General features: G+C 66.2%; 55 protein-coding genes (1 of these 55 cut by a window edge). 33 read left to right on the forward strand and 22 right to left on the reverse strand.

Annotation, left to right across the window (positions count from 1 at the left end; all coding sequences use genetic code 11):
- The 5 genes from gcvP to WNM05_RS07270 all read left to right on the forward strand — a co-directional run.
- Nucleotides 1-312, forward strand: partial view of an aminomethyl-transferring glycine dehydrogenase gene (gene gcvP, locus WNM05_RS07250; protein ID WP_434633752.1) — the end only. Its footprint begins 2541 nt before the window's first position; only the last 312 of its 2853 coding nucleotides appear in the window; the start codon falls outside the window, past its left edge; it ends in the stop codon at nt 310-312.
- A 358-nt stretch (nt 313-670) separates the two neighbouring features.
- Nucleotides 671-1315 (forward strand): class I SAM-dependent methyltransferase, encoded by a 645-nt coding sequence (locus WNM05_RS07255; protein ID WP_434633753.1) that lies wholly within the window; start codon nt 671-673, stop codon nt 1313-1315.
- A gap of 241 nt (nt 1316-1556) precedes the next feature.
- Nucleotides 1557-3551 carry a putative bifunctional diguanylate cyclase/phosphodiesterase gene (locus WNM05_RS07260; RefSeq protein ID WP_434633754.1) on the forward strand — a complete coding sequence of 665 codons (1995 nt, stop codon included), beginning with the start codon at nt 1557-1559 and terminating at the stop codon, nt 3549-3551.
- 143 nt (nt 3552-3694) lie between these two features.
- Nucleotides 3695-5275 (forward strand): ABC transporter substrate-binding protein, encoded by a 1581-nt coding sequence (locus WNM05_RS07265; protein WP_434633756.1) that lies wholly within the window; start codon nt 3695-3697, stop codon nt 5273-5275.
- A gap of 327 nt (nt 5276-5602) precedes the next feature.
- Nucleotides 5603-6253: a TetR/AcrR family transcriptional regulator gene (locus WNM05_RS07270; RefSeq protein WP_434633758.1), complete on the forward strand. Its 651-nt coding sequence runs from the start codon at nt 5603-5605 to the stop codon at nt 6251-6253.
- A gap of 48 nt (nt 6254-6301) precedes the next feature.
- Here the strand turns inward: WNM05_RS07270 and WNM05_RS07275 are convergent, their stop codons facing one another.
- Together WNM05_RS07275 and WNM05_RS07280 are read right to left on the reverse strand one after the other, a co-directional pair.
- Nucleotides 6302-6865 carry a hypothetical protein gene (locus tag WNM05_RS07275; protein ID WP_434633759.1) on the reverse strand — a complete coding sequence of 188 codons (564 nt, stop codon included), beginning with the start codon at nt 6863-6865 and terminating at the stop codon, nt 6302-6304.
- An 84-nt stretch (nt 6866-6949) separates the two neighbouring features.
- The gene (locus WNM05_RS07280; protein WP_434633761.1) at nt 6950-8053 is read right to left on the reverse strand and encodes a porin; all 1104 of its coding nucleotides are present in this window, start codon (nt 8051-8053) and stop codon (nt 6950-6952) included.
- Nucleotides 8054-8676: 623 nt separating this feature from the next.
- On the opposite strand from WNM05_RS07280, the gene WNM05_RS07285 reads away from it, so the two are divergent.
- Nucleotides 8677-9531 carry a Rossmann-like and DUF2520 domain-containing protein gene (locus tag WNM05_RS07285; RefSeq protein WP_434633763.1) on the forward strand — a complete coding sequence of 285 codons (855 nt, stop codon included), beginning with the start codon at nt 8677-8679 and terminating at the stop codon, nt 9529-9531.
- On the opposite strand, the gene pncB is transcribed toward WNM05_RS07285, so the two are convergent.
- The 3 genes from pncB to WNM05_RS07300 are packed head-to-tail and all read right to left on the reverse strand — an operon-like array spanning nt 9525 to nt 12018.
- Nucleotides 9525-10730 carry a nicotinate phosphoribosyltransferase gene (pncB, locus tag WNM05_RS07290; RefSeq protein ID WP_434633764.1) on the reverse strand — a complete coding sequence of 402 codons (1206 nt, stop codon included), beginning with the start codon at nt 10728-10730 and terminating at the stop codon, nt 9525-9527. The two genes, WNM05_RS07285 and pncB, sit on opposite strands and share 7 nt — an antisense overlap.
- Nucleotides 10731-10735: 5 nt before the next feature.
- Complete coding sequence (locus WNM05_RS07295) at nt 10736-11440, reverse strand: SAM-dependent methyltransferase (RefSeq protein ID WP_434633765.1); 705 nt, start codon at nt 11438-11440, stop codon at nt 10736-10738.
- Nucleotides 11437-12018 carry a Maf family protein gene (locus WNM05_RS07300; protein ID WP_434633767.1) on the reverse strand — a complete coding sequence of 194 codons (582 nt, stop codon included), beginning with the start codon at nt 12016-12018 and terminating at the stop codon, nt 11437-11439. The genes WNM05_RS07295 and WNM05_RS07300 overlap by 4 nt, the downstream gene beginning before the upstream one ends.
- Before the next feature lie 106 nt (nt 12019-12124).
- Between WNM05_RS07300 and WNM05_RS07305 the strand changes: the two genes are divergently transcribed.
- The 11 genes from WNM05_RS07305 (at nt 12125) to WNM05_RS07355 (ending at nt 22129) form a co-directional block, all read left to right on the forward strand.
- Nucleotides 12125-12628 (forward strand): YceD family protein, encoded by a 504-nt coding sequence (locus WNM05_RS07305; protein WP_434633768.1) that lies wholly within the window; start codon nt 12125-12127, stop codon nt 12626-12628.
- A 45-nt stretch (nt 12629-12673) separates the two neighbouring features.
- A complete protein-coding gene (gene rpmF, locus WNM05_RS07310; RefSeq protein WP_011136965.1) occupies nt 12674-12853 on the forward strand; it encodes a 50S ribosomal protein L32 in 180 nt (59 codons plus the stop codon).
- A gap of 58 nt (nt 12854-12911) precedes the next feature.
- A complete protein-coding gene (gene plsX / locus WNM05_RS07315; RefSeq protein WP_434633771.1) occupies nt 12912-13949 on the forward strand; it encodes a phosphate acyltransferase PlsX in 1038 nt (345 codons plus the stop codon).
- Nucleotides 13950-13954: 5 nt separating this feature from the next.
- On the forward strand, nt 13955-14914 hold the full coding sequence (locus WNM05_RS07320) for a beta-ketoacyl-ACP synthase III (RefSeq protein ID WP_434633774.1): 960 nt from the start codon (nt 13955-13957) through the stop codon (nt 14912-14914).
- 126 nt (nt 14915-15040) lie between these two features.
- A complete protein-coding gene (gene fabD / locus WNM05_RS07325; protein WP_434633775.1) occupies nt 15041-15970 on the forward strand; it encodes an ACP S-malonyltransferase in 930 nt (309 codons plus the stop codon).
- 88 nt (nt 15971-16058) lie between these two features.
- Nucleotides 16059-16796, forward strand: coding sequence for a 3-oxoacyl-ACP reductase FabG (gene fabG / locus WNM05_RS07330; RefSeq protein ID WP_434633777.1), 738 nt, complete (start codon nt 16059-16061; stop codon nt 16794-16796).
- Nucleotides 16797-16901: 105 nt separating this feature from the next.
- Complete coding sequence (gene acpP, locus WNM05_RS07335; RefSeq protein ID WP_434633779.1) at nt 16902-17141, forward strand: acyl carrier protein; 240 nt, start codon at nt 16902-16904, stop codon at nt 17139-17141.
- Between the two features lie 165 nt (nt 17142-17306).
- On the forward strand, nt 17307-18548 hold the full coding sequence (gene fabF / locus WNM05_RS07340) for a beta-ketoacyl-ACP synthase II (RefSeq protein WP_434633781.1): 1242 nt from the start codon (nt 17307-17309) through the stop codon (nt 18546-18548).
- A gap of 131 nt (nt 18549-18679) precedes the next feature.
- Nucleotides 18680-19972, forward strand: a complete 1293-nt coding sequence (locus tag WNM05_RS07345; protein ID WP_434633783.1) for an aminodeoxychorismate synthase component I — start codon at nt 18680-18682, stop codon at nt 19970-19972.
- A complete protein-coding gene (gene pabC / locus WNM05_RS07350; protein ID WP_434633784.1) occupies nt 19972-20784 on the forward strand; it encodes an aminodeoxychorismate lyase in 813 nt (270 codons plus the stop codon). The genes WNM05_RS07345 and pabC overlap by 1 nt, the downstream gene beginning before the upstream one ends.
- A 157-nt stretch (nt 20785-20941) precedes the next feature.
- Nucleotides 20942-22129, forward strand: a complete 1188-nt coding sequence (locus WNM05_RS07355) for a dicarboxylate/amino acid:cation symporter (RefSeq protein ID WP_434633786.1) — start codon at nt 20942-20944, stop codon at nt 22127-22129.
- Nucleotides 22130-22355: 226 nt separating this feature from the next.
- On the opposite strand, the gene WNM05_RS07360 is transcribed toward WNM05_RS07355, so the two are convergent.
- Nucleotides 22356-22616: a DUF4936 family protein gene (locus WNM05_RS07360; protein WP_434633787.1), complete on the reverse strand. Its 261-nt coding sequence runs from the start codon at nt 22614-22616 to the stop codon at nt 22356-22358.
- A gap of 94 nt (nt 22617-22710) precedes the next feature.
- Here WNM05_RS07360 and WNM05_RS07365 point away from each other — a divergent pair, with 94 nt between their 5' ends.
- Nucleotides 22711-23595: a prephenate dehydrogenase gene (locus tag WNM05_RS07365; RefSeq protein ID WP_434633789.1), complete on the forward strand. Its 885-nt coding sequence runs from the start codon at nt 22711-22713 to the stop codon at nt 23593-23595.
- Here WNM05_RS07365 and WNM05_RS07370 read toward each other — a convergent pair.
- A complete protein-coding gene (locus WNM05_RS07370) occupies nt 23592-24476 on the reverse strand; it encodes a LysR family transcriptional regulator (protein ID WP_434633791.1) in 885 nt (294 codons plus the stop codon). The two genes, WNM05_RS07365 and WNM05_RS07370, sit on opposite strands and share 4 nt — an antisense overlap.
- A gap of 102 nt (nt 24477-24578) precedes the next feature.
- Here WNM05_RS07370 and WNM05_RS07375 point away from each other — a divergent pair, with 102 nt between their 5' ends.
- Nucleotides 24579-25829, forward strand: coding sequence for an MFS transporter (locus WNM05_RS07375; RefSeq protein ID WP_434633793.1), 1251 nt, complete (start codon nt 24579-24581; stop codon nt 25827-25829).
- Here the strand turns inward: WNM05_RS07375 and WNM05_RS07380 are convergent.
- The 9 genes from WNM05_RS07380 to WNM05_RS07420 all read right to left on the reverse strand — a co-directional run bounded on the left by WNM05_RS07380 (nt 25826) and on the right by WNM05_RS07420 (nt 34368).
- Nucleotides 25826-26872: a glyceraldehyde 3-phosphate dehydrogenase NAD-binding domain-containing protein gene (locus tag WNM05_RS07380; protein ID WP_434633794.1), complete on the reverse strand. Its 1047-nt coding sequence runs from the start codon at nt 26870-26872 to the stop codon at nt 25826-25828. The two genes, WNM05_RS07375 and WNM05_RS07380, sit on opposite strands and share 4 nt — an antisense overlap.
- A gap of 25 nt (nt 26873-26897) precedes the next feature.
- Nucleotides 26898-27938, reverse strand: a complete 1041-nt coding sequence (locus tag WNM05_RS07385; protein ID WP_434633796.1) for an ABC transporter substrate-binding protein — start codon at nt 27936-27938, stop codon at nt 26898-26900.
- A complete protein-coding gene (locus WNM05_RS07390; RefSeq protein ID WP_434633797.1) occupies nt 27935-29356 on the reverse strand; it encodes an SLC13 family permease in 1422 nt (473 codons plus the stop codon). Before WNM05_RS07390 ends, WNM05_RS07385 begins: the two co-directional genes overlap by 4 nt.
- A 39-nt stretch (nt 29357-29395) precedes the next feature.
- Nucleotides 29396-30475 carry a TAXI family TRAP transporter solute-binding subunit gene (locus WNM05_RS07395; RefSeq protein ID WP_434633799.1) on the reverse strand — a complete coding sequence of 360 codons (1080 nt, stop codon included), beginning with the start codon at nt 30473-30475 and terminating at the stop codon, nt 29396-29398.
- 14 nt (nt 30476-30489) lie between these two features.
- Nucleotides 30490-31326, reverse strand: coding sequence for a substrate-binding domain-containing protein (locus WNM05_RS07400; RefSeq protein ID WP_434633800.1), 837 nt, complete (start codon nt 31324-31326; stop codon nt 30490-30492).
- Nucleotides 31323-32093 carry a substrate-binding domain-containing protein gene (locus tag WNM05_RS07405; protein ID WP_434633803.1) on the reverse strand — a complete coding sequence of 257 codons (771 nt, stop codon included), beginning with the start codon at nt 32091-32093 and terminating at the stop codon, nt 31323-31325. Before WNM05_RS07405 ends, WNM05_RS07400 begins: the two co-directional genes overlap by 4 nt.
- Nucleotides 32094-32212: 119 nt before the next feature.
- Nucleotides 32213-33289 carry a tRNA 2-thiouridine(34) synthase MnmA gene (gene mnmA / locus WNM05_RS07410; RefSeq protein WP_434633805.1) on the reverse strand — a complete coding sequence of 359 codons (1077 nt, stop codon included), beginning with the start codon at nt 33287-33289 and terminating at the stop codon, nt 32213-32215.
- Complete coding sequence (locus WNM05_RS07415; protein WP_434633808.1) at nt 33286-33885, reverse strand: hypothetical protein; 600 nt, start codon at nt 33883-33885, stop codon at nt 33286-33288. Before WNM05_RS07415 ends, mnmA begins: the two co-directional genes overlap by 4 nt.
- A gap of 15 nt (nt 33886-33900) precedes the next feature.
- On the reverse strand, nt 33901-34368 hold the full coding sequence (locus WNM05_RS07420) for an NUDIX hydrolase (protein WP_434633810.1): 468 nt from the start codon (nt 34366-34368) through the stop codon (nt 33901-33903).
- A gap of 59 nt (nt 34369-34427) precedes the next feature.
- On the opposite strand from WNM05_RS07420, the gene WNM05_RS07425 reads away from it, so the two are divergent.
- Nucleotides 34428-34628 (forward strand): (2Fe-2S)-binding protein, encoded by a 201-nt coding sequence (locus WNM05_RS07425; RefSeq protein WP_101707293.1) that lies wholly within the window; start codon nt 34428-34430, stop codon nt 34626-34628.
- A 108-nt stretch (nt 34629-34736) separates the two neighbouring features.
- Nucleotides 34737-35213: a bacterioferritin gene (gene bfr / locus WNM05_RS07430; RefSeq protein ID WP_434633812.1), complete on the forward strand. Its 477-nt coding sequence runs from the start codon at nt 34737-34739 to the stop codon at nt 35211-35213.
- 70 nt (nt 35214-35283) lie between these two features.
- On the opposite strand, the gene WNM05_RS07435 is transcribed toward bfr, so the two are convergent.
- On the reverse strand, nt 35284-36873 hold the full coding sequence (locus WNM05_RS07435; RefSeq protein WP_434633814.1) for a YdgA family protein: 1590 nt from the start codon (nt 36871-36873) through the stop codon (nt 35284-35286).
- Nucleotides 36874-37141: 268 nt separating this feature from the next.
- Here WNM05_RS07435 and WNM05_RS07440 point away from each other — a divergent pair, with 268 nt between their 5' ends.
- The 7 genes from WNM05_RS07440 to WNM05_RS07470 all read left to right on the forward strand — a co-directional run bounded on the left by WNM05_RS07440 (nt 37142) and on the right by WNM05_RS07470 (nt 44053).
- The gene (locus WNM05_RS07440; RefSeq protein ID WP_434633816.1) at nt 37142-38329 is read left to right on the forward strand and encodes a DesA family fatty acid desaturase; all 1188 of its coding nucleotides are present in this window, start codon (nt 37142-37144) and stop codon (nt 38327-38329) included.
- A 166-nt stretch (nt 38330-38495) separates the two neighbouring features.
- Entirely contained in the window at nt 38496-39332 is an 837-nt protein-coding gene (locus WNM05_RS07445) for a class I SAM-dependent methyltransferase (RefSeq protein ID WP_434633819.1), read from the forward strand.
- A 107-nt stretch (nt 39333-39439) separates the two neighbouring features.
- Nucleotides 39440-40810 carry a pyridoxal-phosphate dependent enzyme gene (locus WNM05_RS07450; protein WP_434633822.1) on the forward strand — a complete coding sequence of 457 codons (1371 nt, stop codon included), beginning with the start codon at nt 39440-39442 and terminating at the stop codon, nt 40808-40810.
- 61 nt (nt 40811-40871) lie between these two features.
- Entirely contained in the window at nt 40872-42014 is a 1143-nt protein-coding gene (locus tag WNM05_RS07455; RefSeq protein ID WP_434633824.1) for a trans-sulfuration enzyme family protein, read from the forward strand.
- 52 nt (nt 42015-42066) lie between these two features.
- Nucleotides 42067-42414 carry a RidA family protein gene (locus WNM05_RS07460; protein ID WP_434633825.1) on the forward strand — a complete coding sequence of 116 codons (348 nt, stop codon included), beginning with the start codon at nt 42067-42069 and terminating at the stop codon, nt 42412-42414.
- Nucleotides 42415-42757: 343 nt separating this feature from the next.
- Nucleotides 42758-43453 carry a hypothetical protein gene (locus tag WNM05_RS07465; RefSeq protein ID WP_434633827.1) on the forward strand — a complete coding sequence of 232 codons (696 nt, stop codon included), beginning with the start codon at nt 42758-42760 and terminating at the stop codon, nt 43451-43453.
- Between the two features lie 12 nt (nt 43454-43465).
- A complete protein-coding gene (locus WNM05_RS07470) occupies nt 43466-44053 on the forward strand; it encodes a C39 family peptidase (RefSeq protein ID WP_434633829.1) in 588 nt (195 codons plus the stop codon).
- Between the two features lie 48 nt (nt 44054-44101).
- Here WNM05_RS07470 and miaA read toward each other — a convergent pair whose 3' ends face one another.
- The gene (gene miaA / locus WNM05_RS07475; protein ID WP_434633832.1) at nt 44102-45079 is read right to left on the reverse strand and encodes a tRNA (adenosine(37)-N6)-dimethylallyltransferase MiaA; all 978 of its coding nucleotides are present in this window, start codon (nt 45077-45079) and stop codon (nt 44102-44104) included.
- 180 nt (nt 45080-45259) lie between these two features.
- Between miaA and WNM05_RS07480 the strand changes: the two genes are divergently transcribed.
- The 5 genes from WNM05_RS07480 (at nt 45260) to greB (ending at nt 49113) form a co-directional block, all read left to right on the forward strand.
- Nucleotides 45260-45778 carry a GNAT family N-acetyltransferase gene (locus WNM05_RS07480; protein ID WP_434633835.1) on the forward strand — a complete coding sequence of 173 codons (519 nt, stop codon included), beginning with the start codon at nt 45260-45262 and terminating at the stop codon, nt 45776-45778.
- 77 nt (nt 45779-45855) lie between these two features.
- A complete protein-coding gene (scpB, locus tag WNM05_RS07485) occupies nt 45856-46488 on the forward strand; it encodes an SMC-Scp complex subunit ScpB (protein WP_434633838.1) in 633 nt (210 codons plus the stop codon).
- 37 nt (nt 46489-46525) lie between these two features.
- Nucleotides 46526-47962 carry a pseudouridine synthase gene (locus WNM05_RS07490; RefSeq protein WP_434633841.1) on the forward strand — a complete coding sequence of 479 codons (1437 nt, stop codon included), beginning with the start codon at nt 46526-46528 and terminating at the stop codon, nt 47960-47962.
- Between the two features lie 77 nt (nt 47963-48039).
- On the forward strand, nt 48040-48504 hold the full coding sequence (locus WNM05_RS07495; protein ID WP_434633843.1) for an NUDIX domain-containing protein: 465 nt from the start codon (nt 48040-48042) through the stop codon (nt 48502-48504).
- 54 nt (nt 48505-48558) lie between these two features.
- Nucleotides 48559-49113, forward strand: a complete 555-nt coding sequence (gene greB, locus WNM05_RS07500) for a transcription elongation factor GreB (protein WP_434633846.1) — start codon at nt 48559-48561, stop codon at nt 49111-49113.
- A gap of 55 nt (nt 49114-49168) precedes the next feature.
- Here greB and WNM05_RS07505 read toward each other — a convergent pair whose 3' ends face one another.
- The 4 genes from WNM05_RS07505 to WNM05_RS07520 form a co-directional block, all read right to left on the reverse strand.
- A complete protein-coding gene (locus WNM05_RS07505) occupies nt 49169-49630 on the reverse strand; it encodes a MarR family winged helix-turn-helix transcriptional regulator (protein ID WP_434633849.1) in 462 nt (153 codons plus the stop codon).
- Between the two features lie 209 nt (nt 49631-49839).
- Nucleotides 49840-51855: a M3 family metallopeptidase gene (locus tag WNM05_RS07510; RefSeq protein ID WP_434633851.1), complete on the reverse strand. Its 2016-nt coding sequence runs from the start codon at nt 51853-51855 to the stop codon at nt 49840-49842.
- 30 nt (nt 51856-51885) lie between these two features.
- Nucleotides 51886-52443, reverse strand: a complete 558-nt coding sequence (locus WNM05_RS07515; protein ID WP_434633853.1) for a hypothetical protein — start codon at nt 52441-52443, stop codon at nt 51886-51888.
- A gap of 101 nt (nt 52444-52544) precedes the next feature.
- Entirely contained in the window at nt 52545-54569 is a 2025-nt protein-coding gene (locus tag WNM05_RS07520; RefSeq protein ID WP_434633854.1) for a M3 family metallopeptidase, read from the reverse strand.
- Nucleotides 54570-54692: the final 123 nt, after the last annotated feature.

A 54692-nucleotide genomic window follows, 5' to 3' on the forward strand; every position in this document is an offset into this window, starting at 1 on the left:
ATAGAACCGACCGAGTCCGAGCCCAAGGCCGAGCTCGACCGCTTCATCGCCGCGATGGCGTCCATCCGCGCCGAGATCGCCCAGGTGCAGGACGGCGCGTGGCCGGCGGACAACAACCCGCTCTGCAACGCGCCGCACAGCAAGGCCGACATCGCCGGCGACTGGAACCGTCCGTACAGTCGCGAGCAGGGCTTGTTCCCGCTGCCCTACGTGTTGGAGAACAAGTTCTGGCCTAGCGTGAACCGCATCGACGACGTCTACGGCGACCGCAACGTGGTGTGCAGCTGCCCTAGCGTGGCCGAATACGAATAAGAGCAGCCGCGCCGTCCCGCGCCCCGCAAGGCATGCCGCCTGCGGGGCGCTTTCTTTCTGCGCGCGGGACCGCTCTCCGGAAGAAGGGTCGGCCGCCGGCAGCGAGGCTTTATTCCCAAAATGGATAGGTATTAATACTTAGTTTTTCGGATTGGTAAGTACTAATACTTAGTCGTTTTCTGGCATTTCCCACCCCGTCATGCGGCGTCCGTGCAAATTTGGTCTTCATAAAAATATCAACATTGTCACAATGTCCTATGCTGACTACTACTTATGTAAGTGGTGGTACTTAGTCGACCTGACATCATCTGTCGGCGGGTACTGGTTTTGGCAGGCAGGCAAAGCAGGGGCAAGCGAGATGGGTGCTGCGGATTTTGACGGATACTACCGCAATAACGGTTCTTTCTATGGAGACAAGCCGTCTCCGTTCCTGGTGCATTATCTGGAGAAGTATGGCGTGAAGGGCGCCGGACCCGGTCTGGATCTCGGCTGTGGACAGGGGCGCAACGCGCTGTACCTGGCATCGTGCGGTTTTTCGATGTGCGGCGTCGACGAGTCGTCGGAGGCGGTGGAGCGGCTGAGCGCCCAGGCCGGCGAGCGCCGGCTCGACGTCAGCGCCAAGGTGGTCGATCTGGCCAATCTGGAAATCGAGCCGCGGCGCTATCAGGTCATCGTCGCCAACACCTCGCTCGACCATCTGGACGAGGCTTCCGGTCAGCGGCTGGCGCAGGCGATGATGGACGGGCTGGTGCCGGGCGGCTATCTGTTCGTCTCGGTGTTCATGGTCAACGATCCCGGTTGCGTCGTCGACGGGGGGCAGGCCAGCGAGACCGCCGCCTACGTCCGCCATTACTACCGGCCCGACGAATTGCGCCAGCAGTTCTCGTCGCTGGCGCTGCTGGCCTACCAGGAAGAGTACGCGCTGGATGTCGGACACGGCCTGCCGCACTATCACGGCATCGCCAGGCTGTTCGGCCGCAACGACCAGCTGCGGGCCGCCTGAGACCGGCCGGCACAGGACAAGGCGGGGCGCGGGGCGCTCCGCTTTTTTATTGCCGAAAGCGATAGCCGGCGCTTTAAACGGTCTAAACGGTTCGTAAACGAACCATCTGGATGGGCTACCACCGTGACGCGCACGCGTCGAAATCCACAGCCGCAAGCGATTTGCTTGCTACAATGGCCGCTGCCGCCGCAAGGCGGCGATTGGCATTTTTTGATGGATAAATAAAAGGTTAGCGGCAAGCATGCCGAACAATGAAGCGATCTCCTGGCAGGGGGACAAACTGGATATGCTGGAGGCCCTCAGCTTGCCGGTATGGGTGTTCGATATCGATCACAAGCGTGTGTTCTGGGCCAATGGCGCCGCGCTGCAGTTGTGGGGGGCCGACAGTCTGGCCGAGTTGCGCACCCGCGACATGGCCGCCGACATGTCGGTGTCGGTGGCGCAGCGGCTCGGACAGTATCAGCAGGATTTCGAACGCGACAACGCCGTGTTCACCGAAAGCTGGACGCTGTATCCGAACGGTCTGCCGCAACTGCTGAAAGTGGCGTTCCGCGGCATACGCGCCGAAGGCCGGATGATGATGTTCTGCGAGGCGCAGAACACGCTGAGCGCCGATCCTGCCACGCTGCGCAGCGCCGAGGCGCTGATGCACACCTCGACGCTGATCACGCTGTACGACGGAGCCGGACGGGCGCTGTACCGCAATCCGTCGGCGCGGGCCAAGGTGGCGCACGCCGCCGAGGACTGGCGCGGCCGTTTTCTTCACGACGCGGACTGGCAGGCGTTGAAGCAGGGCGTGGCCGCCGCCGGAGAGGCGCGCCGGCTGGCCCAGGTGCAGACCCGGCTGGGCACGCGCTGGCACGAGATCGCCGCGCGCGCCTGCCGCGACGCGGTATCGGGCCAGGACGCGCTGCTGGTCAGCGAGGTCGACATCACCGACCTCAAGCATGCCGAGGCGCGCGCCAGCTTCCTGGCCAACCACGACGTGCTGACCGGGCTGCCCAACCGCAACGGCATCCGCAGCGAATGCCTGCCTTATCTGCAGCAGGCCCGGCGCAACGGCCGCGAAGTGGCGCTGATGTTCATCGACCTGGATCGTTTCAAGAACGTCAACGATTCGCTGGGCCACGCCAGTGGCGACGAATTGCTGATCAGGATGAGCGGCCGGCTGACGCAGCTGCTCGGTCACGACGACAAGGTGGCGCGCCTGGGCGGCGATGAATTCCTGGTGATGCTGGCGGCGCCGCAGGCCGAGGCCCGGGCCCAGGAGCTGGGGCGTCGCATCCTGCAGAGCCTGGGCATGCCGGTGCGGCTGGGCGGCATGGATGTCAGCGTGTCGGCGTCGATAGGCGTCAGCCTGTGCGGCGACGGCGCGCTCGATATCGAGCAAATGATGCGGCACGCCGATCTGGCGATGTATGCCGCGAAGGACGCCGGACGCAACAATCTGGTGTTCTTCACGCCGGCGCTGGAGGCGCGCAGCCAGGCGCAGCTGGCGCTGGAGCACGACATCCGCCGCGGCCTGGAGCGGGGGGAGTTCGTCGCCCATTTCCAGCCGCGGGTCAATGTCGTCAGCGGCCAGGTCGTCGGGGCGGAGGCATTGGCGCGCTGGCAGCATCCGCAGCGCGGCCTCTTGATGCCGGATACCTTCGTATCCCTGTGCGAGGACTGCGGCATGATTCTGGAGCTGGGCCGGCAGATTCTGCTGCAGGCCGCGCGGCAGCAGCGATCATGGCGCGAACGCGGCCTGGATCTGACGGTGTCGGTCAACCTGTCGGCCTGCCAGTTCGTCGATCCGTCGCTGCCGGCGCTGGTGGCTCAGGTCATCGCCGACAGCGGCTGCCAGCCGGAAAGGCTGGAATTGGAAATCACCGAATCGGTGCTGCTGGGCCACGACGAGCAGACCATGCGCACGCTGCAGGCGCTGCGCGACCAGGGCGTGCGCATCGCCGTCGACGATTTCGGCACCGGTTATTCCAATCTGGCCTATCTGCAGCGCTACCCGCTGACCTCGCTGAAGATAGATCGATCCTTCATCGCCGATCTCGACGAAAAACCGGCGATCACCGAGCTGATCACCACGCTGTGCCGGATGATGGGCCTGAACATGGTGGCGGAGGGCGTGGAGACGCCGCGGCAACTGCAATGGCTGGCCGCGCGCGGCTGCCAGGAGTACCAGGGTTTCCTGTGCAGCCCGGCGCTGCCGGCGGCGGCGTTTACGCAATTATTGCTGTGAGGGCGAGGCCGGGCGGCGGCCGCTGCCTGAACAGGCTCTTATATCAATATGTGGATTAAATCGTGGTCTTTATCCCGCTGTTGGCTTAACCTAGGGCGGTTAATGCGCACGGCATCACCGCCGCGCGCCGCAAGGAGAAAACCATGAAGATTCCGCGCCTCGCCTTGCTGGCGGCCTTGCTGCCGCTAGCCGCCGTCGCCAGGCCGCTGACCGTCTGCACCGACGCCAATCCGGAAGGCTTCGACGTGGTGCAGTACAACTCGCTGGTCACCACCAATGCCTCGGCCGACGTGCTGATGAACCGGCTGGTCGAGTACGACGCCGCCAGCGGCAAGCTGCGGCCCAGCCTGGCGCGCAGCTGGGACGTCGGCGCCGACGGCTTGAGCTATACCTTCCATCTGCGCGCCGACGCCGCTTTCCACACGACCGATTATTTCAAGCCGACGCGCAAGTTGAACGCCGACGACGTGGTGTTCAGCTTCGAGCGCATGCTCAATCCGGAACATCCCTGGTACAAGACGGCGCCCTCCGGCTATCCGCATGCGCAGGCGATGCAGTTTCCGAAGCTGATCAAGGCGGTGCGCAAGCTGGACGCGCAGACGGTGCGCTTCGAGCTCAATTATCCGGAAGCGACCTTCCTGTCCAGCCTGACGATGGGCTTCGCCTCGATCTATTCCGCCGAATACGCGGCGCAGCTGCTGGCGGCGGGCAGGACGGCCGAACTGAACAGCAAGCCGATAGGCACCGGCCCCTTCGTGTTCAAGAGTTTCGCCAAGGACGCGCTGGTGCGCTACCTGCCCAATCCCTCTTATTTCGGCGGCAAGCCCAAGGTGTCCGGACTGATCTACGCGATCACGCCGGATTCCAGCGTCAGGTTGCAGAAGCTGCGCGCCGGCGAATGCCAGATCGCGCTGTCGCCGAAGCCGCAGGACGTCGAGGCCGCCAAGTCCGACGCCCGGCTGCAGTTGTTGAGCACGCCGGCCTTTATGACCGCCTTTGTCGCCTTCAACAGCCAGAAGAAGCCGTTGGACAATCCGCTGGTGCGGCAGGCGATCAATCTCGCCTTCGACAAGAGCCATTATCTGAAAGTGGTGTTCGACAACACCGCGACGCCGGCCAATCTGATCTACCCGCTGAATACCTGGAGCTACGACAAATCCGTCAAGCCTTACCCTCATGATCCCGCTCAGGCCAGGAAGCTGCTGGCGCAGGCCGGCTATCCGAACGGCTTCGACGTCTCGGTATGGGTGCGGCCGGGCGGGAGCACGCTGAATCCGAATCCGAAGGCCGGGGCCGAGCTGCTGCAGGCCGATCTGGCCAAGGTCGGCATCCGCCTGCAGATCAAGGTGCTGGAATGGGGCGAGCTGATCAGGCGCGGCAAGGCCGGCGAGCATGAGATGCTGTTCATGGGCTGGGCCGGCGACAATGGCGATCCCGACAACTTCCTGACGCCGCAGTTTTCCTGCCCCGCTGTCCAGTCCGGCACCAATTTCGCCCGCTATTGCGAACCCCGGCTGGACAAGCTGATCGCCGACGGCAAGAAGACCAGCGATTTCAAGGCCAGGACCAAGCTGTACCAAGCGGCGCAGCGCATCGTCCATGATCAGGCCTTGTGGCTGCCGCTGGCCCATCCGACCGCCTTCGCGCTGGCGCGGCGGGAAGTGGCGGGCTTCGCGGCCAATCCTTACGGGCGCGTCAGCTTTGCCGCCGCCAGTCTGAAGTGACAGTTGGCAAAATAAAAACCGATCAATCCCTCTCTTTTTTGCGGTATGCTTGTCCTGGCGCAAGCGGCGGAGCCGGATGCCGGCCGATAATCGGCGACGGTTTCCGGCGCGGCCCGCGCCGCCGCCGATGCCGCCGAGAAGCAAGTTGCATATTGCCTGTCCGCTTTTGGTAGTATTGCTGTAGTGGCCGCTTGCGTTGCGGCCACCAGGAGAGAGAGGAGCGCCTGGCGTTTGGCGTGTCTTGCTTGTTCTTAGAATGTGCCCGCCCGCGTTGCGCGGCCGCTTGCGCGCAGCATGCCGGCGGGACGATAAATGATAAAACAATAGATGCAAACCAGACGAACACAGCAAAGCCGCAGGGAGTCCACCATAGGCAAGTTGGTGGAGGCGGCGATAGAGTGCCTGATGGAGAGCGGTTACCACGGCACCAGCGTACAGCTGATCTGCGGCCGCGCCGGCGTGTCCCAGGGGGCGTTGTTCCGCCATTTCGCGACGAAGAACGAGCTGATGCAGCCGGTCGGACGCAAGGTGGTCGACGACATCTTCGACGCCGCGCTGGGCCTGGCCAGCCAGCTGCCGGCCAGCATGCCGGAGGAGGAGCGCATCGTGGCTCTGATGAAGGCGCTGGTGATGTCGCCGCGCCACATCGTGCTGCTGGAGCTGTTGATGGCCGCGCGCACGACGCCGGATCTGCGGGACATCTTCCTCGGCAGCTCCAGCACCTATTTCCGCGACCGTTTCGTCGCGATGATGGCCTCGCTGTTTCCCCGCTACGCCATCTCCACCGGCTTTTTCGCCACGCTGCTGACGATGATGACGACGATGCACGGCATGGCGCTGTACCGCACGCTGTCCGAGCATCCGGACGGCGACCGCATGCGCGAGCAGTGGCTGCAGGCGGCCTTGAAGGCCGAGCTGGAGCGGATACGGCAGGAGGGGGCGGACACCCGCAACCCGGTCTATCAGCTGCCGTTCTGAGCGGACCTGGAATCCAGACCGCTCCTCCCTACGGGGAGGGGCGGTTTTTCATTTGCCGCTCGAGCAGGCCGGGGCCAGATCCGGCAGCGTCTGCAGCGCGGCGTCCGGATGGTCGGAGGGAATGCTGCCTATCACCAGGCGGCAGGTCTTGTCGTCGAGACTGACATCCAGCATCGCCTCGTAGTCCGTTCCCGCCTGAGGCGTGAATTTGACCGCCTGCGTGTTGCAATACCAGCCGCCGGCATCGCCGAAGGCGGCGGTCACCGTCGCGATCTTGCCGGCGGGAAGCCGGTATTCCTGATAGTAAGCCGCGGAAAACAGCGTGCTTCTGGCCGACAGGCCGCGGCTATTCGGCGTTTCCGGCATGCCTATGCTTTTGTTGCTGGACAGGTGCAGGAAGGATTTGAACGCGTGCGATTCGACGATGCCGCCATGGTTGCCGAAGCGCGAAGCGCGGTAGCAATCGCGGCCTGGAAACAGGCCCAGCGTCACGCCATTCTGTTGGAAGACGCGGATTCTGGCGGAGTCGTCCGGCGGAGCGGCACCATCGGCGCGGCTGACGGCGGGCAGTAGCAGCGCGGCCAGGACGAGGGTGGTCAGTGGTATTTTCATATCAGGTCTCGCGAATGCAAAAAGACCCGCCGAAGCGGGTCTTTTCGTTTCTACGTTCGCGGGTTCTTGCGTCGAACCGTTGAATTAGAAGCTGTGAATCATGTTCACGCCGAAGGCCTTGATCTTGTCTTCGCCGTTGTTCACCAGGACAGCTGCGTTGTCTTCCAGCTTGATCTGGCCGTATTGCGCGCCGATGGTGGTGCGCTTGGACAGAGCGTAGTCAACGCCCAGCACGAATTGCTTGTAGCCGGTGTCGTTCAGCTTGTAGCTGCCGGCTTTGATGTCCTGGCCTTGAGCGTAGGTGAACTTCGGAGTGAAGGCGCCCAGCGTGTAAGCGGCGGTCAGGGCGTATTCGGTCGACTTCAGCGAAGCGTTGTTGCCGATCAGCGGAGCTGCGGCGTCAACTTCTTGCTGAATGGCAGCAACCTGTGCCTTGGTGGCCAGAGCGCTCAGGTGGGTCGACGAAACGTCGCCCTTCGATTGCTTGTAGCCCAGACCGACGAACAGGTTGTTGGCGTTGTAGCCGACTTCCAGCTGATGCTTGTCGTTGGCAACGCTAACCTTGGATTCGTGGGTGTAGCTGTACTTGCCGAAGAAGCCGCTGTTCTCGTAACCCAGGCCCAGGACGCTGGTTTCGCGATCGCTGGTGTTGGCGGTCTTGTCTTCCTTGGCGCCGTATTGCAGCGAGGCGGTCAGGCCCGGAACCACGGCCGGCAGGTCGTAGCGCACGGAGTTCTTCAGGCGGGTGTTGTCGCGGGTGAAGATGCCCAGGCCCAGCGCGTTGCTGTTGTACTGCCATACGTCAACAGTGCCCATGTCGCTGTCGCCGTAGTTGGAGATGTTGCCCAGACGCAGGGTACCCAGGCTGCTTTGCAGGCCAACGAAGGAGTTGCGGTTGGCGAAGGTACCGGAGTTGGAGCCAGAGTAGGTGCCGTCAGCAGAGCTGCCGCTGTGGCCGCCGTCGATGGCGAAGCCGGTTTCAACTTGCCAGATAGCCTTCAGGCCGCTGCCCAGATCTTCCGAACCCTTGAAGCCGATGCGGGAACCCAGGTCGTCGATATTGGTTTTCTTGGTAACGCCGTTGTCGACGTTCTCAACGCCAGCCTTCAGGGTGCCGTAGATGGTCACGTCAGCGAATGCGGCGGCCGGCAGGGTGGCTACCAGCAGGGCGATCAGACTTTTTTTCATGGTCAAGTCATCCTTTTTTAGGTTTAGGAATGTGAGCAAATGCTATTGGCTGGGTTGTGGGAATGCAACTTAAGCGAGCCGATTGTGTTGCTATCAAGCAACTAATGTCGCTGTTTTCTCGAGGCGATGTTCGTTTTTGTATGTTGTAACCGTTTGAATGGTATGGGGTATTACTGTGCGGGTGGGGAAGTTTTGGGGGTGTGGTAAAAAAGAGTCACAATGAGGCATTGGCTTGCTTGTTGCGGCATTCGCGCGGACTTTGAGGTCGGCCCGGCAAAAAAACAGCCCGCTTTTGTCGAGCGGGCCGGAAAATCAACGTGACTTGAAGTGAATCCAGCAGGCGCGGATTGCATCCACTTGAATTCGCTTACGATCATCTTAAAAGAAAGCATCGACTATGTAAATTGAGCGGATACTCGACTTACTTGGCTTGTTGATATGCGAAGTGTCTACAAGGCATTGGTTTTAAATGGAAATATTTTTCGCGATTCATTCCTGTCAATATTGTGCATGTTCAGATCTGATGTTTTTTTGCGACGCTCGCGCGGCGCGGGCATCATGGCGGCGATGCCGGAGCGAGGCCGGGTCGTGGTGGATGCCGAAACGAAGAGGTATATAAAGGTATGCAGACTCTGACAGTGGTGGGGGCGGGGCGCCTGGGCGGCAGCGTGGCCAGGCTGGCCCATTTGTCCGGGCAATATCAAGTGCTCGATGTGGTCGGGCGGCGGCCGGAGCCGCTGCGGCTGGCTTGCGAGTTCATCGGCGCCGGCCGGGCGACGACCGATCTTGGCCGGCTGCGGCCGGCCGACTTCTACCTGCTGTCGGTGCCGGATGGCGAGATCGCCTCGTGCGCCGGCGAGCTGGCCGCGGCCGCGGTGATGCCGGCCGGCTGCGTGGCCTTTCACGCCAGCGGCGCCGGGGAGGCGGCGTTGCTGGCGCCGCTGGCCGAGCGGGGCGTGTTGACGGCCAGCCTGCATCCGGCGTTCTCCTTCGCCGATCCCGGCCGGGCGGTAGCCGATTTCGCCGGCACCTTGTGCGCGCTGGAGGGTGACGAGGAGGCTTGCCTGCGGCTGGAGGCATTGGCGCGGGCATTGGGCGGGCAGCCGTTCCGGCTGGCGCCGGGCGGCAAGGCGGCCTACCACGCCGGCCTGTCGGTGGCGTCGAACTTTCTGGTGGCCTTGACGGCGATGGCGCAGCAGCTGACGGCTTGCGCGGGGGTGCCGGCGGAGCTGGCGCAGCCGCTGCTGGGCGGCCTGATGCGGCAGACGCTGGAGAATGCGCTGGCGCTGGGGCCGCGTGACGCGCTGACGGGCCCCATCGTGCGCGGCGATGTCGGCACTGTCGAGCGCCATCTGGCGGCGCTCGGCGATGCCGAGCTGGCGGCGGCCTACCGCGCGCTGGGCCGGCAGACCGTGGCGCTGGCCGGCGACAGGCTGTCGGATCCGGTGCGCCGGCGCTTGCTGGCGCTGCTCTACTGAGCGCGTATGCTGAACACCTGGCGCAGGTAGGCGAGGAAGGTCTCGTCGCTGCACATGGTCTTGCCGGGGCTGTCCGACAGCTTGGCCACCGGCTGGCCGTTGCAGCTGACCAGCTTCAGCACGATCTGCAGCGGCTCCAGTCCCATGTCGTTGGTGAAGTGGGTGCCGATGCCGAAGCTGACCTGGATGTGCGGGCTGAAGTGGCGCTGCAGTTCCAGCGCGCTGTCTATGCTGAGGCCGTCGCTGAACGTCAGCATCTTGGCGGCCGGGTCTATGCGCAACTTGCGGTAATGGGCGATCGCCTTCTCGCCCCAGACGTAGGGGTCGCCGCTGTCGTGTCGCAGACCATCGAACAGTTTGGCGAAGTAGAGGTCGAAGTCGGCGAGGAAGGCGTCCATGCCGACGACGTCGGTCAGCGCGATGCCGAGGTCGCCGCGGTATTCCTGCACCCATGACTCCAGCGCCGCCTTCTGGAAGTCCCTGAGCCGCACGCCCAGTGCCTGGAAGGCCTGGAAGAATTCGTGCGCCATCGTGCCGATAGGCGTGATGCCGAGCTGGCGCGCCAGGTAGACGTTGCTGGTGCCGCGGAAGATCTGCGGCAGCGCGCGGTTCAGTCTCTCGACCACGTGGGCCTGCCAGGCTCGGCTGAAGCGGCGGCGGGTGCCGAAGTCGGCGATCAACAGCGGGAAGCGCTGCTCCGGCGCCTCGTCGCGCAGGAAGCGTTCCAGCGTGGCGATCTTGGCTTCGAGCCGGCGATGGCCCTCGGCGCGCACCGTCTCGCCGTCCAGCGGACGGAAATACAGTTCGTTGACGATGGCCAGCACGAAAATCTCGAAGAACATCGCCTGCACCATGGGCCCCTTGATGCGGATGGCCAGCTGTTCGCCTTCCTCGTCGACGCTGATGAAGCGGCGCTGCAGGTGGAACAGTTCCAGGTAGTCGACGAAATCGCTCTTGATGAAGCGCAGGCCGCGCAGATAATCCAGCTCGTCCTGGCTGAAGCGCAACTCGCACAGCAGGTCCAGCTGGGCTTCCAACTGGGCCTTCAGCTGGGACAGCGGCGTGTCCGGGTGGTTGCGGCAACGGAACTCGTACTCGCCGTGCGCGGCCGGGAACTGGTGCAGCACCACCTGCAGCATCGTGAACTTGTACAGGTCGGTGTCCAGCAGCGACCGGATGATGGGTGTGGTCTTGGGCATGGCGGTCAGGCGGCGTGGATCACGAAGATGGCCGGGCGCTTGTGCAGGTCGGGCGGATTTTGCGGCCAGTCCTGCACGCGGTGGCTGACGATGGTCTGCGTCGGCAAGGTCAGATCGCAGGCTACCGCGAGCCGGGTCGACGGCGCCAGCGCTTCGCGCAATTGCGCGAGCAGCGCGTTGTTGCGGTACGGCGTTTCGATGAACAGCTGGGTCTCGTCGTTCTTGCGTGAACGCTGCTCCAGCTCCTTGACCAGCCTGGCCTTTTCCGCGGCGTCCACCGGCAGGTAGCCGTGGAAGGCGAAGCGCTGGCCGTTGGCGCCGCTGGCCATCAGCGCCAGCAGTATCGACGACGGGCCGATCAGCGGCTCGACGCGGATGCCGTGGCGGTGGGCCAGCGCCACCAGTTGCGCGCCGGGGTCCGCCACCGCCGGGCAGCCGGCCTCGGAGATCAGGCCGACGTCGTGGCCGGCCTTCAGCGGCGCCAGCAGCGCGGCGACGTCCGCTTCCTTGGTATGCTCGTTCAGCGTGCCCATGACAAGCTCGCGGATCGGCGTCGTCACGCCCAGCGCTTTCAGATGCTTGCGCGCGGTCTTTTCCGCCTCGACGACGAAGTGGACGAGGTGGGCGACTTTGGTCCGCTCGCCCTCGGGCAGCCAGGCGACGTTTTCGTCGCCGAGCGGCGCGGGGATCAGAAACAGGGTGCCGCTCATTGCAGCACCTCCACGCCCTCGTTGGCCAGCATGGTGATCAGCTGGAACAGCGGCACGCCGATCAGCGCGTTCGGGTCGTCCGATTCCACTTTTTCCAGCAGCGCGCCGCCGAGGCCCTCGCTTTTGGCGCTACCGGCGCAGTGGAGCGCGTCCGGCTCGCGGGCGAGGTAGTTGCGGATCTGCGCTTCGGTCAGGTGGCGCAGCGTGACGCGGGTGATGCCGACGCACTCTTGTAGCCGGCCGCTGTCGCTGTTGTACAACGCCAGCGCCGAGTGGAAGATCACGGTGCGGCCGCTCATCCACTTCAGCATTTCCACGCCCTGCTCGAAGCCGCCGGGCTTGCCTATCTGCCTGCCGTCCAGCAGCGCCACCTGGTCGGAGCCTATGATCAGCGCGCCGGGATGCTTGCCGGCCAGCGACTGGGCCTTGGTGCGGGCCAGGCGCACCGCGGTTTCCAGCGCGGTCTCGCCGGGCAGCGGCGTCTCGTCGCAGATCGGCGGTTCGGCGCTGAACGGCAGGCCCAGGCGGGCGATGATTTCTTGGCGGTAGCGGGAAGTGGAAGCCAGTACGATGTGCATGTTTCGGGCCTGGTGGCGGCCGGGCCGGGCGCCGGGCGGGCGCCGCTTCGGCCCTGCCTTGTTTCTTTTGACAAATCAGGGGAATGGATTGTACCATGCGGAGTTTATGTCTAAACCGATTTTGATCGATCCGCTCAAGTTCGCCCGGGAAGGGCGTTCGCTGTCCGGCCTGATGCCGGTCGGCGAACTCGACGAGCGCGTGCACAGCGACCTGTCCGATACCTCTGGCGAGGTGTCGTACCAGTTCGAAGGCTTTCGTGACGAACTGCAGCGCTATGCGCTGCGCATCCGGCTGGATGCACAACTGAACGTCACTTGCCAGCGCTGCCTGGACGGCATGCCGTTCAGCCTGAACACCGATTCGGTGCTCACGCTGTTTACCAGTCAGGAAAAGCTGGACGAGGCCTGCGAACTCGACGAGGGGCTGGACGCCGTGCTCGCCGAAGCCGAACTCGACGTGACTGCGCTGATCGAAGACGAAATCATCATGGGCTTGCCGCACTCGCCGAAACACGACGAATGCGGCAGGGATACTCTCTCGCTCGCCAAGGCTGACAAGCCCAACCCGTTTGCGGTGCTGGCGGCGCTTAAGAGACCCAAGTCCGAGTAACCCGGATTCGTATTAGAATCTACTTGAATTTCTTAGGAGTCGACCATGGCTGTTCAACAGAACAAAAAGTCCCCGTCCAAGCGCGGCATGCATCGTGCACACGATTTTCTGACCGCTCCGGCCCTGGCAGTTGAAGCCAGCACCGGCGAAGCCCACCTGCGTCACCACATCAGCCCGAACGGCTTCTACCGTGGCCGCAAGGTCGTGAAGACCAAGGGCGAGTAATCTCCCCGCGTTTTCACTTCCTTTCCTTTTTTGGTAGGTACTTTTACCGCAATCGTTGATGACTATCACCGTCGCGGTTGATGCTATGGGCGGTGACGTTGGCCTCAAGGTTACCGTCCCGGCATCGATCCAATTCCTGCAAGACCACCCCGACACCCATCTGATTCTCGTAGGCGACCAGCCGGCCCTGGAGGCTGAACTGGCCCTGCACGCGGGCGCCGTGCGTGAGCGCATCCTCATCCAGCATGCCACCCAGGTGGTGGGCATGGACGAGGCGCCTCAGCTCGCCCTGAAGAACAAGAAGGATTCGTCTATGAGGGTGGCGATCAATCTGGTCAAGGAAGGCAAGGCGCAGGCCGCCGTGTCCGCCGGCAACACCGGCGCGCTGATGGCTACCGCCCGCTTCGTCCTGAAGACCATTCCCGGCATCGACCGTCCCGCCATCGCCAAGCTGCTGCCCAATGTCAAGGGCACTTCCTGCGTGCTGGATCTGGGCGCCAACGTCGATTGCACCCCGGAACAACTGTTGCAGTTCGGCATCATGGGCGCCGAGCTGATGGCCTGCCTGCAAGGCCAGACCAATCCTTCCGTCGGCCTGCTGAACATCGGCAGCGAGGACATCAAGGGTAACGACAATATCAAGAAGACTGCCGAGCTGTTGCGCCAGTCGGAGCTGAATTTCTACGGCAATGTGGAAGGCGACGACATCTGCAAGGGCACGACGGATGTGGTAGTCTGCGACGGTTTTACCGGCAATGTGGCGCTGAAGACAGCTGAGGGGCTGGCGCACATGTTCGCCGTTTTCCTGAAGGAAGAGTTCGGTCGCAGCTGGTGGACGCGCCTGTGCGCGCTGGCCGCGCTGCCGGTGCTGGCTCTCTTCAAGAAACGCATCGATCCGCGCCGCTACAACGGGGCCAGCTTGCTGGGCCTGCGCGGCATCGTGGTGAAAAGCCACGGCGGCGCCGATGTCACAGGATTCCGTTACGCGTTGGCGCAGGCATGCGAGGAGGCCGGCTCCGACGTGATTGCTCACATTGCCGAGCGGATTGCTAAACAATTAGATAATCTCAAGCAGTCCGAGGCAGAAGCGAACTGACAAACATGGGCTATTCCCGCATTCTCGGAACCGGCAGCTTCCTGCCGTCCCGAGTGCTCACCAATGCGCAATTGGCTGAGCGGGTCGATACCAGCGACGAGTGGATCGTCTCTCGTACCGGCATCCGCGCGCGCCATATTGCCGACGATCAGCACAAGACCAGCGACCTCGCGCTGAAGGCGGCCGAAGCCGCCATCGCCAGCGCCGGCATAGGCAAGGGCGAGATCGACCTGATCATCGTCGCCACCACGACCCCTGACATGGTCTTTCCCAGCACCGCCTGCATCCTGCAGGAGAAGCTGGGTCTGCCCGGCATTCCCGCTTTCGACGTGCAGGCCGTATGCGCCGGTTTCGTCTACGCGATCGCCACCGCCAATGCCTATATCAAGAGCGGCATGGCGAAGACGGCGCTGGTGATAGGCGCCGAAATCATGTCGCGGGTGCTGGACTGGGACGATCGCCGTACCTGCGTGCTGTTCGGCGACGGCGCCGGCGCCGTCGTGCTGGGCGCGTCCGACGAGCCCGGCATCCTGCACGCCAAGCTGGCGGCCGACGGCCGCTACCAGGGCCTGCTCAATACGCCGGCGCAGATTTCCGGCGGCAAGATCCAGGGCATGCCGTATCTGCACATGGATGGTCCGGCGGTATTCAAGTTCGCCGTCAAATCGCTGTCCGAGATCGCCGTCTCCACGCTGGCCGAGGCCGGGGTGGACAAGGCGGCCGTCGACTGGCTGGTGCCGCACCAGGCCAATCTGCGCATCATCGAATCCACCGCCAAGCACCTGGGTCTGTCCATGGAAAAGGTGATCGTCACGCTGCCGGAGCAGGGCAACACCTCGGCCGCGTCGATTCCGCTGGCGCTGGACGCCGCGGTGCGCGACGGGCGCATCCGCCGCGGCCAGACCGTCCTGCTGGAAGGCATAGGCGGGGGTTTCGCCTGGGGCGCGGCGCTGCTCATCTACTGATCAACCGGCGCCAAGTGGCGTTTTCGCAGTCCAATCGCCGCCGATGGCAACATTTGTTGCACGGCGGGCTTGGCAGCGGACGCCGCTTTGCGTCATGCTTTGCGTCGAATTCACGTGGAGTCGACTATGGCTTTTGCATTTCTTTTTCCGGGGCAGGGCTCGCAGAGCCTGAAAATGATGGACGGCTTCGCCGACCTGCCCGTGGTGCAGCACACTTTCGAGGAAGCATCGGACACGCTGTCCGTCGATCTGTGGGCGATGCTGCAGGCCGATAGCGCCGATGCCATCAACGCCACCGTCAATACCCAGCCCATCATGCTCGCCGCCGGCTATGCCGCCTATCTGGCCTGGCAGGAGCTGAACGGCAAGCAGCCGTCCGTCGTGGCCGGCCACAGCCTGGGCGAGTATACCGCCCTGGTGGCCGCCGGCGCCCTGCCGTTCGCCGAGGCGGTCAAGCTGGTGCGTCTGCGCGCCGAGGCGATGCAGCAGGCGGTGCCGGCCGGCGCCGGCGCGATGGCCGCCATCCTGAACCTGTCCGACGACGACATCCGCGCCGCCTGCGCCGAAGCCGCCGCCGGCGAGGTGGTTGAGGCCGTCAATTTCAATTCGCCCGGCCAGGTGGTGATCGCCGGCAACAAGGGCGCCGTCGAGCGCGCTATGGAGTTGTGCAAGGCCCGCGGCGCCAAGCGCGCGCTGCCGCTGCCGGTGTCGGTGCCCTCGCACTGCTCGCTGATGCGGCCCGCCTCCGAACAGCTGGCGGCGGCGCTGGCCGAGGTTCACCTCAATGCGCCTGCAATACCCGTATTGCATAATGCCGACGTCGCCAGCTATGGCGACGCCGCGCGGATACGCGACGCGCTGATCCGCCAGCTGTACATGCCGGTGCGCTGGACCGAAACCATACTGAAGCTGGCCGCCGACGGCGTGACGCTGATGGCCGAGTGCGGTCCGGGCAAGGTCCTGGCCGGCCTGGCGAAGCGCATAGACGGCAAGGTCAAATGCCTGGCGCTGACCGACCGCGCGGCGCTGGAAGCCGCCCGCGAAGAGCTGGCCTGACCGACATTCCGGCGGCCGGCCCCGCGGCCGGCCGCCATCGTCCCTTCGGCGAAAGCCGGACGGGCGTTGACAATAAGGAGACACATTGATGAGTCTGCAAGGCAAAGTGGCGCTGGTGACCGGCGCCTCGCGCGGCATAGGCGCGGCGATCGCCGACGCGCTGGCCGCCGAGGGCGCCGTCGTGATCGGCACCGCCACGTCGGAATCCGGCGCGGCCGCCATCCATGAGCGTCTGTCCGCCGCCGGCGGCGCAGGCCGAGTGCTGGACGTGACCGGGCAGGGCGCGGTCGAGGCGCTGATCGAATCGGTGGAGCAGGAGTTCGGCTCCGTGGCGATTCTGGTCAACAATGCGGGCATTACCCGCGACGGCTTGTTGATGCGGATGAAGGACGACGATTGGGATGCCATCATGGACACCAATCTGAAGTCGGTGTTCAAGGCGTCCAAGGCGGTGATGCGCGGAATGATGAAGGCCCGCAGCGGCCGCATCATCAATATCGCCTCGGTGGTCGGCGCGATGGGCAATGCCGGCCAGGCCAACTACGCGGCCGCCAAGGCCGGCATCATCGGCTTCACCAAGTCGATGGCGCGCGAGGTCGGCAGCCGCAACATCACCGTCAACTGCGTGGCGCCGGGCTTCATCGACACCGATATGACCCGCGCGCTGCCGGAAGCGCAGCGCGAGGCGCTGGTGGGCCAGATTTCGCTGGGCCGCCTCGGCGACGCAAAGGATATCGCCGACGCCGTCGTGTTTCTGGCGTCGGACCGCGCGGCCTACATCACCGGGCAGACCCTGCATGTGAATGGCGGGATGCTGATGCCCTGAGGCCGGTCGCCGCCACAGCAAGATTTAGGTAGGCTGCTCTAATTTTTTTTTGTAGAATACCGGGGTTTTGTGATCCCGAATCAGAAAGGTCAAGGGTTTAAACAAATGGAAAACATCGAACAGCGCGTCAAGAAGATCGTTGCCGAACAACTGGGCGTGAACGAAGCCGAGATCAAGATCGAAAGCTCTTTCGTTGACGATCTGGGCGCGGACTCCCTGGACACCGTTGAACTGGTGATGGCGCTGGAAGAAGAATTCGAGTGCGAGATTCCGGACGAAGAGGCCGAGAAGATCACGACCGTTCAGCAAGCCGTCGACTACGTCAGCGCCAACCTGAACAAGTAATCCCCGTTTTCGGGACCAGGACCTCTGCCCGGTGTTGCTTCGGCTCGCCCGCAGAGGTTCTTTTGTTAAGAGAATTCCAAACGCGCGTTTGAATCGATTGACGGTTCGCGACGCGCGTCCGGCTTCACCGGGAGACTGCCCTCCCATCTCTCACGGGGATTCTTCGTGTCCAAACGCAGAGTAGTAGTCACCGGCCTGGGGCATGTGTCTCCGGTCGGCAACGATGTCGCCACCGGCTGGGCCAATCTGCTGGCCGGCAAGAGCGGCATAGCCAAGATCACTCGTTTCGACGCCAGCGACATGGCCTGCCAGATCGCCGGCGAGGTCAAGGACTTCGATATCGGCCAGTACATCTCGCCGAAGGAAGCGCGTCGCAACGACCTGTTCATCCACTACGGCATCGCCGCGGCCCTACAGGCCGTCGCCGACGCCGGACTGGACGACATCCAGGATCTGGACAAGACGCGTGTCGGCGTCAACATCGGTTCCGGCATCGGCGGCCTGCCGCTGATCGAGGAAACCGGCGTGGCGCTGATGGAAGGCGGTCCGCGCAAGATCGGTCCGTTCTTCATCCCGGGCTCGCTGATCAACCTGATCGCCGGCCAGGTGTCCATCCTGAAGGGCTACCAAGGCCCGAGCTACGGCATCGTGTCCGCCTGCACCACCGGCGCGCACTGCATCGGCGACGCCGCTCGCCTGATCCAGTACGGCGACGCCGACGTCATGGTGGCCGGCGGCGCCGAGGGCGCGGTGTCGCGCCTGGGCATAGGCGGCTTCGCCGCGATGAAGGCGCTGTCCACCCGCAACGACGATCCGGAGGCCGCCTCCCGTCCGTGGGACAAGGGCCGCGACGGCTTCGTGATGGGCGAGGGCGCTGGCGTGCTGGTGCTGGAAGAGTACGAGCATGCGGTCAAGCGCGGCGCCAGGATCTACGCCGAGCTGATCGGCTTCGGCATGAGCTCGGACGCGCATCACATCACCGCGCCGAACGCAGACGGCCCGGCCCGCGGCGTGGCGAACGCGCTGCGCGACGCCGGCATCAACGCCGACGCCGTGCAATACGTGAACGCTCACGGCACGTCGACCCCGCTGGGCGACGCCAACGAGACCAGCGCGCTGAAGATCGCTTTCGGCGACCACGCCAAGAAGCTGGTGGTCAATTCCACCAAGTCGATGACCGGCCACTTGCTGGGCGGCGCCGGAGGCGTCGAGGCCATCTACACCATCCTGGCGATCCACAACCAGGTCTCGCCGCCGACCATCAATATGGTCGAGCAGGATCTGGAGGCCGGCTGCGACCTGGATTACGTGGCCAACACCGCGCGCGACATGAAGATCGAGGTGGGTATTTCCAACTCCTTCGGCTTCGGCGGCACCAACGGCACCCTGGTGTTCAAGCGCGTCTGACCGACAGGGCAGGCGATTGACAGGGCGAACCGCTGCGTTACACTCGCAGCGGTTTTTCTTTTTTCGCCGCCGCTCAAGGCGGGCGGCGGGCTTGCAAATCAGTGCCGGGCCTTGCCGGCCCAGGACCGTAGATGTTCACTCAGAAACTCGACTTCATTCCCGACCTGCTGGCGCTGCACGCGGCCGACCGCGAGCACTTTCCCTACCTGATGCAGTCGTCCGGCGATAGCGGCTGGGACATGCTGCTGATGCAGGGCGAGCGGCGCGTGTTCATGGCGGGCGAGGGACAGGCCTTTCTCGACGAGGTGCGCGCGTTCCGGCCGCGGGCGGTGTCCAATCCGCACGGCCTGCCCTTCGTCGGCGGCTGGTTCGTCTATCTGGCCTACGACCTGCTGTCGGAGTTCGAGCCGCATGTGCCGGCCGCCTTGCCGGACAGCTTCCCGCTGGCGGTATGGGCGCGCGCGCCGGCCGCGGTGCTGGTGGACCGCGCGAAAGACGAAGCCTGGCTGGTCGGCGAGACCGCCGACGACTGGCATGCGCTGGAGAGGCTGGTCGCCACCCGGCCGGCCTTCGCGCCCCGGCCGGTGGCGCTGGCCGGTCTGGAAGAGGATCCGCCCGAGTGGTATACCGAGGCGGTGGTCCGGCTCAAGCGCTACATCTACGACGGCGACGTGTTCCAAGTGAACATCTCGCGAGGCTGGCGCGCGGAGCTGGCCGACGGACTGAGCGCGCCGGATCTGTACGCCGCGTTGCGCCGCGCCAATCCGGCGCCGTTCTCGGCGCTGGCCGACTTCGGCGACGCGCAGATCGTCAGCTCGTCGCCGGAACGGCTGGTGAGGGTGCGCGACGGCTGGGCCGAGACCCGTCCGATCGCCGGCACCCATCCGCGTTCGCGGGACGCGGCCGAGGACGCCGAACTGAAGAAGCGGCTGATCAGCAGCGTCAAGGAGCGCGCCGAGCACGTGATGCTGATAGACCTGGAGCGCAACGACCTGGGCCGGATCAGCCGCCCTGGCTCGGTGGAGGTCAACGAGCTGATGGCGGTGGCCAGCTACGCCTACGTCCACCATATCGAATCGAATGTCCGCGGCAGGCTGCGCGACGATGTCGCGCCGGTCGACGTGCTGCGCGCGCTGTTTCCCGGCGGCACCATCACCGGCTGTCCCAAGGTGAGGACGATGCAGATCATCCGCGAGCTGGAAAACGGCGCGCGCCGCGCCTATACCGGCAGCCTCGGCTACCTGAACCGCGACGGCACCATGGACTTCAACATCCTGATCCGCACCTTCATGCAGGAGGGGAGCAAGCTGCGCTTCCGCGCCGGCGGCGGCATCGTCGCCGATTCCGATCCCGAGCGCGAACTGCAGGAGACCCGTCACAAGGCGCGCGGCCTGCTGCGCGCGCTGGGCGTGGAGCAGGGCTGATGGCGATGCTGGTCAACGGCCTGCCCGGCGAGTCGGTGTCGGCGCTGGACCGCGGTTTCAACTACGGCGACGGCGTGTTCCGCACCATGCAGCTGCGCCATGGCCGGCCGTCGATGTGGCGCTGGCAGTATGCGCGCCTGGCCGACGACGCCGCGCGGCTGGCGCTGACGCTGCCGGACGAGCAGCAGTTGCTGGACGAGCTGATGGCGCTGGGCCGCGGACATGCGCTGGCGGTGGGCAAGATCGTGGTCACCCGCGGCGTCGGCGCGCGCGGCTACGCGATGGCCGGCGCCGGCGCGCCGACGCGCATCGTGTCGGTCACGCCATGGCAGGGCTATCCGTCGGAGTACGGCGAGCGGGGCGTGACCGCGCGCTGGTGCGAGCTCAGGCTGTCGCTGCAGCCTCGCCTGGCCGGCGTCAAGCACCTGAACCGGCTGGAGAGCGTGCTGGCGCGCTCGGAGTGGAACGACCCGGCGATCCAGGAAGGCTTGCTGCTGGACCAGGACGGCTGGCTGGCCGAGGGCACGATGAGCAATGTCTACCTGCTGAGGGGCGGGGAAATCCAGACTCCCTTGCTCGACCGTTGCGGCGTGAACGGGGCTGTGCGCGATTGGTTGACGGATAGTGTTTCGAATTTCGGACTTAAATTTTCGGAAAAGCGACTTTCCGCCGCCGATCTGATTGACGCTGAGGCGGCCTTTCTCTCCAATAGCCTGATCGGCATCTGGCCCATCGCCCGCCTGGGCGAGCGGGTCTGGACGCCTCCGCCTTTGCTGCAGGCATTGCGGCAAGCCTTACTACAACAAGCCTGATGCATGGCGCCGGGGACCGTCGGCGCGATGTTCCGCTTGCCGTGCCGACCGGCTCCCTCCCTTCTTCCGAATCGATCCGATCGCGCCGGAGCGGACGGGTTTCGTCCGGCGTCGCGCCAGGCGCGGCGGGCTGGATAACCCGGACAAGAGGTTGCCTGTGAAATTGATCCTGAAACTGCTGGCCGGCATGGCCGTCGGCCTGCTGCTGGGCCTGTACGCGCCCGGCCCGCTGCTGACGCTGCTGCTGACCTTCAAGGGCCTGTTTAGCCAGTTCATCGGCTTCATGATCCCGTTGATCATCGTGTTCTACATCATGAGCGGCATCGCCGCGCTGGAGACCGGCTCCGGCCGCATGCTGGGCTGGACCGTCGGCCTGGCCTACGCCTCCACCATCCTGTCCGGCGTACTGGCCTTCACCGCCGCGTCCGCCTTGCTGCCGCAATGGCTGGGCGAGGCAGCCGCCGCGCCCGCTGCCGCCGCCGCCGGCAAGCTGGCGCCGCTGTTCAAGCTGGAGATCAAGCCGCTGTTCGACGTGATGACGGCGCTGATGCTGGCCTTCGTCTTCGGCCTGGGCATCGCCGCCACCGGCGCGGCGCGCTTGCGCGAGATCGCCGAGCAGGGCAAGGACATCGTCGAGAAGGTGCTGGCGCGTGTGCTGGTGCCGCTGCTGCCGGCCTATATCGCCTGCGAATTCGCCGACATGGCCGCCGCCGGCACCGCCTTCGCCACGCTGAAGACCTTCGGCGTGGTGCTGTTGATGGCCATCGCCCTGCACTGGCTGTGGCTGGCTGTCCTTTACGGCGCCAGCGGCGCGCTCTTGGGCCGCAATCCGCTGTCCTTGCTGCGCGCGATGCTGCCGGCCTACTTCACCGCGCTGGGCACGATGTCGTCGGCCGCCACGATACCGGTGGCGCTGCGTTCGGCCGGCAATATGAAGGTGTCGCCGCCGGTGGTGCATTTCGTGATGCCGCTGTGCGCGACCATACACCTGTGCGGCTCCACCATCACCCTGGTCAGCTGCGCCACCGCGGTGATGCTGATGACCCATGGCCTGGATGTGCCGGGCTGGGACGTGATGCTGCCCTTCATCCTGTTGCTGGGGGTGACCATGGTGGCCGCGCCGGGCGCGCCGGGCGGCGGCGTGATGTCGGCGCTGGGCATCCTGTCCAGCGTGCTGGGCTTCCCGGAAGCCAGCCTGGCGCTGATGATCGCCCTCTATCTGGCTCAGGACAGTTTCGGCACCGCCTGCAACGTGGCCGGCGACGGCGTGGTGGCGCTATGGGTGGACCGCGTGGCGGGCCGGACTGCGGAGCCGGCCGGCGAGGCGGCCGCGCAGCGCGGGTGATTTGTTAAGCAGAACAAGTGATTTGGGGCGATCGGCGGCGGCGGGTATATTGAATCCCTCACCGTTTTCCTTTCACGCCGGGTTTGGGCGCAAGGTTTCGGTTTCTCTCGTTAATCGTGTTTGTTTGGCCGGGCCTCGCGCCCGGCCTTTTTCTTGCCGGCGTTTCGGTCCTGCGGCGGGCCGCTTCCGCGCCCGGTCTCCGGCGGAAAGCAGCCGGGGTAAAGATCTACAACGGCTGGAACCATTCCTCGTGAACCGGCATCGCCAGGCCGTGCCGCCGACGCGCCGGCAGCCAGGCGGCGCGGAAGGCCTCGCGGTCGGCGACGTCCGGATAGACCTCCATCCAGGTGTCGGCGTCGTCGCAGCGGCGCAGCAGCCGGCCGGGCCAGCCGGCGGCGGCCAGTTCGGCCTGCAGCGCGCCTAGGCGCCGACGCACCGCGTCGTGGTCGGATTCGATCTTGAAATAGCAATACAGCGTGGCGGTCATCGTTCTCTCCGGACGGCGGGCTGGCCTGGTCGGCAAAATTGTTTATGATAGACCTTCGCGCCGCGCCGGTGGCGGAACAGCAAAGGGGGAGCAGGTGCAGCAGCAGATAGACACGCTGGTGGTGGCGGGCGTCGGCCTGATCGGCGGCTCGTTCGCGCTGGCGTTGAAGCGCGCGGGCAGGGTGAGGACCGTGATCGGCGTCGGCCGCACGCTGGCCAATCTGGAGAAGGCGCTGGCGCTGGGCGTGGTCGACGAGATCAGCCAGGACATCGCCGCCGTCGCAGACCGCGCCGACGTGGCGCTGCTGGCGTCGCCGGTGGGCCAGATGGGCGCGCTGATGGCGGCATTGGCGCCGGGTTTGCGGCCGGGCGCCGTGGTCACCGACGGCGGCAGCACCAAGAGCGATGTGGCGGCATTGTATCGCCGGCATCTGCCGGATCACCTGCCGTGGTGCGTGCCGGCGCACCCGATCGCCGGTTCCGACCTGTCCGGCGCGGCCGCCGCGCAATACGGCCTGTACGAGAACCGCCGCGTGGTGCTGACGCCGCTGGACGAGACCGCGCCAGAGGCGGTGGAGACCGTGGCTGAGCTGTGGCGCGCCTGCGGCGCCGAGATCCATGCGATGAGCGCGGCCGAACACGACGCGGTGTTCGCCAGCGTCAGCCATCTGCCGCATCTGCTGGCCTTCGCCTATGTCGACCAGGTGGCGGCCAGGGCCGACGCCGAACGCTGCTTCGATTTCGCCGCCACCGGCTTCCGCGACTTCACCCGCATCGCCGGCAGCCATCCGGAGATGTGGACCGACATCAGCCTGGCCAACCGCGACGCGCTGCTGGCCGAGCTGGCCGGCTACCGCGCCGGCCTGGACCGCCTGGCCGCCTTGCTGGAGGCCGGCGACGCCGACGGCCTGAACCGTTTGTTCGGCGACGCGCGCGCCGCGCGCACGCGCTGGCATCAGCAGTTCCTGCGTCGGGGCTAGTCCGCCTCGACGCCGGCCAGGAAGTTGGCCACCAGCGGCGAGTCTTCGTCGCGGCGGGTCGCGATCCCCATCGACAGATAGGCGCCGTCGTCGGCCAGCGGCACATAGTGCACCGCCGGTATCTGCACGCATTCGAGAGGAGAGGGCAGGACGGCGACGCCGACGCCGGCCGCCACCAGGCCGATCTGGGTGATCGCCTCGCCGGCCTCCTGCACCACGTTCAGCTCCAGCCCGTCTTGCCTCGCCAGCTGAAGGATCACATCCCTGAGGCCGGCGCCGGACTCCTGCGGGTAGCCGATCAGCGGCTCGCGCGCGAGCTCGGCCAGCGTCACCGCGTCGGCGGCGGCCAGCCGGTGGCCGCGCGGCAGCACCGCCAGCAAGCGGTCGCGATGCAGTTCCTCGACCCGGATCAGCGGACTGGGCGCCGGGCCGTTGAAGCGGACGAAGCCCAGGTCCAGTTGGCGGCGCTCCAGCGCGTCGAACTGGCCGGCGGTGAACATTTCGCTCAATGTCAGCCTGACCGCCGGATAGTCGCGCCGGTAGTGCTGCAGACTGTGGTGCAGGATGGGCGTCAGCGGCAAGGACGAGGTGAAGCCTATGCGCAGCTCGCCGGTTTCGCCGTCGGCGGCGCGGCGCACGGCGGCGGCCGCCGCCGCGCTGTCGGCCAGTATCTGTCTGGCTCGCGGCAGCAGCTGCAGCCCGGCTGCGGTCAGCTCCACCTTGCGCTGGTGGCGGCGGAACAGCGGCGCGCCCAGTTCCGCCTCCAGCGCTTGGATCTGCTGGCTCAGCGGCGGCTGGCCGATATGCAGGCGCTCGGCGGCGCGGGTGAAATGCAGCTCCTCGGCGACGGCGACGAAATAACGCAGGTGGCGCAGCTCCATTTGATACTTTTAAAGTATTAATCTTGCCTGAAATATATATTGGACCATGGGAATCGCCAAGCCTAAGCTGACGGTGTCGCAAGCTTCATCGAGATTTTCGCCGTGTCCGCCCACGTCCCCGCCGCACCGCTGTCACCGATTTCCATTCCCGACGCCCAGACCGGCAGGCTGCACGCCGGCACGCCGGCCTTCCGCGCCACCGCGCGCGCGATGTTCGTCGGCGGTTTCTGCACCTTCGCGATGCTGTACGGCACCCAGCCGCTGATGCCCTTGTTCGCCCACGACTTCGGTCTGACGCCGGCCGCCGCCAGCGGCGTGGTGTCGATGTCCACCGGTGCGCTGGCGCTCAGCCTGATCCCGGCCAGCCTGCTGTCCGACCGCTTCGGCCGCCGCGAACTGATGAACGCGGCGCTGGCGCTGGCCTCGCTGTTGATGCTGTCGTCGGCCTTCGTCGGCGGCTTCGGCACCTTCCTGTTGCTGCGCGCGCTGTTCGGCATCGTGCTGGCCGGCCTGCCGGCGGTGGCGATGGCTTATCTCAGCGAAGAGGTCGACGGCAAGTCGCTGGGGCACTCGATGGGTCTCTACATCGCCGGCAACGCGCTGGGCGGCATGTGCGGCCGCTTCCTGGCCGCGGTGCTGGCCGATCACTTCGGTTGGCGAGGCGCGGTGCTGGCGCTGGCGCTGATGGGCTGCGCCGGCGCCTGGCTGTTCTGGCGCAGCCTGCCGCCGTCGCGCCATTTCCAGCCGCGGCGGCACGACTTCGCCCGTATGCGGGGCGAGCTGGCCGCCATCGCCGGCGACGGCGGCCTGCCGTGGTTGTTCCTGACCGCCTTCTTGCTGATGGGCTGCTTCGTCAGCCTGTACAACTATCTCGGCTTCCGCCTGCTGGCGCCGCCGTTCAATCTGAGCCAGAGCCTGCTCGCGCTGCTGTTCTCGCTGTACGTGGTCGGCATCTGGGCCTCGGCCTGGGTCGGCAGCTTGTCCGACCGTCTGGGCCGCCGCAATGTGCTGTGGCTGATGGTGGCCGCGATGCTGGCCGGCCTGGCGCTGACGCTGGCCGATCGCCTGTGGCTGCTGGCGCCGGGCATCGCCTTGTTCACTTTCGGCTTCTTCGCCGCCCATTCCGTCGCCAGCAGCTGGGTCGGCCTGCGCGCGCGGCAGGGCCGGGCGCTGGCGTCGGCCCTGTATCTGAGCAGCTATTACCTCGGTTCCAGCCTGTACGGCTCGGTGTCCGGCCTGATGTGGGCTTACGGCGGCTGGCCCGGCGTCGTGCTGGCGCTGGCGGCCGGCCTGGCGCTGCTGTTGGCGGCGGCGTTGTGGCTGCGCAGGCTGCGGCCGTTGCCGGCGGCCTAACCGTCCGTCGCGTCGCGCGCGATTCTCTCCACCAGGTCCGCCACCCGCGAGCTGTAGCCCCATTCATTGTCGTACCAGTACATCAGCCTGGCGTGGCGTCCATGCTGCACGGCGGTCCAGCGCTGGTCGACGATGGCGGAGTAGCGGCTGCCCCGGTAGTCGTTCGACACCAGCGGCTCGCTGCCGGTGTGCAGAATCGGCAGCGTCTGCTCCTGTTCGGCCCGGCGCAGCAGACCGTCCAGCTCATGCGCGGCGGTCGGCCGCTCCAGTTCCACATCGAGCACGGCGGAACAGACGATGTGGGTCGGCACCCGGTAGGACATCGCCTGCAGTTTTTGCGACAGGCCGGGCAGCACCGCATCGGCGGCCTGCAGCGCGCTGGTGGTCTTCGGAATCAGGTTGCCGACGGCGGATCGGCCGAGGGCGAAGTGAGACTGCAGCGCGTCCATGCCGGCCGTCGGCGCCGTTCCGTCCTGCAGGCGCTGCTGGCCCAGCCACGGATGCAGCGTCAGCAGATAGCCGCGCGCGATGCCGAAATGCCGCTGCAGCAGCGCGGCCACCGGCGACAGCGCCACCGCGTCGCAGATGCTCGCCGCCAGGCGGCGCTGCCGACGCGGATCGAACGCGTGCTCGTTGACGCCGAACACCACGGTGGAGACGCCGGGATGCGAGACCGCGTGGGTGGTGACGGTCCAGCCGGGGAATGCCTGCCAGCCGGCCAGCCGGGCCGGATTCCCGGTGTCGCCGGAGGCGTCGATCAGCACCTCCACCCCGTGTTCCAGCCATGGCGCGGCGGTGACGTCGGCGCAGTGCGACAGCGCGATCGTCCGCTCGCCGACGGTCAGGCGTCGGCTGGCGAAGCCTATCCGGTCCGGCAGGGGGCCGTGGATGGAGTCGTATTTCAGCAGATAGGCCAGATTGGCGGCATCCTGCTGCACGTCGTTGATCAGCACCAGGTCGAACAACTGGCGTTGCTGGTTGATGCGGAACAGGGTGCGGCCGATCCGGCCCAGCCCGTTCAGGCCGACTTTCAGTTTTCTCATTGCGATCTTTCCGCGCCGGCGGCGCTCAATCGAATTGCAGATCCTTGGCGCGGGCGAAGGCTTCGTAGATGAACGGCATTTCGAAGCCGCGCCGCCGCAGCGCCGACTTGCGGATGGAGACCATCGACTCCTTGCCGGCTATCATCGGCAGCCGGGAGACCGGCGTGCCCCGCGTCAGCGCATAGGCCATCCGGGCCGCTTCCCAGCCCTGTTCGTAGCCGGCGGTGGCCACGCCCATCATCGCGCCGTCCTGGGTGGCGGCGGTGCTCAGGCCCAGCACCGGGATCTTGGCGTTGCGTTCGGTCCAGCCCATCACCTCGGCCGCCGGCACGAAGTCCTTGGCGCCGGGCCCGCGCCGCAACTGGCGGTAGTCGCTGACCAGGAGGAAGTCGGCCACGGCGGGCGCGCGCAGTACCAGCATCTTCCAGTCGTCGAAGGTGTCGGCGCTCTGCGGGGGCACCCAGCGGATGTAGCGCCATTTGTCCCGGTAGTCGCTGTATTCGAACAGGCCTGCGGCGAAATCGAACGATTTGTCGCCTATCAGCAGCGCCCGCGGCTTGTCCGGGCCGCCGCCGATATTGCCCCACAGCGTATGCAGCGTGTCGTCGACGGCGCGCAGCGGCTTGCGCTCCAGAATGCCGGTGACGTTGCCGGCCTTGTCGTAGCCGTAGGCCTGCGGCCGGCTGTTGACGCCGGCGAACACGATCTTCAGCCTGGCGTCGCCGCGGTAGCGCATGCCGACCAGCTGTTGGGCGATGTCGTCGAGCAGAATGATCACGTCCGGCTTCCAGCGCGCGATCGCGTTGACGGCGCCGGCGGCGGCGGCGCGGCGGAAGTCGTCGTCCCGATGGCGCTTCAGGTCCAGGTAGTGCCAGCGCAGCGATACCTCCGGATGCCGGTCGAAGAAGCGATTCAGGCCTTCGTTTTCCTCCTTGACCCAGCTGTAGTCGGCGTCGTAGCTGTGGATGATCAGGATGCGGGCGCTGTAGAGCTTGTGGGCGATCACCAGCGCGGCGAAGCCGAGCGCGAAGGCGAGTTTGGCGGCGAAGAGCAGGTGTTTGATCATACGATGTTCAGCCAGGACCAGAATGGGAGGGAAGCGAACAGCGTCAGCGCGCGCGCCAGTGTCATCGCCAGGTTGTAGCGCAGCAGCAGGCGGCGGTCGTAGTCGGCCGGCGCCGCCAGCTGGCCGTCCAGGTACAGGTGGTAAGGCGACTGGTAGGGAAACTGGTAGGCTTCGCACATGGTCAGCACGGCGAAGCCGATCAGCCATTGCGACACCCCCGCGGCATGCGCCAGCGGCAGCAGCAGCGTCAGCAGCAGGATTTCGGCCACCAGTTCCGGCAGCGCCAGCCGCAGCAGCACGCAGGCCGGGCACAACAGGGCCAGGAAGGCGGGCAGGTCGGATTTCATCAGGGCGCCCAGGCCGCCCAGCGAGGCGGCGATCTGACCGTCTATGCCGGTGATGTCCATGATCGGCGCCCAGGAGAGGATGGCGCCGACGAAGATCAGCGACGACCAGTCGACGCGCTGGTTCAGGTCCTCGTTGCGCAGCGCGCCGAACAGCAGCAGGGCCACCAGCACGGCCAGCGCCAGCCACGGGATGTCCACCCTGTGGTAGGGCGCGCTCAGCGTGCCGAGCAGAATCAGGCCGATGGCCGCCAGCGCGCTCCATTCCATCCGGCTCATCGGTCCCGGCGCCTCGCCCTGCCGCAGAGGCGGCGGGACCGGCATGCCCGGCGTCGCGTCGCGGAACAGCAGCCGCATCGCCGCGAAATGCGCGGCCAGCAGCAGCGCGCCGGCCAGCGAGGCCGCGCACAGCCAGGGCAGCCAGTCGAAGGCGAACTGGGTCTGGCTGTCGAACAGGCCGAATGCCATCAGATTGGCCGGCTTGCCGGTCAGGCAGGCCGCCGCCGCCAGGCTGACGCCACCGACGGCGCTGGCGAACAGGGCGGCGGCGTCGCGGCGCTTGCCGCCGGCCTCCACCAGCATGGCGAGGAACGGCGCGACGATGGCGCTGCGCCCCAGTTGCGACGGCATCAGCGGCGTCAGCGCCAGGCCGTACAGGCACAATCCGGCCTGCCGCCAGCCCGGCGCGGCCGGCACCCGGCGCAGCATCCACAGCGAGACGCGGCGGGTCAGCCCGGATTTGGCCATCAGCGCGCCGATCGCGAATACGCTCAGCAGCATGAAGAAGCCGTTGGAGGCGAAACCGGCGGCGGCGACAGAGGCCGGCGCGATGTCGAACAGGATGACGGCCAGCAGCGCGAACAGCGCCGGCGCGAAGGCCGGGACCAGCTTGAATATCCACATGGCCGCGGTTCCGGCCAGAATGCCGATGAAGACGGCGCCGTCGTGCGGCGTTCCCTGCCGCAGCGCGCACCACCAGGCCAACGGCGGCATGGCGATGGCCGTCAGCCAGCCGGCCAGCTCCAGCCAGGCGCGCCGGCGTTCGGAACAATGATTGTCGTCGGATATGGGCATCGTGATGACCTGATGGGGGAAATCGGGTATCTGCCACGCTCAGTCGAGCGCCACCTTCTCGCCGCGGAACCAGCGCCGCGCGACCAGCAGCGCCGACATCAGCGACGCCAGCAGGCCGCCCAGCGACTTGGCCTTCTCGAAGTTTTCGCGCGAGATCAGCGGGCTGTCCCGCTCGAGAAAGGCCTGCGCGCCGCGCGCCAGGGGAAAGCCGGACGGCTGCGTCAGCTGAGCCTCGTCGAACTTGATCTTCATCCGCACCGCCATCGCCGGGCTGTACAGCGCTTGCAGCAACTGATACTCGGCCTTGGCGTCCACCTCGTCGTTGGCCAGCAGGTGCAGATTGACGCCGGCGGTGCGCAACGGCCGGGGCGGCACCGCCGGCGCCGCGCCGTAGAGGAAGGCGGGGATCTCGGCCGCGGCCGCCCAGTCCAGCCGGCTGGACGGCGTGGCGGGGAAGGGCAGGTCTATCATCCGGTAGCCGCGTTGGCGGACCAGGAAGTCGGCCAGCATCGACGGCAGGTAGGAAGCGGTGACGACGGCGTCCGGCAACTGCTCGGCCGGCAGCGCCATCAGCTCCTCCTGCGGCAGATTGCTCTCCAGGTAGTCGCGGTCGGCGCGAAGGCCGGCGAAGGCCAGCAGTTGGCGCGCGTTGTCGCACAATTGCTTGCCGCGCTCGCCCAGATCGATGCGCCGGCCCTTCAGTTCGGCCAGCTGGTCGATGCCGGGGCGCGCCAGCAGGTGCACCAGTTCCGGCGGGATGGCGGCCAGCTGGGTCACGTGCCGGTAGCGGCCGGGCGCGCCGTCCTGGACGAAGGCGAGGTCTATCTGATGGCGGTCCAGCTGTTCCAGCGTCTCCCCGGCGTCCCGCGCCGGCTGGATCCGCAGCGTCAGGCCGTGCCCGGCGGCCTCCTCCTGCAGCATGCGGGTCAGGAACTGCCGGTTGCTGACCACCTCGCCGCCGGCGATGCGAAGCACCGCGCGCCGCGGCATCACGTCGAGCAGAAAACCCAGCGCGACCGCCGCCAGCGCCGCCACGAGGCCGGCGGCGAGCAGGCGGCGCCGGCCCGGCGGCAGGCGGTTGAGCAAGCGGTTCAGCGTATCGGACAGTTCGCGGGCCATGTCTGGTTCCTGCCTCAGTAAACGGAAATCAATTGGTGGCGCTCTATCGCCTCCTGCGCCGGAGGGCTTTTCAGCCAGGCTAGCAGCGGACGCACGCCGGGCGCGGCGTCGTCGCGGCTGACCAGGTACAGATCCTGCGCATAGGGATAGCGGCCTGACAGGATGGTGGCGCGCGAGAACGGCACGCCATCGATTGCCAGCAGCGTCACCCGGGCGCCGACGCCGGCCTCCTGCAGCGACAGATAGCCCAGCGCCAGCGGGTCGCGCTCCACTTCGGCCGTCATCTGCGCCGCGCTGTCCAGTGGCTCGGCCCGCCAGCTCGGCTCGTGGCCGCCCAGCACCGTCTCGACGACGAATCGGCGCGTCGGCGACGGTTCGCGACGGCCCAGCAGCCGGATCGGCGCGTCGCGGCCGTCCAGCTGCCGCCAGTTGGCTATTGTTCCGGTCAGGACGTCGCGCAGCTGGCGTTGTGACAAGGCGCGCAGCGGCGAGGCGCGGTTGACGACGAAGGCGATGCTGTTGCGAGCCAGCAGGTGGTAGTGGCTCTGCGCGTCGTCCCGCCATTCCGGCAGCGGCTGGCTGACCGCCGCCAGGTCCACCACGCCGCGCTGCGCCGCCACCAGGCCGGCGACGGAGCCGCCGCCTTCGACGACGAGGCCGCCGTCGGCGTCGTAGTCGTCGGCCAGATCGCGCAACAAGGGCTGCAACTGGCTTGAGCCGGCGATCACCAGCGATACCGGGGCCGGCCGCTGCAGCCATGGGCGCGCCGCCAGCGCCAGCGCCGCCAGCAGCGCCAGTCCCAGCGGCAAGCCCCACCAGCGCGAGGCGAGGCCGAGCGGGAGCCGCCTCACCGTAAGCCTCCGTCCTGGCGCAGGCGGTTTTCCAGATAACGGACAAAGGCGGCGCCTTGCGGTGTCGGCGCTTGCGGCACGATCAGCAGCAGCGGGATGCGCAGCGGATAGCGCCCGGCGCGCACCGCACCGGCGTCGGCGCCCTGGCCGGACAGCGTCAGCGGTTTCATGCCCGGACCCAGTTCGTCGGCGGTGACGATGGCGATGGCGCCGGGGTGGGCGGCCAGCTGGGCGGCCCAGTCGCGCTCGCCGGCCAGCAGGGCGCGCGGCGAGAAGCGCCGGCGACCGCCCAGCACCGCGTCGCGCCAGGCCTGGCCGGTCGCGCCGGCCGGCGGGGCCAGCAGCACCGTGATCGCGCCCGGCGCGCCGCCCAGTTCGTCCCAGTCTGCGATGGCGCCGGCGAAGACGGCCCGCAACCGCGGCAGATCGATGTCGGACAGCGGATTGTCCGGACTCACCACCGGCAGCAGGGCCTGGTAGCCGGCGACGATGCGCCGCCGTGGCGGGCCGTCGCCGGCCGGCGCGGCCGGGGGCGAGCCGTGGACCATCGCGATGTCGGCGTTGCCGTCCCGCAGCGACTTCAGGCCGAAGGCGCTGCTGCCCGCCGCGACCACCACGCTGCTGCCGGGCTCCCGCGCCATATAGTCCTCGGCGGCCCGTTGCATCAGCGGCAGCAAGGCCGGGGAGCCGCGGACCTGGACGGCTGGCAGCGGAGAGGCCGCGGCGGCGGATAGCGCAAGAAGCGGGAGGCAGGCGAGTCGGATCATCGGTGTCGGCATCGTGGCGAATGCCGCTTGGACGGGGCGGGGAGGCGTTTGTGAAGCGGGCGTCGATAGCAGAACACCCCGCGTGGGCGGGGTGTTCGAGCGGAGGGGAGCGAGCGGGCTTAGCGGATGATGCCGCCGCCGAGGCAGATATCGCCGTCGTACAGCACGGCGGACTGGCCCGGCGTCACCGCCCATTGTTTTTCCGCGAAGGTCAGCGTGGCCTGTCCATCGACGATGGGCGACAGCGAGCAGGCGGCGTCGGCCATCCGGTAGCGGTTCTTGGCGCTGTACTCTCCGGCCGCCGGCGCGTCCGGCAGCGTCCAGCTGAGGTCGGCCATCTCCAGCGTCGGCTTCAGCAGCAGCGGGTGGTCGTGGCCCTGGACGACGATCAGCTTGTTGCCCGGAATGTCCTTGCCGGCGACGAACCACGGTTCGCCGCTGCCGTCCTTGCTTCCGCCTATCGTCAGGCCCTTGCGCTGGCCCAGCGTGTAGTACATCAGGCCGATGTGCTCGCCGACCGTCTTGCCTTCCGGCGTGACCATCGCGCCGGGCGAAGTCGGCAGGTAGCGCTGCAGGAACTCGCGGAACGGGCGCTCGCCGATGAAGCAGATGCCGGTGGAGTCCTTCTTGGCCGCGGTCGGCAGGCCGGCCTCTTCGGCCAGCCGGCGCACCTCGGTCTTCCTGATGTCGCCGAGCGGGAAGATGGCCTTCGCCAGCTGGTGTTGCTGCAGGCGGTACAGGAAGTAGCTCTGGTCCTTGGTGTGGTCCACCGCCTTCATCAGGTAGTGGGTGCCGTCCTTCTCCAGCTTGCGCGCGTAGTGGCCGGTGGCGATGCAGTCGGCGCCCAGCTCCATCGCGTAGTCGAGGAAGGCCTTGAACTTGATCTCGGCGTTGCACAGCACGTCCGGATTCGGCGTGCGGCCGGCCGAGTACTCCTTCAGGAAGTACGAGAACACGCGGTCCTTGTATTCCTTGGCGAAATTGACGATTTCCATGTCGATGCCGACGATGTCGGCCACGCTCATCGCGTCGAGCGCGTCCTGCTTGATCGAGCAGTATTCGTCGTCGTTGTCGTCTTCCCAGTTCTGCATGAACACGCCGATCACCTCATGGCCCTGCTGTTTCAGCAGCCAGGCGGTCACCGACGAATCCACGCCGCCGGACATGCCGACGACGATGCGTTTCTTACCCGTCACGGGGCGTTTCCTTCCTTGCTTTTGCTTGCCTGTCGGACAGGCTCGGATACGGCCGGCGGCTCGTATCCCTTCATCCAAACTGAAAGGGGAACCACCACGGGCGGTTCCCCGAAATCCTTGAACCAGGTGTCCACCGCCCAGTCCTGATTGGCGGCGACCTCGCGCAGCACGCCGGTGTAATGCAGATCCAGGATGTGCGGCGCACGCCACTCAGGTGGCGCCGCATGGTGGAATTTCAACCAGCCCTTGCCGTCCAGATAGCGCAGAAAGGCGGTGACGTTGCTGCTGTGGTCGGCGCAGTCCATCCGCCCCTCGGCCGGACCGTCGCGGAAATTGCCGCCCTTGTCCTGCCAGATCGGGGTGTCGCGGGCGGCGAGGAAGTACAGCGTCCGAACGGCGTCGGCGACGGCCGCGCGCTCGCTGTCGGCCGAATCGGCCCGGGCCAGCCGGGCGGCCAGCCAGTCGCGCGCCTCGTCCGATATCTCGAAATAGGCCTGCCTGGAACAACGGTAATGATAACAGATGTTTAGCTGGTCGGCGCAGGCGGCGGCCGACGACAGCAACAGCAGGCAGCTCAACAACAGTCGTGGCGGCATGGAGGCTCCGGTGGGTCAGCGCAGATCGCGTATCAGTTCCAGCGGGTACAGTATGCCAGCAAGATAGTCGTCGATGCAGCGCAATACCACCGGGCTGCGCAGCCGGGCGGCCTCGGCTGCGATTTCGTCCCGGCTCAGCCAGTGCACGGCGACGATGCCGTCGTCCAGCCGCGGCGGCGCCGGCGGCGGGAGCGCGTCGCCATGGAAGGCGAAGCGCAGATAGGTGATGTCGCTGTCCGGGCGGTCGGCCAGGTAGATGCCGGTCAGTCCGTGCGGCGTGAACAGCCAGCCGCTTTCCTCGCGCGTCTCCCGGACGACGGCCTGGACCAGCGTCTCGCCGCGTTCGAGATGGCCGGCCGGCTGATTGAGCCGTCGCCCGTCCGGCGTGTCCTCCTCCACCATCAGAAAGCGGCCGTCGCGTTCGACGACGGCGGCGACTGTTGCATTCGGTTTCCAGACGCGCAGGCCGTTATTGACAATCATTCTTGTTTGTCTCTATGATGATGATAACTATTCTTGATTGTAAGCCAGAGGGCCATCACATGTACGTCTGCCTGTGCAACGCAGTGACCGACAGCCAGATCCGCCAAGCGGTTCATGGCGGCGCGACGCGCATGTGCGACCTGCGCCGCGAGCTGGGCATCGCGTCCGATTGCGGCAAGTGCGCGTGCATGGCCAACCAGATCCGCAAGGACGCGCAGAGCGAGCTGGCAGCCTGCTCGGTGGCCCGCAGCGCCGCCTGATCCCGCCCCTTGTCGAAGGCCGGCCGTCGAGCCGGCCGCCGGCGTTTTAGCTTGAGATGTCGCACGGCTGTGCCATAATGCCTGAACGATTTTTCAGGAGAATATGACATGCAAGGCGACAAGAAGGTCATCAAGTACCTGAACCAGATTCTGAAGAACGAGCTGACCGCGATCAACCAGTACTTCCTGCATGCGCGCATGTACAAGAACTGGGGTCTGAAGAAGCTCAACGAGCACGAATACGAAGAGTCCATCGACGAGATGAAGCACGCCGACAAGCTGATCGAGCGCGTGCTGTTCCTGGAAGGGCTGCCCAATCTGCAGGATCTCGGCAAGCTGCACATCGGCGAGAATCCGAAGGAAATGCTCGAGTGCGACCTGAAGCTGGAAGTGGAGGCGCTGCCGCTGCTGCGCGAGGCGATCGCCTACTGTGAAACCGCCAAGGACTACGTCAGCCGCGACATGCTGGAAGACATCCTGGAGAGCGAGGAAGAGCACGTGGACTGGCTGGAGACCCAGCTGGGCCTGATCGAGAAGGTCGGTCTGCAGAATTATCTGCAAAGCCAGATGGAAGACGCTTCCTGATTCCGTCGGGACGAAAAGCAAAAGGGCTGTCGCGACGACAGCCCTTTTTTCATGCGCCGGACGCGCCGGCCTATTTCTTCGCCGCGGCGGCGGGAGCCGAGGCGTCGACCATCGGCTCGTCGGCCTCTTCCCACGGCAGGGGCACCTTCTTCTGGTGTATGGTCAGGCCCTTGGCGTTGTAGTTCAGCTCGGTCGAGATCTGGCCGTTGTCCTCGACCAGGTAGCCGCCGGATTTCCATTGCGCCAGCTGGCTGTCGAGCAGGCTCTTGGCCAGGTCGTCGACTTCCTGCATATTGGGCTGGTCTTCCGCCGTGTGGTCCACGGTGAACAGATTGCGCGCCTGGGTCAGCACCAGGTCCTCCAGCGTCTGGCGCGGCAGGCTCACCTTGGCTTCCGCCTCGATGCGCTTGGCCAGCAGCGCGATGTCGCTAAGATCGGCCGGCGTGAAGCCGTTGATGCCCAGGCTGCCCTGCAGCGTCACGTCGCCGCTCGGCATCTTCAGGTAGAACTCGTTGATCAGCAGCTTGGGGTTGTTCTCCAGCAGCGGGATCGCGTTCTTCTTGACGGTGTCGACGTACTGGCGGCGCAGCACCATCGGATCGACGCCCTCGAACGGGATCTGGCTGATCGCCTTGTCCAGCTTGACCAGCGTCGGGCCGTGCAGATGGTTGGCCGACACGTCCAGCCGCAGCGGGCCGTAGCGGTTGGCGTTGAAGCTCAGTTCGGCGAAATTGACCTTGCCGCGGGTGTTGACGAAGTCGTCCTGCTCGCTGGTGACGATCTGGTAGCTGAAGTTCTTCAGCACCACCGACGACGGCTTGAACTCGCCGGACGGGTTGACGAACTCGCCGACGCGCACCCGCGTCATCAGATAGATCAACTCGTTCAGCTTGATGCTGTACGGCACGCTCTCCCGCGAGCTCAGCTGCACATTGCCTATCGTCAGCTCGCTGGTGCCGAGCTTGACGCCGGTATTGCCCGGCCGCATGTCGGAGACGTAGCGCACGCCCTCGAACGACAGGCTGCCCTTGCTGGCGGCCTCCAGCAGGAAGCCCGGCGACAGCGCCTCGGTCTTGTACTCCTGGTAGCCGTGGGCGTAGTCGACCTTCAGGTCGAAGCCCTTCCACTTCATCTTGACGCCGGACAGCGCCTCCTCGTAGTCGAAGGCCGGCACGCCGACTTCCAGCAGGCCGCCGCCGCCGAAGCCGATGTGGTTGACGACGGTGATCGGCTCCTTGTCGCCGAAGAAGGTCTTCAGCGTCTTGCGGGTGGCGTCGCTCATCGCGAACTCGGTGCGCACCAGCGCCCGGCCCGGACGGAAGTCGAACGCCGACAGGCCCGGCAACGGGCCGTGCTTGACGTGGTTGGTGAACTTGACGGTGGCGTTCAGCAAGGGCTTCATATTGTCCGGCAGCATGTTCTCGTACGGGCCGGACAAATGGCGGTTGAACACCAGCTCGGTGGTTTCGGTGGACGAGAACCAGCCGCGCTCGTAACTGTGCGATTTGACCTTGAACAGCGGCAGGCCGGCCAACATCCGGTACTGCTCGTCCAGGGTCTCCTCGGCCTTGACGCCGGCCCAGTAACTGGAGCCCGCGTACAGGACAAACAGGCCGCCGATGGCGGCGCCGGCAATGATCAGTCGACTTTTTGGCAACACTAGTATTTTTCTGAACTAGGGTGAAATGATGCCCTATGGTACACCAATGGCCGGCGTGGTGGGCCGCGAAAGCGCCCGCGCCGGCAAATTGGTCCCGACGGGGCGATGGCCTGTTGAAAATCTTTTTGCGAGCGGCCTCCCTCTGGGCCGTTCTCCGCGCCCGGCATCCGGCAGAAGGCGGCCGATGCCGAAAAAAGATTTTGAACAGGCTCTCTTGGGCTGCTATAGAATAGAGCTTTGTCTCTAAGTCACCGGACGCAATCGATACATGAACCTGAACTGGCTCAACGGTCTGCTGGACCTGCCTTGGTGGGGCAATATCGTCGCCACCCTGATACTGACCCATATCACCATCGCCTCGGTCACCATCTACCTGCACCGCCACCAGGCGCATCGTGCGCTGGACCTGCATCCGCTGCCCAGCCACTTCTTCCGCTTCTGGCTGTGGCTGAGCACCGGCATGGTCACCAAGCAATGGGCGGCGATCCACCGCAAGCACCACGCGCGCTGCGAGACGCTGGAAGATCCGCACAGCCCGCAGGTGCTCGGCATCAAGAAGGTGCTGTGGGAGGGCGCCGAGCTGTACCGCGCCGCCTGCAAGGACCAGGCCATCATGGACAAGTTCGGCCACGGCACGCCGGACGACTGGCTGGAGCGCAACGTCTACAGCAGGCACAACGCCAAGGGCATCGTGCTGATGCTGATCATCGACCTGGTGCTGTTCGGACCGATAGGCCTGTCGATCTGGGCGGTGCAGATGGTGTGGATTCCGTTCTGGGCCGCCGGCGTGATCAACGGCCTCGGCCACTACTGGGGCTATCGCAACTTCGAGAACGAGGACGCTTCGACCAATCTGGTGCCGTGGGGCATCCTGGTCGGCGGCGAGGAGCTGCACAACAACCACCACACCTTCGGCACCTCGGCCAAGCTGTCGTACAAGTGGTACGAGTTCGACATCGGCTGGATGTACATCCGCATCCTGGCGATGCTGGGCCTGGCGACGGTGCGCAAGGTGGCGCCGCAGCTGGCGCAGGACCCGTCGCGCCCGCAGCTCGACCTCGAGCATCTGCAGGCCATCATCTCCAACCGCTACGCGATCGCCGCCCGCTACGCGCGCGAGCTGAAGGCCGAGTACCGCGCCGAGCTGTCGCGGCTCAGCCTGCCGGAGCTGCCGCATGTCGATCTGCGGCAGAAGATGAAGATATGGCTGAAGCAGGACGCCAAGGACACGCCGGAGGCCGAGCGCGCCCAGCTGGCGACCTTGCTGGAGCAGAGCCACGTGCTGGCGACCATCTACAATATGCGCCAGGAGCTGACCCGGCTGTGGGAGCGCTCCAACCTGACGCGGGAACAGCTGTTGAAGGAGTTGCAGGACTGGTGCGCCCGCGCCGAGGCTTCCGGCATCGCCGCCTTGCAGCGCTTCTCGTTGAGCCTGCGCCAGACCGCCCTGGCCTGACGCCGTTTCCGGCAAGCATCGAACCCGCATCGGCAGATGCGGGTTTTTTCATGTCCGCGGGCGGCTTAGAGTTTTTCTCTATATTCAAATTGTAAATAAAATTTGATTCCAAAATAGCTTAAAGAAATATAATGAAGACCTGTTGCTTATCCGAGCGAGGTCATCGATGAGTGCATTGCAAGTGGCTGACGGCCAGTCCGATCTGCCGTATATCCATGGTTTTTCCGCCGCAGAGCAGGCACGTCTGGTCCGCCAGGCGCGTTTTTCCGAAGCGATCGTCTACCGGGACATCGACTTTTCCGGCGTCGGGCGCCTGCTGGAGGTCGGCTGCGGCGTCGGCGCCCAGACCGAAATCCTGCTGCGCCGCTTTCCCGAGCTGAATCTCACCGGCATCGATTTCAGCCAGCGCCAGCTGGCGGTGGCGCGCCAGCGCCTGCAGGGCAGCCCCTTCCATGAACGCGCGACGCTGCTGCATATGGATGCCGAGGACCTGGATTTTCCGCCGGCCAGCTTCGACGCCGCCTTCCTGTGCTGGATCCTGGAACATGTCCATGCGCCGGAGCGGGTATTGGCCGAGGTGAGAAGGGTGCTGAAGCCGGGGGCCCGGCTGTACGCGACCGAGGCGATGAACGCCACTTTCTTCCTGGCGCCGTATTCGGCCAATCTGCAGCAGTACTGGCTGGCTTTCAACGACCATCAGTTGTCGGTCGGCGGCGATCCCTTCATCGGCGCCAAGCTCGGCAATCTGCTGCAGAGGCTGGGATTCCGTCAGGTGGAGACCCAGGTGAAGACCTGGCATCTGGACAGCCGGGAGCCGCACAGGCGCCAGCTGGTGCTGGATTACTGGACCGAATTGCTGCTGTCCGCCGCCGATCAGCTGATAGAAGCGGGGCGTGTCGATGCGCAACTGGTTGAAAATATGACAAAAGAATTAAGAATGTTACGAAGTAATCCAGAACTGGTATTCTTCTACAGCTTCATGCAGGCCAGCGCGCTGGTATGAGGCTGGCTATACCTAGGTAGGACATTGTTTCCATCACATAAATTTTTTTGCTTTTTATATAACTAAAAATTACTAAAAGTAATTTCAAAATAGCTAGGAGTGTCTAAATGAAAAGTAATTCCGTATTGTCGTTGATCGGCAATACCCCGCTGGTGCGGGTCAGCCATCTGGATACCGGGCCGTGCCAGCTGTTCCTGAAGCTGGAAAGCCACAATCCCGGCGGTTCGATCAAGGACCGCATCGCGTTGACGATGATAGAGGCGGCCGAACGCGACGGCAGCCTGAAGCCTGGCGGCACCATCATCGAGGCGACCGCCGGCAATACCGGGCTCGGCCTGGCGCTGGTGGCGGCGCAGAAGGGCTATCCGCTGACGCTGGTGGTGCCCGACAAGATGAGCCGCGAGAAAATCATGCACCTGCAGGCGCTGGGCGCCCAGGTGGTGCTGACCCGTTCCGATGTCGGCAAGGGCCACCCGGAGTATTACCAGGACCTGGCCGCGCGCCTCGCCGCCGAAACGCCGGGCGCCTATTACATCGATCAGTTCAACAATCCGGCCAATCCGCTGGCGCATGAAACCACCACCGGCCCGGAGATCCTGCGCCAGATGGGCGGCGAGGTCGACGCGGTGGTCGTCGGCGTCGGCTCCAGCGGCACCCTGACCGGCCTGACCCACTTCTTCCGCCGCGAATCGCCGCAGACCGCCTTCGTGTTGGCCGATCCGGTCGGCTCGGTGATGGCCGACTATGTCGAAACCGGCAGCTTCGGCCAGGCCGGCAGCTGGCTGATCGAGGGCATAGGCGAGGACTTCATTCCGCCGCTGACCGATCTGTCCATGGTCAAGCAGGCCTTCCGCATCAGCGATCAGGAAAGTTTCGACACCGCCCAGCTGCTGCTGCGGCGCGAGGGCATCCTGGCCGGCTCCTCGTCCGGCGCGCTGCTGGCGGCGGCGCTGCGCTATTGCCGCGAGCAGACCGAGCCCAAGCGGGTGGTGACGCTGGTGTGCGACAGCGGCAACAAGTATCTGTCCAAGATGTACAACCGCGACTGGCTGGTGGATCAGGGCATGCTGCGCCTACCCGAAGTCGGCGGGTTGACCGATCTGATCGTCCGCCGCCACCAGGACGGCAACACCGTGTCCTGCCATCCGGACGAGCCGCTGGGCGTGGTCTACCAGCGGATGCGCCTGCACGACGTGTCGCAGCTGCCGGTGCTGCAGGACGACAAGGTGGTCGGCATCGTCGACGAGTGGGACTTGCTGCTGTCGGTGCACGGCGAGCCGGAAAACTTCCGCCAGCCGGTGGCGACCGCGATGAGCGGCCAGGTGCGGACGCTGTCGCCGCGCGCTTCGCTGCAGGATCTGCTGCAGGTGTTCAACGACGGCCACATCGCGCTGGTCGTCGACGGCGACCGCTATCTCGGTCTGATCACCCAGGCCGATCTGCTGGCCTTCTGGCGCCGCCAGCCGCGCGGCGCCTGAGCCGGGCCCATTGCCCGCCGCGCCGTGGGCGCGGCGTCAAATCATTGAAAGGATATAGAGCATGACCGATTTCCATACCCTGGCCGTCACCGCAGGCGCGCACGAGGACGCGTTCGGCGCGGTGATGCCGCCGATCTACGCCACTTCCACCTATCGGCAGCGCGCGCCGGGCGAGCATGTCGGCTACGAGTATTCGCGTTCGCAGAATCCGACGCGCGAGGCGCTGGAGCGCGCCGTCGCCGAGCTCGAGGGCGGCGTGCGCGGCTACGCCTTCGCTTCCGGCCTGGCGGCCATCGGCACCGTGCTGGAGCTGCTGCCGGCCGGCAGCCATCTGATCGCCGTCAACGATCTGTACGGCGGCACCTACCGGCTGTTCGAAAAGGTGCGCAAGGCCAGCGCCGGCCTGGAGGTGACGTATGTCGCGTCCGAGGACAGCGCCGCGCTGGAAGCCGCCATCCGTCCGAATACCCGGATGATCTGGGTGGAGACGCCGTCGAATCCGCTGAACCAGCTTGTCGATCTGAAGGCGGTGGCCGGCATCGCGCGCAAGCACGGCCTGATCGGCGTCGTCGACAACACCTTCGCCTCGCCGGTCAACCAGCGGCCGCTGGACTTCGGTTTCGACATCGTCGTCCATTCCGCCACCAAATACCTGAACGGCCATTCCGACGTGGTCGCCGGCGTGGCGGTGGCCAGCCAGGCCCGTCCGGACCTGGCCGAGCAGCTGGCCTTCCTGCACAACGCGGTGGGCTCGGTGCTGGACGCTTTTCCCAGCTTCCTGGTGCTGCGCGGTCTGCGCACGCTGGCGCTGCGCATCGCGCAGCACAACCGCAACGCGCTGGCGATCGCGCGCTGGCTGGAGGCGCAGCCCTGGGTGGAGAAAGTGCTGTATCCGGGCCTGGAGAGCCACCCGCAGCACGAGTTGGCGCGCAGCCAGATGCAGGGCTACGGCGGCATCGTGTCCTTCTATCTGAACGGCGACGTCAAGGCTTTCCTGTCCAGGCTCAAGCTGTTCGCGCTGGCCGAGAGCCTGGGCGGCGTAGAGAGCCTGGTCTGCCTGCCGGCGGCGATGACGCACGCGTCGATTCCGGCCGAACGCCGCGCCGCGCTCGGCATCCACGACAACCTGATCCGCTTGTCGGTCGGCGTGGAGGGCGAGGCGGCGCTGATCGCCGACCTGGAGCAGGCGCGGAAGGACAGCTGAGTCCTTTGCCGCTAGAATCCTGCGTGATCATCCACCGCTAACGGAGAACGATATGAGCATTTACCGCCATAAGCAGGGCGCCCGCCTGGCCGAGGCCGTGGTCAGCAATGGCCTGATCTTCCTGGCCGGCCAGGTGCCGGAGAACACCGACGCCGACGCCCGCGCCCAGACCGAGAACGTGCTGGCGCAGATCGACGCGCTGCTGGCGGAACTGGACTCGGACAAGAGCAAGATCGTCGACGCGACCATCTTCCTGTCCAGCCTGGCCGATTACGATGCGATGAACGCCACCTGGGACGCCTGGGTGCCGGCCGGCCATGTGCCGGCCCGCGCCACGGTGGAGGCCAAGCTGGCCAATCCGGCATGGAAGGTGGAAATCAAGCTGGTCGCCGCGCGCTGAGTCCATCCGGCACCGCGACAGCCCGCCGCCGCCAGGCCGCGGGCTTTTTTCTTGGCGCGGCGCCTGCGGTTTTCCCGCTCAACCTTTAAAACTATTCACCCGTTCGGAACAGGACAAGGCCACCCCTGACCTTCGGTATGGCTTTTGTTCCAGCTTCCACTTTAAATTCCTCCGGCAAGTGGATGTAAAGCCTTGCCTTATTTTGAAAATCAAATTGATTTAGCCGAATGGGCCGCATTGAACTGGCCGACGCCGGCCGCTATGACTACTGGGCATGCAATGGAGATAGTCCATTGGCATGGAATGGCTAGCTGCAACCGCATTCCAACCCAGGAGACGAAACATGCAGTCGAAATCCGCAATCTTGGCCGCCGCCGCCGTCTTGGCCGCGCTGGCGTCGGTCCCGGCTACGGCCCAGCCTGGCCAGGCATCGCCGGCGCAGCTGACCGTCGAGGCGCCGGCCGCCGCCTTGGCCGCCCGTCAGGGCCTGGCCGACTTCGTCCGCCAGAATCTGGCCGAGCATGGCGCCGGCCTGCCGCAGGGCTTTGTCTTCGATGTCGCCAAGGCCGGCGATCTGGCCGCCGTCCGCATCGGCCAGGGCGTTCCGGTGTACAGCGTGACGCCGCAACAGCTGCTGGCCGCCGACGCCGACCTCAGCCGGCAGATGGCCCCGACCGGCGTCTGGCGCTTCGTCGCCTATCTGCAGCAACGGCCCGTCGGCCTGGTGACGGTTGAGAAGCTGGACGGCCGCTGGCAGGCAACGTCCTTCGGCGCGATCGGCCTGGCCCGCAATCTGGCGGCGCTGCAGACGGCCTATGGCGACAAGACGCGTTTCCTGCGGGTATACCAGGCGCAATCCGACTTCCTGGAAGTGGCGCCGGCAGGCGGCGGCAAGCCGCGTTTCGCCGCGCTGACCTCGGCCTACGAGTCGCTGCAATTGAAGCGGCAGGCCGACGGCGGCGAGGCGCTGCTGGACGGCGCCGCGCTGATCGAACCGCTGCGCGCCGCTGTGCGCAGCAATCTCGCCCGCTTCCGCTGACAGGAGAACGCCATGATGAACAAGCGCTTGAGCATGACCGTGCTGGCCGTCGCGCTGCTGGCGGGCAGCGCCGCCGCGCTGGCCGACAGCAAGGTGTTGAACGTGCCGCTGACGGTGCAGGAACACAGCCAATGGTGCTGGGCCGGTTCCAGCAAGGCGGTGCTGGGCCTGTACAACAAGACGCCCAGCCAGTGCGCCATCGTCAACTGGGCCTTCGGCATCAACTACGCCTGCGGCAACAGCAACTTCAACTGGAACAGCCAGGCCAACAGCCCGAACAATATGTTCGGCGGCAACGGCAGCCTGCAGGGCATCCTGAAGAACTGGGGCGTGCCCAATATCGCCGTCAACGACTACCTGTCGTGGACCCACGTGCTGCAGGACATCCAGGCCAACCGGCCGTTCGTGATCCGCTACGGCTGGACCAGCGGCGGCGGCCACTTCATCGTCGGTCGCGGCTACCAGACCGGCAACGGCAATTATCTGTACATGATGAATCCGTGGCCGGGCGAGGGCATGACCTACGCTTCGTTCAACAGCGTGGTGTCGGCGAGCGACCACGACTGGACCCATACGCTGCGGATGAGCGTCAGCCCCTGATCCGGGAGGTGCGGGAAACGGCGGGCGAGGGGGCCCGCCGTTGCGCGTTCAGAAGTCGCCGCCGTGGCGCAAGGCCGCCGCCGGCGGCCTCCCGGCGAGGAAGTCGTCGACCGCGTCGCCGAGCAGCCCGGCCAGGCCGTCCTGCTGCGCGTCGACCGGAATCACGTCCAGGCTGCGGGTCCAGGTCAGCTGGCGCTTGGCCAGCTGGCGGGTGGCGGCGACGCCGCGTTCGATGAATTCGTCCAGGCCGTACAGGCCGTCCTGATGTTCCCAGGCCTGGCGGTAGCCGACGCAGCGCATGGACGGCAGGTTCAGCGTCAGTTCCGGATAGGCCGCCCGCAGCCGGGAAACCTCGTCCAGAAAACCTTGCTCCAGCATGATGCGGAAACGCTCGGCGATGCGGGCGTGCAGCCAGCCGCGCTCGCGCGGCACCAGCGCCAGCGGCAGGAAGCGGAAGCCGGCGGCGGCCTCCTTGCCGCGGGCGATCAGCTCCGACATCGGCCGGCCGCTGAGCACACAGACTTCCAGCGCGCGGTGTATCCGTTGCGAGTCGTTGGGGTTCAGGCGGGCGGCGGTGACGGGGTCCAGCGCCGCCAGCCGGGCGTGCATCGCCGGCCAACCGAGCCGCGCGGCGTCGGCGTCCAGCTCGGCGCGCAGCGCGGCGTCGGCCTGCGGCAGATCGGACAGCCCTTCCAGCAGCGCCTTGTAGTACAGCATGGTGCCGCCGACCAGCAGCGGCAGGCGACCGCGGCCGCGGATCTCGGCGATCAGCCGGTTGGCGTCGGCGTGGAACTGCGCGGCCGAATAGCTTTGCAGCGGGCTGATGATGTCGATCAGGTGATGGGGGCAGACGGCCATCTCCTCGGCCGACGGCTTGGCGCTGCCGATGTCCATGCCGCGGTAGACCAGCGCCGAATCGACGCTGACGATCTCGGCCGGGAAACGACGGGCCAGTTCCAGCGCCAGCCCGGTCTTGCCGGAGGCGGTGGGACCCATCAGCAGTATCGCTTGTGGGGTATCGCTCATGGTATTGCTCGCTGCGGTCAGGGGGCGATTGTCGCATAGCCGGCGCGCGAATGCGCAAGCGCCTGTTCAAAGCCTGCTTTGAGCGGCCGCTGCCGCAAAAAGACCTTGAATAGGCTCTTAAAGACCTTGACCTCGCCGACTGGGTGTTTACGATGGGAGTATCGACTGGGAGAGCCGTCAATGAAAATCGAATCCGCCAGCGAGCAGCATCTGGCCGCCTATCGTCGCTATTTCCAGCGCTGTCGCGGCGAGGACTTCGAATACTACCGGGAGCTGGGCGACGACGCCGACGACTGGTTTCGCAAGATGGTCAGGCATGCGGACGGCGAGGCGTTGCCGGCCGGTTGGGTGCCTTACCAGACCTGGTTCCTGCTCGAGGACGACGGCGAGATCGCCGGCGCGGCCAGGCTGCGGCGCGGCGAGACCGAGGTGATCCAGGACCGGATCGGCCATATCGGTTTCGAGGTGCTGCCCGAGTGGCGGGGCAACGGCTACGGGCGCGTGCTGCTGCAGTACGTGCAGGCGATGGCCGGGCTGCCGGCCTGCGGCAACTGGGTGGTGGTGTGCGATTCCGCCAATCCGGCGGCGACCCGCACCGTCGAGGCCTGCGGCGGACAGATGCTGGAGGATGTCAGGCTGGCGGACGGCACGGTGTTGCGGCGCTACAGCCTGACCTCGCTGGCCAGCCTGATCGAGTAGTTTCCCGCGCGGCTGAAAACGTGTAGAATCGTCGGCTTCCCGCGCTTGAAAACCCGAATCTCCGGCATCACGGTTTAATGTCCACCATTACCGACTTGAAATATTTGAAGATCGTGCTGGAGACGGCCTTGCTGACCGCACAGGAACCGTTGCCGGTATCGCAGCTGAAACGGCTGTTCACCGAGGACGTCAAGGCGGCGCTGATCAACGACATACTGGAGCAGATCCAGGTCGACTGGCGGGGACGCGGCATCGAGCTGGTCAAGCTGGCTTCCGGCTGGCGCTTCCGCGCCCGGGCCGAATTCACGCCTTATCTGAACCGGCTCAATCCGGAAAAGCCGCCGCGCTACTCGCGGGCGGTGATGGAAACGTTGGCGATCATCGCCTACAAACAACCTGTGACCCGTGGGGACATCGAAGCCATACGCGGCGTGTCGGTGTCCACCAATGTGATGCAGACGCTGCTGGAGCGCGGCTGGATCGAGGTCATCGGTCACAAGGACGTACCGGGCCGGCCCGGCCTGTACGCCACCACGCGCAAATTCCTGGACGATCTGAGCTTTGTTTCGCTGAATGATCTGCCGCCGCTGGCGGAGCTGGGAAGCCTGGTGGTGCCGGACCCCAAAACGCAGGACGACGGCCCCGATGCGGGCGCGGACGATCTCCCCCTCGACGATGAGGCGGACAATTTAGAGCCTGTCGCAGAATAACCGTTCTGCCAGTTGCTCCCATTGAAAGAGCAAGCACATGTCTACAAAAGGACAACGTACCCACGCGCGCCAGCCGGTTGCGCGTGCCAAGGGCCATGAAACCTCGCAGCCGCGCCAGAACGCCGGCCGCGCCCAGGGCCAGGCACAGGCCCGCCAGGGCAAGCCCTCGCCGGCCGCCGGCAAGCAGCAGCGTTTCCCGCAACAGCCGCAGGGCCAGCAAGGCCGCCGCGGCGGCCCGCGCCAGCAGCGCGACGCCTACGGCAATCCGGTGATGCCGTCGCAGGACGGCGTGCCGCTGTTCAAGATGTCGCGCCGCGAGCAGGAACAACAGATGATGGCCGCCGGCAACCGCAAGCCGCAATATCAGCGCGACAGCAACGGCGATGTCAACGGCAATGTGGCGCTGGACCATGAACAGCGCTTCGGCAACAAGAACGCCGCCCGTCCGGCGGCCAACGGCAATGCCGCCAAGGGGCGGCAGGGCGGCGCCGGCAAGGCCCCGCAGGCCGACGCCAAGGCGGAAAACCGGACCCGGGGCGAGGGCAAGCCGAAGCAGCTGGTGCAGAAGGCCAAGAAGCTGCGTCTGCGCAGCCCCAGCCAGGACATCAAGAGCAAGGCCCAGAAGCTGAAGGAAGTGCGCGTCGATCTGAACGAGATCGAGCCGGTACGCCTGCAGAAGGCGCTGTCCTCGTCCGGCGTCGGCTCCCGCCGCGAGATGGAAGAGTGGATAGAGGCCGGCCTGGTGCTGGTCAACGGCAAGAAGGCCAGCCTCGGCGACAAGGTCGGCCCGCACGACAAGGTGACGGTCAAGGGCGACGCCATCAAGCTCAAATGGCCGGACCGCCTGCCGCGCGTCATCATGTACCACAAGGAAGAGGGCGAAATCGTCACCCGCGACGACCCGGAAGGCCGCGTGACCGTGTTCGACCGCCTGCCGCAGGCCAAGTCCAGCCGCTGGGTGGCCATCGGCCGCCTGGACGTCAACACTTCCGGCCTGCTGCTGATCACGACCAGCGGCGAGCTGGCCAACCGCATGATGCACCCGAGCTTCGAGGTCGAGCGCGAGTACTCGGTGCGCGTGCTGGGCGAGCTGACTCCCGAGATCATGAAGGAAATGGTCAAGGGCGTGGAGCTGGAGGACGGCGAGGCGCGTTTCGACCGCATCTTCCAGACCGGCGGCCAGGAAGAGTCGGCCAACCAGTGGTTCAACGTGGTGATCAAGGAAGGCCGCAATCGCGAAGTGCGCCGGATGTTCGAGCATTTCGGCCTGACGGTCAGCCGGCTGATGCGCGTGCGCTTCGGCAATATCGGCCTGCCCCCGCGGCTGAAGCGCGGCCAGTTCTACGAGCTGAACGCGGCCGAGGTGGCGGCGGTGATGAAGTGGTCCAACCTGACGGTGACCGGCGGCAAGAAGGCCGGCGGCCAGCGCAGGGGTTCGGCGCGCAAGCCCAAGGCCGCGCCGCGCCAGGAATAAGCTTCGCCGCTAGCCGGCGGATTGACGATACGGGCGATCGCCGGACGGTGGTTGCCCGTTCTGTTTCCGGGGACATTGTGGAAGATTTCGGCTTGAACGACGGCGCGGCGGGCTTGCCGCCGCCGCGCAGGCAGCGCGCCGCCATCGTCATCATCGAGAACGGCAGGCTGCTGCTGATGCGCCGGGTGAAGCCGGGCAAGGATTATTACGCCTTGCCGGGCGGCAATATCAAGAAAAACGAGACGCCGGCGATGGCCTGCGTCCGCGAGACGCGCGAGGAGACCGGCCTCAATGTCTGGCTGGAGCTCGGGCCGCTGTGCGTGCTGGAGAGCGAGAGCCGCGTCGAGCACGTCTTCGTCGCGCGCGAGCATCGCGGCATGCTGAGGCTGGGCGGGCCGGAGCTGGCCAAGCTGTCGCCGGACAACCATTACGAGCTGGCCTGGCTGGACGCGGCCGAACTGCGGCGGGTCAAGCTGAGGCCCAAGTCGCTGCTGCCCTACTGCCTGTCCCTGCTGGCAGGCGGGGCGCCGCTTCCGGCATAATCCGACGACGCGCGCAGCCAGCTTGCGCGGCCAACCCGCATGATGGAAACCGATATGAGCAAGGCGTTTACCAAGGAAGACGAGCAGCAGGACGACGATCTGCCGGCCGAGCGGCGCTTGCCGGCGTCGACGAAGAACTACATCACGCCGGGAGGCTGGCGCCGTCTGAAGGACGAGTTGTACCAGCTGGTCAACCGCGAGCGGCCGGAGATGGTGCAGGTGGTCAACTGGGCCGCCAGCAACGGCGACCGCTCGGAGAACGGCGACTACCTGTACGGCAAGCGCCGGCTGCGCGAGATAGACCGCCGCATCCGTTTCCTGACCAAGCGGCTGGAGATCGCCGAGGTGGTGGACCCGGAGACGCGCGAGGCGACCGACCAGGTGTTCTTCTCCGCCACCGTGCTGATCCAGCGCGGCGACGGCAGCGAGCAGCGGCTGTCCATCGTCGGCGTCGACGAGATCGATCTGGCGCGCGGCCGCATCAGCTGGATCTCGCCGATCGCCCGGGCGCTGCTGAAGGCGCGCGAGGGCGACAGCGTGCTGTTCCGCGGTCCGGACGGCGACGAGGACATCGAGGTGTTGGAAGTCAGCTATGTCGGCATAGACTGAGCGACGACGAAACGACGGCCCGGGCGCGCACCGGGCCGTTTGTTTTGGATGGCCGTCAGGGCTGCATGTGCTCGGACAGCTTGCCGTTGATCTGAAACCAGTCGCGGGTGGCCCTGCCGCCACAGTCGCCGAAGGCGGTTTGCAGCAACCGTTGCTGCTCGCGGTGCAGCGCCTCTTCCAGCTTCAGGCCCTCCTCGCTCAGCGTCAGCTGTTTGACGCGCTTGTCGTGCGGCGCGGCCTGGCTGCCTACCAGACCCATTTCCAGCAGCTGGCGCAGCGGAATGTTGATCGCCTGCTTGGTGACGCCGAGAAAGGCGAGCAGATCCTTGACCGACAACTTTGGGTAGCGGGCGACGAAGAACAGGATGCGGTGGTGGACTCTCGCCAGCCCGCGTTTGGCCAGTATCTCATCGGGCTTGGTGGTCAGGGCCTTGTAGGCGTAGAAAAAGATTTCGATCGCGGCCCGCGTGTCGACGGCGGGAATGTCGCTCTCCTTCGGTTCTGCGCTGTGGATCATGGTGGGTCCTGTTGGTTGATCGGCAGGGGAGGCAGGCCGCCGGCCGCCGCGACCGAACAGCTTGCGAAGCGGAGGATGGCATTGCGCGCGCATGTCCCCATGTCATCAGTAGGGATGAGAATGCGACAGTATCCCGGCAGCGCCGCAATATATCAATGACATTCTCATTTTCCTGCCCATAGGTAGGGGGGAGTGTTGCGGCGCGGTGTTCAGCCGACCAGGCCGCGCTTGGCCAGCATCGCCTCCGCCGACGGTTCGCGGCCGCAGAAGGCCATGAACGCCTGCTGCGGCGACCGGGCGTTGCCGACGCTGAAGATGTGGCGGAGCAGGCTGTCGGCCAGCGCCGGATCGAAGACGTCGCCGGCGGCCTCGAAACGGGCGAAGGCCTCCGCCTCCAGCATCTCGGCCCACAGGTAGACGTAGTAGCCGGCTGCGTAGCCGCCATTGAACAGATGGTTGAAGTGGGGCAGCGAGTGGGCGAGTCCGGCTTCCGGCGGCAGGCCGTAATGCCGGCACAGCGCGGCTTCGAACGCCGCCGGATCGGCTACGCCGTCGGCTTGCTGATGCAGTTCCAGGTCCAGCAGCGCCGAGATCGCGTAGCGCACGGTGGCATAGCCCTGCTGGAAGTTCTGCGCCGCCAGGATGCGGGCCAGCAGCGCCGGCGGCAGCGGCTCGCCGCTGTCGGCGTGGCGCGCGTGCTTTTCCAGCAGTTCCGGCGCCCAGGCCCAGTTTTCCATCAGCTGCGACGGCAGCTCGACGAAGTCGCGCAGCACCTGCGTGCCGGACAGGCGCTGGTATTCGACGTCGGACAGCAGGCCGTGCAGCGCGTGGCCGAATTCGTGGAACAGCGTGCGGACGTCGTCGAAGCCGAGCAGCGCAGGCTCGCCGCGGGCGAAATTGGTGTTGTTGACGACGATGGGCAGCGAGACGCCCCCGTGGCGGCCCTGGGCGCGGTAGACGCTCATCCAGGCGCCGCCCTTCTTGCCGGGACGGGCGAAGTTGTCGCTGAGGAACACGCCGATGACGGCGCCGTCGCGAAGTACCTCCCAGCCGCGCACATCGGGGTGGTAGCGCGGCAGGTCGCCGCGTTCGACGAAGGACAGGCCGAACAGCCTGCCGGCGGCGTCGAACATCGCCGCCCGCATATTCTCCAGCGAAAAGTAGGGCTTGATCTCGGCGTCGTCCAGCGCGTAATCGCGCTGGCGCAGCTTCTCGGCCAGATAGCGCCAGTCCCATGGCGCGATGTCGTCGCCGGCGCCCAGCTCGCGAGCCAGCGCCTGCAATTGCTCCTTTTCCCTCGCCATCAGCGCCTTGGCCGGCTCCCATACCTGTTCCAGCAGCCTGTGCGCCGCCGCCGGGGTGCCGGCCATGCGGTCGCCCAGCGCGAACTCGGCGTAGTCGGCATGGCCCAGCAGCCGGGCCTGCCGCTGGCGCAACCGCAGGATGCGGCTGACGATGGGGCGGTTGTCGCGTCTCGGGTCGGTGCCGCGGCTCGTCCAGGCGCGCCAGACGGTCTCGCGCAGGTCGGCGCGGCTGGAATGGGCGAGGAAGGCGGTGACCGACGAGCGCGCCAGCGTGACGGCATGGCCGTCCAGGCCGCGCTGGCGGGCGGTCTCGGCCATCGCGTCGCGCAGCGACGGCGGCAGGCCGGCCAGTTCCGCCTCGCCGCGCAGCGGCAGCGCGTATTCGGCCTCGTCGGCCAACACGTTCTGTCCGAACTCGGCCGACAACCGGGCCAGTTCGGCGACGCAGTCGGCGAATTCGCGCCGGGCCTCGCCTCGCAGCCGGGCGCCGGCCATCGTGAAGTCCAGGTGCAGCCGCTGCAAGAGCCGGCGCTGTTCCTCGCTCAGCTCCAGCGTCGCCGCCCGGCTCATCACGGCGTCCAGCCGGGCGAACAGCTTTTCGTCGAGATAGACGGCGCCGTGGTGGGCGGCCAGCCTGGGCGCCAGCTCGCGCTCGGCGGCGCGCAGTTCCGGGTTGGAGTGCGAGCTGCACAGATTGTGCAGCACCAGCGTCACCCGCTTCAGCGGCAGCGCCGTGGCTTCCAGCGCCTCCACCGTGTTGGCGAAGTCCGCCGCCTCGGCCCGGTCGGCGATGGCGGCGACGGCCAGCCTGTGTTCGGCCATCAGCTGCTCGATCGCCGGCGCGAAGTGCCCGGCGGCGATGAGGTCGAACGGCGGCAGCCGGTGCGGCGTGTCCCAGGCTTGCAGCAGCGGGTTGTTCATGCGGTTTCCTATGATGCGGGCCTGCCGGGCTTACTGGATGCTGCCCGGCGTGACGATGAACTTGCCGCTGACATGGGCGACGATGGGGTCCCACTGCGCCCGCTGGCTGGCCGGATAGCGGATGCGGAAGGTCATGAACTGGTCGTCGACCAGATAGGTCTTCTGGTAGAAGATCTTGTCGCCCTCGGTGCCGGAAACGACATACCAGTTCTTCTTGATCGCCTTGAACGTGACCTGGCGGGGCGCGCCGGACTCGGATTGTTCTTTCAAAGCGCTGCGGTACTCGTCTTGCAGCGTGCTTTCCGTGGCGTTGTTGATGCCGGATGCGGTCATGACGGTCTGCTGGTCCGGCGAGGTGAAGGTCATGCCGTCGCCGTTGTCCGATCCGTCGCCGGGGATCAGCAGGCCCTTGGGGAAGGGCAGCGAGAACGGGAAGCGGCCGTTTTCGTAGGTTTCGTAATGGATGCGAGCCGCTTTCTCGCTCTGCGGCCGGCTGGCCGGTTCGGCGTGATGTTGCGATTTCCAGTACAGGCCGCCTGCGGCCAGGACGATCAGGGCCGGAGCCAGCCATTTGATTGTTTTTGTCATGATTGGTCGATCAACTTGTAACTGAATGGGATGGCTAGTCTATCCATTTTTCTGCCGATGGCAATGGCGTCGGGCCGGTCGCGGCCGGCCCTTTGCCATGCTCAGATCAGGCCGCGGCTCTGCAGCATCGCCTCCGCCCGCGGATCGCGGCCGCGGAAGGCGCGGAAGGCCGCACGCTGTTCGCGGGCGTCGCCGGCGCTGTAGATGTGGCGGTGCAGCTTGTCCGCCAGCTCCGGGTCGAACGGATCGCCGGCCTCCTCGAAGGCGGCGAAGGCCTCGGCCTCCAGCACTTCCGCCCACATGTAGACGTAGTAGCCGGCGGCGTATTCCGGCCCGGTGAAGATGTGGCGGAAATGCGGCGGACGGTGGTTCATGTCGGCCGTGGCCGGGACGCCCAGCCGTTCGCGCTCGGCGGCCTCGAAGGCGGCGATGTCGACGCCGTCGGCGTCGGTGCGCTGGTGCAGCGCCAGATCGATCAGCGTGGAGGCGGTGTAGCGCACCGTCTCGAAACCCTGGTTGAAGTGGCGCGCCGCCTTGATCTTGGCGACCAGCTCGGCCGGGATGGCCGCGCCGGTCTCGGCGTGGCGGGCGTGCTTGGCCAGCACTTCGGGCACCAGGGCCCAGTTTTCCATCAGCTGCGACGGCAGCTCGACGTAGTCCCAGGGACTGTTGGGGCCGGCCAGCAGCCGGTACTCGACGTCGGACAGCAGGCCGTGCAGGCCGTGGCCGAATTCGTGGAACAGCGTGCGCACATCGTCGAAGCTCAGCAGCGTCTGGCCATGGCCGGCCTTGGCGAAGTTGTTGTTGTTGACGACGATGGGCAGCGACTCGCCGCCGTTGCGGGCCTGGGAGCGGTAGACGTGCATCCAGGCACCGCCGCGCTTGCTCTGGCGCGCGTAGTTGTCGCCGAGGAACAGGCCTATCGTCTTGCCGCCGCGGCTGACCTCCCAGGCGCGCACGTCCGGGTGGTAGAGCTTGAGGTCGCGCCGTTCGGCGAAGCTGAGGCCGAACAGCCGGCCGGCGACGTCGAACATCGCCGCGATCATATTGTCGAGGCCGAAGTAGGGTTTGATCTCGGCGTCGTCCAGCGCGTAGCGGGCGATGCGCACTTTTTCCGCCAGGTAGAACCAGTCCCAGGGCTGGATGTCGGCCGGCTCGCCTAGGCGGGCCGCCTCGTCGCGCAGCATGGCCTTTTCCGCCTCGAAGCGGCCCTTGGCCGGCTCCCAGACCTGTTCCAGCAGCGCGTGCACCGCGGCCGGCGTGCCGGCCATGCGGTTGGCCATCGCGTAGTCGGCGAAGCTGTCGAAGCCCAGCAGCCTGGATTGTTCGACGCGCAGCGCCAGGATTTCCCGGGCCAGCGGGCGGTTGTCGCGTCCCGGGTGCTCGCCGCGGCCGGTCCAGGCGCGCCAGGCGGCTTCGCGCAGCTCGCGGCGGCTGGAGAAGGTCAGGAAGGGCACGATGGACGAGCGCGACAGCGTGATCGCCCAGCCGGCCAGGCCGCGCGCCTCGGCGGCGGCGCGGGCGGCGTCGAGCAGGAAGGGCGGCAGGCCGGCGAGCTGGTCTTCGCCCAGCGGCAGCGCGTATTCGGCCTCGTCGGCCAGCACGTTCTGGCCGAAAGCGGTGGTCAGCTCGGCCAGCCTGGAGACGATCTCGGCGTAGCGCAGGCGGTCCTCGCCCTGCAGCTTGGCGCCGGCGCGGACGAAGTCGCGGTGTATCCGGTCCAGCAGGCGGTCCTGTTCCTCGCCGAGGCCGAGTTCGCCGCGTCGGGCGTGGACGGCGTCGAGCCGGGCGAAGAAGCCGGCGTGCATGTAGACGCGGCTGTTGTGCTCGGCCAGCCTCGGCGCCATGCGGCGTTCGACCTGCTGCAACTCGGCCGAGGTTTCCGACGCGGTCAGATTGTCCAGCAACAACTGGACGCGCTCCAGCCGCAGGCCGCTGCGGTCGAAGGCGGCGGCGGTATTGTCGAAGTCCGGCGCGTCGGGCAGCGCTGCCAGCGCGTCGATCTCGGCCAGGTGTTCGGCGAACAGCGCGTCGAAGGCGGTTTCGAAGTGTTGGGGGAGTATCCGGTCGAACGGGGGCAACTGGTGGGGGGTGGACCAGTCTTGCAGCAGGGGATTGGCGTTCATGGCGCTCTTTTCGCTTCGGTTGGCGTCGGGCTCATGACTTTATCATTGTTTCTGATCGGAACAAACCGTTCATGCCGCCGGAATGTCGCAAATTCCCCGCGATGCGCCGCTGCGGCGGTTTCG

The organism is Chromobacterium sp. CV08 (assembly GCF_051129845.1).
GTDB lineage: Bacteria > Pseudomonadota > Gammaproteobacteria > Burkholderiales > Chromobacteriaceae > Chromobacterium.

What these genes read in the sequence shown, in the direction of transcription:
- WNM05_RS07255 (WP_434633753.1), top strand. Translation starts at nt 671, where the DNA reads ATGGGTGCTGCGGATTTTGACGGATACTACCGCAATAACGGTTCTTTC.
- WNM05_RS07275 (WP_434633759.1), bottom strand. Translation starts at nt 6,865, where the DNA reads ATGAAAATACCACTGACCACCCTCGTCCTGGCCGCGCTGCTACTGCCC.
- WNM05_RS07425 (WP_101707293.1), top strand. Translation starts at nt 34,428, where the DNA reads ATGTACGTCTGCCTGTGCAACGCAGTGACCGACAGCCAGATCCGCCAA.
- WNM05_RS07470 (WP_434633829.1), top strand. Translation starts at nt 43,466, where the DNA reads ATGATGAACAAGCGCTTGAGCATGACCGTGCTGGCCGTCGCGCTGCTG.
- WNM05_RS07440 (WP_434633816.1), top strand. Translation starts at nt 37,142, where the DNA reads ATGAACCTGAACTGGCTCAACGGTCTGCTGGACCTGCCTTGGTGGGGC.
- WNM05_RS07480 (WP_434633835.1), top strand. Translation starts at nt 45,260, where the DNA reads ATGAAAATCGAATCCGCCAGCGAGCAGCATCTGGCCGCCTATCGTCGC.
- WNM05_RS07270 (WP_434633758.1), top strand. Translation starts at nt 5,603, where the DNA reads ATGCAAACCAGACGAACACAGCAAAGCCGCAGGGAGTCCACCATAGGC.
- WNM05_RS07460 (WP_434633825.1), top strand. Translation starts at nt 42,067, where the DNA reads ATGAGCATTTACCGCCATAAGCAGGGCGCCCGCCTGGCCGAGGCCGTG.
- WNM05_RS07300 (WP_434633767.1), bottom strand. Translation starts at nt 12,018, where the DNA reads ATGCACATCGTACTGGCTTCCACTTCCCGCTACCGCCAAGAAATCATC.
- bfr (WP_434633812.1), top strand. Translation starts at nt 34,737, where the DNA reads ATGCAAGGCGACAAGAAGGTCATCAAGTACCTGAACCAGATTCTGAAG.
- WNM05_RS07265 (WP_434633756.1), top strand. Translation starts at nt 3,695, where the DNA reads ATGAAGATTCCGCGCCTCGCCTTGCTGGCGGCCTTGCTGCCGCTAGCC.
- WNM05_RS07490 (WP_434633841.1), top strand. Translation starts at nt 46,526, where the DNA reads ATGTCTACAAAAGGACAACGTACCCACGCGCGCCAGCCGGTTGCGCGT.
- WNM05_RS07405 (WP_434633803.1), bottom strand. Translation starts at nt 32,093, where the DNA reads ATGATCCGACTCGCCTGCCTCCCGCTTCTTGCGCTATCCGCCGCCGCG.
- WNM05_RS07510 (WP_434633851.1), bottom strand. Translation starts at nt 51,855, where the DNA reads ATGAACAACCCGCTGCTGCAAGCCTGGGACACGCCGCACCGGCTGCCG.
- WNM05_RS07420 (WP_434633810.1), bottom strand. Translation starts at nt 34,368, where the DNA reads ATGATTGTCAATAACGGCCTGCGCGTCTGGAAACCGAATGCAACAGTC.
- WNM05_RS07450 (WP_434633822.1), top strand. Translation starts at nt 39,440, where the DNA reads ATGAAAAGTAATTCCGTATTGTCGTTGATCGGCAATACCCCGCTGGTG.
- WNM05_RS07380 (WP_434633794.1), bottom strand. Translation starts at nt 26,872, where the DNA reads ATGAGAAAACTGAAAGTCGGCCTGAACGGGCTGGGCCGGATCGGCCGC.
- plsX (WP_434633771.1), top strand. Translation starts at nt 12,912, where the DNA reads ATGACTATCACCGTCGCGGTTGATGCTATGGGCGGTGACGTTGGCCTC.
- WNM05_RS07515 (WP_434633853.1), bottom strand. Translation starts at nt 52,443, where the DNA reads ATGACAAAAACAATCAAATGGCTGGCTCCGGCCCTGATCGTCCTGGCC.
- WNM05_RS07465 (WP_434633827.1), top strand. Translation starts at nt 42,758, where the DNA reads ATGCAGTCGAAATCCGCAATCTTGGCCGCCGCCGCCGTCTTGGCCGCG.
- WNM05_RS07520 (WP_434633854.1), bottom strand. Translation starts at nt 54,569, where the DNA reads ATGAACGCCAATCCCCTGCTGCAAGACTGGTCCACCCCCCACCAGTTG.
- WNM05_RS07370 (WP_434633791.1), bottom strand. Translation starts at nt 24,476, where the DNA reads ATGGAGCTGCGCCACCTGCGTTATTTCGTCGCCGTCGCCGAGGAGCTG.
- greB (WP_434633846.1), top strand. Translation starts at nt 48,559, where the DNA reads ATGAGCAAGGCGTTTACCAAGGAAGACGAGCAGCAGGACGACGATCTG.
- WNM05_RS07415 (WP_434633808.1), bottom strand. Translation starts at nt 33,885, where the DNA reads ATGCCGCCACGACTGTTGTTGAGCTGCCTGCTGTTGCTGTCGTCGGCC.
- fabD (WP_434633775.1), top strand. Translation starts at nt 15,041, where the DNA reads ATGGCTTTTGCATTTCTTTTTCCGGGGCAGGGCTCGCAGAGCCTGAAA.
- WNM05_RS07445 (WP_434633819.1), top strand. Translation starts at nt 38,496, where the DNA reads ATGAGTGCATTGCAAGTGGCTGACGGCCAGTCCGATCTGCCGTATATC.
- WNM05_RS07390 (WP_434633797.1), bottom strand. Translation starts at nt 29,356, where the DNA reads ATGCCCATATCCGACGACAATCATTGTTCCGAACGCCGGCGCGCCTGG.
- WNM05_RS07285 (WP_434633763.1), top strand. Translation starts at nt 8,677, where the DNA reads ATGCAGACTCTGACAGTGGTGGGGGCGGGGCGCCTGGGCGGCAGCGTG.
- rpmF (WP_011136965.1), top strand. Translation starts at nt 12,674, where the DNA reads ATGGCTGTTCAACAGAACAAAAAGTCCCCGTCCAAGCGCGGCATGCAT.
- acpP (WP_434633779.1), top strand. Translation starts at nt 16,902, where the DNA reads ATGGAAAACATCGAACAGCGCGTCAAGAAGATCGTTGCCGAACAACTG.
- WNM05_RS07280 (WP_434633761.1), bottom strand. Translation starts at nt 8,053, where the DNA reads ATGAAAAAAAGTCTGATCGCCCTGCTGGTAGCCACCCTGCCGGCCGCC.
- pabC (WP_434633784.1), top strand. Translation starts at nt 19,972, where the DNA reads ATGGCGATGCTGGTCAACGGCCTGCCCGGCGAGTCGGTGTCGGCGCTG.
- pncB (WP_434633764.1), bottom strand. Translation starts at nt 10,730, where the DNA reads ATGCCCAAGACCACACCCATCATCCGGTCGCTGCTGGACACCGACCTG.
- WNM05_RS07260 (WP_434633754.1), top strand. Translation starts at nt 1,557, where the DNA reads ATGCCGAACAATGAAGCGATCTCCTGGCAGGGGGACAAACTGGATATG.
- WNM05_RS07345 (WP_434633783.1), top strand. Translation starts at nt 18,680, where the DNA reads ATGTTCACTCAGAAACTCGACTTCATTCCCGACCTGCTGGCGCTGCAC.
- WNM05_RS07395 (WP_434633799.1), bottom strand. Translation starts at nt 30,475, where the DNA reads ATGGCCCGCGAACTGTCCGATACGCTGAACCGCTTGCTCAACCGCCTG.
- WNM05_RS07320 (WP_434633774.1), top strand. Translation starts at nt 13,955, where the DNA reads ATGGGCTATTCCCGCATTCTCGGAACCGGCAGCTTCCTGCCGTCCCGA.
- WNM05_RS07360 (WP_434633787.1), bottom strand. Translation starts at nt 22,616, where the DNA reads ATGACCGCCACGCTGTATTGCTATTTCAAGATCGAATCCGACCACGAC.
- fabG (WP_434633777.1), top strand. Translation starts at nt 16,059, where the DNA reads ATGAGTCTGCAAGGCAAAGTGGCGCTGGTGACCGGCGCCTCGCGCGGC.
- scpB (WP_434633838.1), top strand. Translation starts at nt 45,856, where the DNA reads ATGTCCACCATTACCGACTTGAAATATTTGAAGATCGTGCTGGAGACG.
- miaA (WP_434633832.1), bottom strand. Translation starts at nt 45,079, where the DNA reads ATGAGCGATACCCCACAAGCGATACTGCTGATGGGTCCCACCGCCTCC.
- WNM05_RS07505 (WP_434633849.1), bottom strand. Translation starts at nt 49,630, where the DNA reads ATGATCCACAGCGCAGAACCGAAGGAGAGCGACATTCCCGCCGTCGAC.
- WNM05_RS07305 (WP_434633768.1), top strand. Translation starts at nt 12,125, where the DNA reads ATGTCTAAACCGATTTTGATCGATCCGCTCAAGTTCGCCCGGGAAGGG.
- WNM05_RS07455 (WP_434633824.1), top strand. Translation starts at nt 40,872, where the DNA reads ATGACCGATTTCCATACCCTGGCCGTCACCGCAGGCGCGCACGAGGAC.
- WNM05_RS07295 (WP_434633765.1), bottom strand. Translation starts at nt 11,440, where the DNA reads ATGAGCGGCACCCTGTTTCTGATCCCCGCGCCGCTCGGCGACGAAAAC.
- WNM05_RS07385 (WP_434633796.1), bottom strand. Translation starts at nt 27,938, where the DNA reads ATGATCAAACACCTGCTCTTCGCCGCCAAACTCGCCTTCGCGCTCGGC.